The following is a 57,671-nucleotide window of genomic DNA, read 5'->3' on the forward strand; positions in this document are numbered from 1 at the left end:
ATTTTGGGCATATCAATTTTGGTATCAACTTATCTTACTGCTCGACTACCTGATTATATTGCTTAAAAAGGCACTATGGTTTTTAGCCATATTTGCTGTCATTGCTAGTGGGTGTTATCTGCTGTATCGTCAACTATATAACCCCATCATGGACAAAATTGACCTATACCGCCTAAAGCGACTCACCTTTGAGCCAGACTCAAATACAGACAGCGACCATAGCCAAAACGAGCAACTAAAAACCTACCTACACCAAAGTATGCACCTATATCAACGTATGCTTACACGTCATGGCGTTCGCCGTCCACGCGGACAAACCATCGACCAATTTAGCCAATACCTACAAAAGCACCAACTCATCGACGCACAGCAACAGCAGTACCTAAGCCAACTGGTCAATAGCAATTTTTACCTAACCGAGCCATTACAGACCGCCACAGTAGCAACAGTAAAAGACACTCACGCAGTGCCAAAATTTATTATTACCCTATACCGCCAAGGCCTAAAGCACCTACAACAGCACCCCATACAACAAACAAAACCGACAGACCTACTATCAAGCTCACTCTCAAAGCTACGCAGACGAAGACAGCCTAACTAACTTACTACTAAACTTACTAAAGAATAAGTAGTAGCTAATCCTGCCATACGCTTGTATCTGTCTTGTCGATGGCGTACGGACTAACGTGACTAGCCGTGTTCCATCTAAGCGAGCGACCACAGCTAGCCACAGTCCGTAACGCCATCGACTACAACAGGATACCGCTACTGTCAGGGCTAAAAAGCCATATTCAGACCGACCCACACCTTAATAATAACTACCTAACTAAGGCAACAACCCCAAACCCAAGAACTTTTCAAAACTTTTTTTGCAAAACCGCTTGACCCGTCCTTAAAACCATATATAATACGCAGCCTGTTAAGAGGGAAGGCTAGCTTGAGGAATTGAGTTAAGCGAATTATTTGAAAGTTGGATAGAGTAAGTTTAGAGATAAACAAACTAACCGGCTAAAAATAAAGATAAAAAACTTCTTGACACTGAGGAAGATTAGCGTATAATACGCACCTCATCGGGACGAGCTAGACACTTTAATAAAATGATTAATTAATTGTTGAGTGAAAGAGTTTAGATTGAAACGAAGAAAAAAGAATTGAAAATAAAGCTTGACAGATATTAAAAAGATGATATACTGAATGGCTCACTAAATAAGATAACTACTCTAAATATGAGTACTTCAAATTGAAGTTAAAACTATCTTAGTTTAGGCATAACATACAATGGACGACATTGTATGTCAACTATTTAAAAGCTAAAACTAAAGAACAACTTGTGTGGATTTTTGCTGATTTAGGATGCTAAAAATTAAAGTTGGGTTATTTTCAATATTAAGTTATTGGAAGTAGGACTAACTATAAAAAATTATCATTCTTTAAGGCAAAAAAACTCAAAGTTAATTCATTATGAAACATACGAAGAGCAATAATTGCCAGTATCCTATTTATAGGATAACGATTAAAGAATGAGCCAAGATTAGGAATCATCTTAAAAGATTCCAAGAAGATTAAACTGAAGAGTTTGATCATGGCTCAGATTGAACGCTGGCGGCAGGCTTAACACATGCAAGTCGAGCGATGATTATCTAGCTTGCTAGATAAGATTAGCGGCGGACGGGTGAGTAATACTTAGGAATCTGCCTAGTAGTGGGGGATAGCTCGGGGAAACTCGAATTAATACCGCATACGTCTTACGAGAGAAAGGGGGCTACTTGTAGCTCTCGCTATTAGATGAGCCTAAGTCAGATTAGCTAGTTGGTGGGGTAAAGGCCTACCAAGGCGACGATCTGTAGCTGGTCTGAGAGGATGATCAGCCACACCGGAACTGAGACACGGTCCGGACTCCTACGGGAGGCAGCAGTGGGGAATATTGGACAATGGGGGGAACCCTGATCCAGCCATGCCGCGTGTGTGAAGAAGGCCTTTTGGTTGTAAAGCACTTTAAGCAGTGAAGAAGACGCTACGGTTAATACCCGTAGTTGATGACATTAGCTGCAGAATAAGCACCGGCTAACTCTGTGCCAGCAGCCGCGGTAATACAGAGGGTGCAAGCGTTAATCGGAATTACTGGGCGTAAAGCGAGCGTAGGTGGCTTAGCAAGTCAGATGTGAAATCCCCGGGCTTAACCTGGGAACTGCATCTGAAACTGCTGTGCTAGAGTAGGTGAGAGGGAAGTAGAATTTCAGGTGTAGCGGTGAAATGCGTAGAGATCTGAAGGAATACCGATGGCGAAGGCAGCTTCCTGGCATCATACTGACACTGAGGCTCGAAAGCGTGGGTAGCAAACAGGATTAGATACCCTGGTAGTCCACGCCGTAAACGATGTCTACTAGTCGTTGGGAGACTTGATCTCTTAGTGACGCAGCTAACGCAATAAGTAGACCGCCTGGGGAGTACGGCCGCAAGGTTAAAACTCAAATGAATTGACGGGGGCCCGCACAAGCGGTGGAGCATGTGGTTTAATTCGATGCAACGCGAAGAACCTTACCTGGTCTTGACATACACAGAATCCTGTAGAGATACGGGAGTGCCTTCGGGAATTGTGATACAGGTGCTGCATGGCTGTCGTCAGCTCGTGTCGTGAGATGTTGGGTTAAGTCCCGCAACGAGCGCAACCCTTTTCCTTAGTTACCAGCGGTTAGGCCGGGGACTCTAAGGATACTGCCAGTGACAAACTGGAGGAAGGCGGGGACGACGTCAAGTCATCATGGCCCTTACGACCAGGGCTACACACGTGCTACAATGGTAGGTACAGAGGGCAGCTACACAGCGATGTGATGCGAATCTCAAAAAGCCTATCGTAGTCCAGATTGGAGTCTGCAACTCGACTCCATGAAGTCGGAATCGCTAGTAATCGCGGATCAGAATGCCGCGGTGAATACGTTCCCGGGCCTTGTACACACCGCCCGTCACACCATGGGAGTTGATTGCACCAGAAGTGGGTAGCCTAACTTAGGAGGGCGCTCACCACGGTGTGGTCAATGACTGGGGTGAAGTCGTAACAAGGTAGCCGTAGGGGAACCTGCGGCTGGATCACCTCCTTAAAGACGGCATTCGGTCAGCAAGAATTCACAACAAGTTGTTCTTTAGTTTAGCGGAAAACGCTTTAAGCTTTAGAGGCGAGACCTCTAGAATTTTCCCTTTAAGGAAAATTCTCTTGCGCTCGGATTGAAGCAGTGCTTCAATTATTTCCTCGCTCAGGGTCTGTAGCTCAGCTGGTTAGAGCACCGTGTTGATAACGCGGGGGTCATAAGTTCAAGTCTTATCAGACCCACCATATACGGGGCCATAGCTCAGTTGGTAGAGCGCCTGCCTTGCACGCAGGAGGTCAGGAGTTCGACTCTCCTTGGCTCCACCACATATAAAGCAAAAGCGAAGAGAGATAAAACGAAATAAACCAGAATCAAATAATTTAGATTTAGTAGAGATACTAGATAAGTAAGAGATTATTTCATTCTGTTTTATACAGAGAAGAATATAATGACCTGACGAAGGCATTGTAATTATTTAACAACATAGATATGAGTCTGGGTTAGTAGTGGTGTGTCTAACATCATTATTAACCTGATAATCAACCTTTAATGACATCGAATGTTATCCCAAGGGTTGATTATCGAAAGTAAAGAGAACTGAATCAAGCGTAACAACAAGGTGATATCGTTATCATTACGACAAAGACTTTAATTAGATTTAGAAATAAAGACTAATTGGGGTTGTATGGTCAAGTAATGAAGCGCACATGGTGGATGCCTTGGCAGTCAGAGGCGACGAAAGACGTGACAGCCTGCGATAAGCTTCGGGGAGGCGGCAATATCCTGTGATCCGGAGATTTCTGAATGGGGAAACCCACTTAGCATAAGCTAGGTATCTTGTACTTGTACAAGAAGCGAACGAGGGGAAGTGAAACATCTCAGTACCCTTAGGAAAAGACATCAAAAGAGATTCCCCAAGTAGCGGCGAGCGAACGGGGAGAAGCCGACGGACTCTAATGTAGAAGAACAGTGTGGGAAAGCTGACCATAGTGGGTGATAGTCCCGTATTCGAAACATTAGAGGAAGCATATTAAGTAGTGCGGGACACGAGAAATCCTGTATGAAGATGGGGGGACCATCCTCCAAGGCTAAATACTCCTGACTGACCGATAGTGAACCAGTACCGTGAGGGAAAGGCGAAAAGAACCCCTGTGAGGGGAGTGAAATAGAACCTGAAACCGTGTGCGTACAAGCAGTGGGAGCGGATTTATTCCGTGACCGCGTACCTTTTGTATAATGGGTCAGCGACTTATATTCTGTAGCGAGGTTAACCGAATAGGGGAGCCGTAGGGAAACCGAGTCTTAATAGGGCGAATAGTTGCGGGGTATAGACCCGAAACCGAGTGATCTATCCATGAGCAGGTTGAAAGTGCCGTAACAGGCATCGGAGGACCGAACCCACTGTCGTTGAAAAGCCAGGGGATGACTTGTGGATAGGGGTGAAAGGCTAATCAAACTCGGTGATAGCTGGTTCTCCCCGAAAGCTATTTAGGTAGCGCCTCGGACGAACACCATTGGGGGTAGAGCACTGTTTCGGCTAGGGGGTCATACCGACTTACCAAACCGATGCAAACTCCGAATACCAATGAGTGATATCCGGGAGACACACGGCGGGTGCTAACGTCCGTCGTGGAGAGGGAAACAACCCAGACCGCCAGCTAAGGCCCCAAATTCCTAGTTAAGTGGGAAACGAAGTGGGAAGGCACAGACAGCTAGGAGGTTGGCTTAGAAGCAGCCACCCTTTAAAGAAAGCGTAATAGCTCACTAGTCGAGTCGGCCCGCGCGGAAGATGTAACGGGGCTCAAACTAGGAGCCGAAGCTGCGGATTTGAAAATTGTTTCAAGTGGTAGGGGAGCATTGTGTAAGCCTGTGAAGGTGCATTGTAAGGTGTGCTGGAGGTATCACAAGAGCGAATGCTGACGTGAGTAACGACAATGCGAGTGAAAAGCTCGCACGCCGGAAGACCAAGGGTTCCAGTCCAACGTTAATCGGGGCTGGGTGAGTCGACCCCTAAGGCGAGGCCGAAAGGCGTAGTCGATGGGAAATTGGTTAATATTCCAATACTTGTTTATGATGCGATGGAGGGACGGAGAAGGTTATGCCAGCTCAGCGATGGTTGTCTGAGTGGAAGGATGTAGGTAGACAGTTTAGGCAAATCCGGACTGTTAATACCGAGATCTGATAGCAAGCTGTACATGTACAGCGAAGTGGCAAATACCATGCTTCCAGGAAAAGCTTCTAAGCAATAGTCATAAACGAATCGTACCCGAAACCGACACAGGTGGTCAGGTAGAGAATACCAAGGCGCTTGAGAGAACTCTGCTGAAGGAACTAGGCAAAATGGTACCGTAACTTCGGGAGAAGGTACGCTGTCGATGGTGAAGGACTTGCTCCGTAAGCTATTGACAGTCGCAGATACCAGGCTGCTGCAACTGTTTATTAAAAACACAGCACTCTGCAAACACGAAAGTGGACGTATAGGGTGTGATGCCTGCCCGGTGCTGGAAGGTTAATTGATGGGCTTAGCGTAAGCGAAGGTCTTGATCGAAGCCCCAGTAAACGGCGGCCGTAACTATAACGGTCCTAAGGTAGCGAAATTCCTTGTCGGGTAAGTTCCGACCTGCACGAATGGCATAATGATGGCAGCGCTGTCTCCAGCAGAGACTCAGTGAAATCGAAATCGCAGTGAAGATGCTGTGTACCCGCGGCTAGACGGAAAGACCCCGTGAACCTTTACTACAGCTTTACATTGAACTTTGACCTGACTTGTGCAGGATAGGTGGGAGGCTTTGAAGCAGATACGCCAGTATTTGTGGAGCCAACCTTGAAATACCACCCTGGTCATGTTGGGGTTCTAACTCAGATATAACAATATCGAGGACAATGTATGGTGGGTAGTTTGACTGGGGCGGTCTCCTCCTAAAGAGTAACGGAGGAGTACGAAGGTGCGCTCAGAACGGTCGGAAATCGTTCAAAGAGTATAAAGGCAAAAGCGCGCTTAACTGCGAGACCCACAAGTCGAGCAGGTACGAAAGTAGGTCTTAGTGATCCGGTGGTTCTGTATGGAAGGGCCATCGCTCAACGGATAAAAGGTACTCCGGGGATAACAGGCTGATACCGCCCAAGAGTTCATATCGACGGCGGTGTTTGGCACCTCGATGTCGGCTCATCTCATCCTGGGGCTGAAGCAGGTCCCAAGGGTATGGCTGTTCGCCATTTAAAGAGGTACGCGAGCTGGGTTTAGAACGTCGTGAGACAGTTCGGTCCCTATCTACCGTGGGCGTTGGAAATTTGAGAGGATCTGCTCCTAGTACGAGAGGACCAGAGTGGACGAACCGCTGGTGTTCGGGTTGTCATGCCAATGGCATTGCCCGGTAGCTACGTTCGGATGGGATAACCGCTGAAAGCATCTAAGCGGGAAGCCTACCTCAAGATTAGATTTCCCTTAAGAGCCGTTCAAGACTAGGACGTTGATAGGCAGGGTGTGGAAGCGCAGTGATGCGTGTAGCTAACCTGTACTAATTGCTCGATCGGCTTGACCATACAACACCCAATTGGTTTTGTATTAAAAGTCTTGATAACGATTTTATATTAGCTTGTTTTACTTATATTATTATTAATAACTAAGTATAAGCTTGATTTAGTCCAACACAACATACTTTAAGACTCATATCTATACCCCCTTTGCTGACGACAATAGCACGATGGAACCACCTGATCCCTTCTCGAACTCAGAAGTGAAACATCGTAGCGCCAATGGTAGTGTGGTTCGCCCATGTGAGAGTAGGTCATCGTCAGCTCCCTATACCTAAAACCCCCCTTTAACTTATGTTAATGGGGGGTTTTTCTTTGCCTGTATTTTATCCTTTCTCTAATAAATTAAATTTTTTAATATATAATAATTTCACTATATTTTTTATAAAAACATGATAAATTATGTAATTTAGTGTAATTATGTTTTTAAAGTTATGTTTCAATCTATATAGATTGAGAGAATTATTAATAATAATGACTGATATTTATGAAATATTTACAGTCTTTGTTGTAATGATAAACCATAGTGATTGTCTATAAATTTTTACTAACCATAGATAGGATAGAAGATGAAAAAATTAGTTATTAAACAAATAGATAAGAATGGCTCTGTTAAAGAAGTTGAAATTAATGATAAATATATAGAGATAGATGCGATATCAAAAGTGAACTATCTTATTGTTGATGCAGTGACTCATAAGTCTCCAAGAAATATCAAAGCTCAGCATTTAGGTGATGATTTAATGATCACATTGGATAGTGGAGAAGAAATAAAGATTAATAACTATTTTGATTATGGGAATAGTCAAGTTTTAGGTGAGGTAGGAGATTATTATTATCCTTATAATCTTGATAGTGAAAAAAATATTAACTTATTAAATAGTCTTTCAGATGGTGAAAGTTCTATACAAAGTCTAGGTGGTAGTCAGTATACAACGCCTTGGTGGCATACACATGCACATGCAGAGAATAGTGTTTTATTTGGTAGCTTGGCAGCAGTCGGGCTAGGTGGTTTACTATTGGGTAGCCACAATAAAGATAAGAATGATAACAGTGATGCTAGCGATAGCAAACCTCACAATGCCCCCCCCAGCGACATCACCTTAAATAACAGCAGTGTGGCAGAAAATAATGCCGGTGCCATCATAGGTAATCTAGCTACCATAGATCCAGATGCGAATGATACGCATACCTATACTGTTAATGATGATCGTTTTGAAATTGTTGATGGTAGCTTAAAGCTAAAAGATAGCATTAGCTTAGACCATGAGGCTGCAGAGAAAATAGATTTGGTTATCAGCAGTACTGATAAAAAAGGTAATGTTTTCACTAAAGATGTCAGTATTAGCGTCAGTGATATCAATGAAGCACCCAGCGATATTACCTTAGATAATAGCAGTGTGGTAGAAAATAATGCCGGTGCCATCATAGGCAATCTAGCTACTATAGATGTAGATGCGAATGATACGCATACCTATACTGTTAATGATGATCGTTTTGAAATTGTTGATGGCAGCTTAAAGCTAAAAGATGGTATTAGTCTAGACTATGAAGCTGAAAATACAATTAATTTAACCATTACTAGCACAGATAGTAACGGATTACAGTTTTCGACCATTATGTCCATTAGTGTTGATGATATACAAGAATCAGGAGTTGAGCAGCTAAAAAATGTCTTAGATGATCAAAGTAATACTTTTGTTGCCTCTGAGAAAGATGAGAGAAACTTTATTATCAACTCTATGAAAGGTAATGATGTTATTAAAACAGGCAGCAAAATTGATATTGTGAGAGGAGGTGAAGGTATTGATGAAATAGCGACAGGTGATGCAAATGATGCAGTAGTTATAGTTGGCATAACCAAAGGGATTAATTATAAATATTCTGATATCACGAATGCTGGTGGTTCTGGATATAATCTTTCTGATATATTAACTTTAGAAGAACTAAAAGATAAAGAAGTTTCTGATATCTCAGCAGGTGATAGTGTAGATGGCAATGAAGGTAATAATACTCTTATAACTTATGGTGAAGTTGATTTAACAGAAGTGAGTTTAAAGAATATAAATTTAATAAGAGCGGAATCTAGTGATATCTATATTACTGCTCAGCAGTTAAATGAACTTGGTCCTTCTGTTATTAGCGCTGATGGTGATTGTCATCTGATTATTACTTCAAGAGACTCAAATGATGTTGTTGTAGATTTTTCTAAAAATACAAATTTACATCTATTTAAAAATATAACGATAGGTGAAAATGTTTTATTAAAAGTCAATATGATAGATCTTGATAATACTCAAAGTATTATGGGGCAAGGAACTTTACAGATTGTTGATGAATATATAGATCTGACAAACATGAATGTTTCTATTAAGCTATTGGATGGTAATGGTTTAGAGTTAAATCCAGTTGATTATAAGGCTAACGCTATAGAAGGAAAATTTATTTTAGGTACTAAAAGCAATGATGTGATTGATGGAACTGATTTGGCTGATCGATTATATGGTGGTAATGGTGATGATGTTATAAATGGTGGTGATGGTAATGATGTATTACGTGGTGGCGCAGGAGTTGACGAACTAAATGGTGGTGCAGGTGATGATGCCTTTATTATTGTTGGAGACGTTAGTACAGGTGGTAAAATTGATAATGAAGCAGATAATTTAATATTAGGACATCCCATAAGTGAGCTTAATGGTTTAGTTTTCAATGACGATGAAGATGGTGCAAAAGAAATAATTCGTGGGGGAGAAGGAGACGATACTTTATATGTTATAGGTACGGCTGATATTAGTAATTATGATATTACAGGTATTGAACATATTGAGATTCGTTCTGATGTCTCTACATCTGTTAAGCTACTACAAAGTGGTGCAACATATAATGGAGATTTAAGTAGTACTTTAAGAATTCTGCCAAATAAAGATGGTGAACCTATTACTTTAGATTTATCTAAGGTAAATCTAAGTGGTATGGGACATATTAGTATACATAAAGATGTGACTGTAAAGTTGGAAAATCTAGAACAGTTGGGAGGGGCATCTATATTATCAGGTGAAGGTAATATTATCATTAGTGATACTGATAATGTGCATTTTACGGATAAATATACCTTAGCAGATTCTCTAAAAATAGTTGATGCATCAGGTAACAATGCTAGAGGGGAGGCTGAAATACTTGATGGTGTTATTACACATTTTGCAAATGAAGTAATAGGCAGTAATAAAAATGATTTCTTAGAAGGAACAGATCTTGATGATGAGTTTTATGCCTTTGATGGTGATGATGTCATGTCAGGTAAGCTTGGTAGTGATACATTCCATATTTATGGTAGTGGCAAAAAGACTATTTTAGATAGTAACAATCCTCTGAAAGATAGTAATGATATTGATACATTAGATTTTTCAGTTGCGACTGAAAGTATTAAGATGAATCTATCTGAGTTTCAAGGAAGTATAGGAGATAAGACGCAAATTCAATTGGGGGCACAAGGTGCGAAGGGTGTGGCAGAAGGCGCTTCAGCAAAAACTAATATAATGCTCATTATTGATGACTCAGGTAGTATGAGTGGTACAAATATTGCGAAAGTTAAAGAAGCTGTAGATAAATTATTAACAAATTATGAAAATTTGGGTGAGGTTGCAGTTCGATTGGTAAGATTTGGTAGTAGTGGTTATTATGATACTGATGAGACAAATGGGTGGAAATCATCAGATGAAGTGCGAGTAGCTGTTAATAATCTATATGGTAATAGTGGTGGGACAAGCTATGATAATGCTATGCAAACGGCAAAGCAGGCATTTGTTAGTGGACAAAAAAACAACTATTTTTCTGGAGGTAGAAATATCTCATTCTTCTTGTCTGATGGAGAGCCAGATCATCCTGTTTACAATTTGGAAGAAGATTGGGAAAATTTTGTTATTGAGAATGATATAACCTCATATGCCATTGGTTTTGGAGGATTGAATAGTAAATATAATCTTGAGCCTATATCATTTGATGGTGTCAAAGTTTCTGATATTGCGGCTGATCATGAAGTCGGTGAAATACCTGCCCTATTAGAAACTGAAATAAATAAACTGACAGAGACCTTAATTGAGATTGATAAAGTTGATTTTATCGAAAAAATTATTGGCTCAGATTTCTCTGATGAGTTAATTGGTAATAGCTTGGATAATATACTTGAAGGTGGCAAAGGTGATGATCATTTAGTTGGAATGAATGGTAATGATGTATATAAAGGTGGTGAAGGGGTTGACACAGTTATCTATGATAAGAATATAGCTGAATATAAAATAGAATGGAGTGAATCCAAGGCTACTATAAAAGATTTAGTAACCAATGATGTTGATGAAATTGATAGAAGTATTGAGATACTCAAATTTAAAGATCAAGACATACAAACTGCTGATAAATTTCTAAAATTGGAAGGTATTAATGATCCATTCCCTAATTTATTAATGTCTAAGTTTGCAAATGCAGCTTATGTTGGTAAAGATGATGATGTAAAACAGCTTACAGACGATGGTTGGAAATTTTTAAATCATCAAGATTTTGCTGTAGATGGTAAATATTTTAATAATGATAATAATGTTGTCCATTTTGAAAATGGTGGTCAGGCATTAGTGAATGGAACTTGGACGGATGTTCATAGTGGGAGTAATAGTAGTAATATACATGGTTCAGGGGGGGCAGTTGTAGCAAAGCGTGGGGATACATTAGTCATATCTTTTCGAGGAACTGAAGATATTTCTATAAATGAACTTACAAGTAAAGATGATAAGGGTATTTTTAAAAATATAGAGGACTCTATTAAACCTTATGCACCATTGGCTCGTGGGTTGATGAACTTAGGACTAAAAAATAAATATTCATCAGATTTAGATCTAAAGAATGGTCTTGATAATATATCAGATGATAAACTTACTGCAGTAGCTGCAGATATAGTTGAGTTTGCATCTAAGTTAGTAGTGCTCAAGCAAATAGATGGAGCTGTAGATGGTTTAAATATGGTTACAACTAACCCTTATGTGAAGTTTGCAAAAGCATTACTAAGCACAGCAGGTGCTAGTGCTAAAGCATTATTAGTAGCATTGAGCAAGATATCTTATGATGATTTACCTGAAACGGACTCAACAGGTTGGGTGGACCAAGCTTCTCATTATGCAAAATTTAAGCCCTTACTTGATGGTATTAAAAGTTATGTAGAGGATACTAATAATGAGGTCAATAAAATCTTTGTCACTGGTCATAGTTTAGGCGCTGGTATGGCTTCTTGGTATTTATCTGATCCAAATGGTGCACAAGCATTAATATCAGAAGGCATTGAGGTAAAAGGTTTTCCATTTGCCACACCAGGTATAGCTGATATAAATGCTTTGAATCATAAAGCAAAGGATGATGTCATTAGAGTCGAGACTGCTAGAGACATTGTTCCAGATACAACAGATATTTTTGCAGATGCTATATCACACTTGCCTAGTAATAATAGTATTAAAAGTCTTTTTATTAATCAACTTGGCTCACAATATAATGTTGTAATTGATTCTAGTATGATACCTAATGTTGGTGAAATCGCAGGAACAGGAAGAGAAGGTTATCATGCTATGGAGAACTACAAAACCTATGTACAATATCTTGAAGATGTTGGTTTTAATAAAGATTTAACTTTTTTAAAATATTTGAATAATGAATCTTTGTTTACTGCTGATATTTCTTATTCAACACGACCAGTGCTATCTACTTTTTTAGATTGGTGGGATAAGAATTCTTCACCCTCTAAAAATTATCAAACAGCTAACGCTGATATAACAGGTGACTATGGTGCAATGGTAAGAGAGCAGTTAGTAGCAGAAAAATATTCTGAGAATGATATTATCATTGGTACGAATAATAATGATACGCTTATCGGAGATGGTAGAGGATCTGTTAATGGTACCAATGATATTTTTTATTTAGGTACTGGAAGGGATACTGTTTATGGTGATGAAAAAGGTGATGATGATGGTGGGTTAGATACAGTTGTATATGATTTTTCTAATACCTTAATTGCTAAAGATAAGTTATCTGCTGCTATAGTTACTGGAGATTTTTATCAGGATAGAAAAAATCTATTTTCTGGAATGCAAAAAGTTTCTCTAAAATTAGATGATGGTGTAGATACGTTGTATGACATTGAGCAAATCCATTTTGTAGATCAAGCTTCCAATGATATCAATCTATTAGCAGGTACAAGTGGTAATGACACCATTGATGGTATGGGTGGTAATGATTATTTATTTGGTGGTGCTGGTGATGATACTTTTTATGATAAAGCAGATAGTGGTAATGATCGTATCCATGGGGGTGCGGGTAAGGATACAGTTGTTTATGAAGGTAAGGGTTTCGGAAATATAAAGCATGTTGGTACTGTCATTCAGCTAACATTAACAGATGGTAGTGTTGATACGCTTTATAGTATTGAAGAAGTAGTATTTAATGGTGAAAAATTTAATATTAGTAGTCTAAGTCCAATGAAATTGGATACTGATGAAGATGCAATATTAGCTTTGTATCAGCCTATTTTTAATTATAAAGGGCTGGACTCTGAGGATTTAAGTGTATATGGTAAAGTAATCAAAGAAAATGGTAAGATTGTTGGGTTGGAGTATGAGCTAAGAGATAATGATTTAATTAGTGATGATCATTGGTGGGTGCATATTTCTTTAGGTGAGGATTTATTACCGACTTATTTTATTTCTGAAACTGGTGGACCAGTTGCAGACAATAGGGTTCAAGTGCGTAATGCTTTTGATTCCTCTTTGCAGTTTGATGATACTCATGTTGAAGTATTTGTACAGGATAGTGATCTATCACACTATAGAGGAACATATGTTGATCATTATAGCATAGGACTCAGTGATGTTCTTACTTTAGAAGACTATATTGTAAAAACTGAAGGTTTTAAAGATAATGATTGGGACTTTAGTGACAACGCTGCTGGACTTTCTATACATTATGAACAGTCTAACACACCTAAGCTTATTGGTTTAGAATCTGGTCAAATGGAAATGGGCTTTTTGTTCCAAGGTACTAATCTTGCTGATCTAGGTCATTTTGATTTGATCTAGGTTATTTTGATTTTATCTAATAGATAAGTAGTTAACTAGTGTATATGTATAAATCTCAACCAAATCTGACAAGTATACTTTTAATAATACTTGTTGGATTTGGTCTGGGTTATTACTGACCCAAATTTATTCATGCAACACTTTATAAATCGTTTTAGCTAGTATATTGCCGATTCCTTTTACCCCTGCAAGCTCTTGTTGTGATGCGCCTAAAAGCTGTTGTAAACCGCCAAAGTGATTGAGTAATTCACGTCGTCTTTTCTCACCGAGTCCTGGTATGACTTCTAAGACTGAAGATGAGCGACGTTTGTCACGTTTTTTGCGATGTGCAGTAATGGCAAAGCGATGCGCTTCATCACGTATGTGCATAATAAGATGTAGTGCTTTGCTATCCATGGGTAAATCTAATGGCTCATGCTCAATAAAATGTAATACTTCTAATCCTGCTTTGCGTCCTTCGCCTTTAGCAACACCGATAAGCAGCGTATCTGCTAATATGTCCAGCTCAGTGAGTACTTCTTTTGCCATATTAAGCTGCCCTTTACCACCATCAATAAGTAAGATATCTGGTAATGGCTGTTTTTTATAACGTCGAATAAGGGCTTGTTTCATCGCAGCATAATCATCACCACCTTGGATGTCATGAATGGCATACTGGCGATAGTCACGTTTGCGTGCGCCACCTTGATCAAAGACAACGCAGCTTGCTATGGTTGCTTCTCCCATGGTGTGCGAGATATCAAAACATTCTATACGGTCAATGGCTTTATCAGTGATAGGCGCTAAGGTTTGTTTTAATGTGCTAAAACGAGATTGCAGCTCTAAATAGTCGCCAAGTTTGGTTTTTAAGGCATTATTGGCATTTAGTATCGCTAAATCTAGCCATTCAGCACGTTGCTCTCGTACATTGGTTTTTATCATTACTTTACTGTTAAAGTGGCTGATTAGTGCTTCTTGTATAGCGTCTTGATCACTGAGTTCGTGACTGATGATAATCTCTGCTGGTAAATCATCAGTCACTTGGAAATAAAAGGAAGTAATAAATGCTGATAAATTATCAGATAAAGGTTCACTACTATCAACATCGGGAAAATAGTTTTTGCCTCCCAATACTCGACCACCTCGGACGGTAAGTACGTTAACACAGGTAATGCCTGCTTGACTGGCAATAGCAATGACATCCGCTTCCCCTTTGATGGTATAGACCGCTTGTTTGGCTTGTACTTCTCGCAGCATGGAGAGTTGGTCACGATAAAAGGCGGCTTGCTCAAAGTCTAATTTATCGGCAGCCGTTTCCATTTTATCTATTAGAGTTGTATGAATATCACTGGAATCACCTTTTAAAAAGCGAATGGTATTATTCACATCTTCAGCATAATCTTCGGCAGAGACCAAGCCAACGCAGGGTGCACGGCAGCGTTTGATTTGATATTCAAGGCAGGGGCGTTTGCGTTGGCGAAAAAAGGTATTGCTACATTGGCGCATTTGAAACATTTTTTGCATTAATACCAGTGTCTCTTTTGCGGCATGGGCTGAAGGATAAGGACCAAAAAATCTGCCTTTTTGGTGATTGCCTTTGCCACGACCGTATGCCAAACGTGGATAAGGTGTATCTGCTGAGATAAAAATATAAAGATAAGATTTGTCATCTCTTAAAACAACATTATAAGGCGGACGGTATTCTTTAATTAAGTTTTGTTCAAGTAGAAGTGCTTCTGTTTCTGAGCGAGTGATGATGGTTTCAATATCATGTATACGAGCCACTAAGGCACGAGTTTTTGGGTGCTCGATGGTTTTGGCAAAGTAGCTATTCACTCTATTTTTAAGCGATTTGGCTTTACCCACATATAAAATATCACCATTCTTATCCAGCATTTTATAGACACCGGGTAGGTTGGGTAGGCGTTTTATAAGATGGTTTAGCCGAGTAGCTCTGTCTTCTTGTGATGTATTATCTTTAGACATGGCGGAGGTGACCTAAAATAAAATGAAGGTATAACAGTTATTTATGGGGTGAATGTCATCTATTTGCAAGTATGGTTTATGACCACTTAAGTGGCTATGACACCACAGAACAAAGCCCAATTTCTCAAAGTGAGATAATTGGGCTAAGTCAGTCAATAGTTGAAAGGACACGTTACTGTATTAAAAAAAGTGATAGCAAGCTACTGGCTTAATTGACGGTATTAAACTGCTACGCTCACTGTTTATGCTAAATTGCTACGCATAAACTCAATCATTTTATCCCAGCTTTCTTTAGCAGCGGTTTCGTTATAGCCTAAATCGACGCCATTTTCCGCTGCTCGTTTATCTGCGTTAGGATTGGTAAAGCCATGTTTGGCATTATCATAAATATCAATGGTATATTGCACTTCGGCATTATCAAGCTCTTGTTTTAAACCATCGACTGCCTCTAGTGATACCATGCTGTCATCACGTCCATGAGCAAATAAGACTTTGGCAGTAAATTTGCCTTTTTCGGCAGCCTGTTTTGGTGTTGGATTACCATGGAAGGTAGCAACGGCTTTTAATGGCATACCCTCACGTGCCATATCAAGGGCAATTTTACCGCCAAAACAGTAACCAATCGCACCAAGGCGATTGGCATCGACTGCCATTTGGTCGCTAAAGTCACTGAGGATTTGTTGGCAACGTGCCATCAGCATGTCTTGGTCAGCCAACATTTGCTCCATCCACTCATTGGCTTGAGCAGCGTCTGTGGTTAGTTTACCTTCACCATATACGTCCATGGCAACGGCAGCAAAGCCTGCTTTGGCAAGTTTTTCGACCACTTGGCGAGGGTGTTCGACCACGCCCCACCATTCAGGTGCAACCAAAATGCCTGCCACAGGGTTATCATCGCTGGCATTTTCAGGTAGTGCCACATAACTTCTTAGTTCAACACCATTATTACTGATGCTAGGTAGTTCATAGGTTTTAATTGTCATGATTTTCCCTTATTTTATGAGTTCAAGATTGATTGAATATTTTATTAGTTCGTTAAAATAAGCATTAAGTTGATATTATAGTCTGCCTACTATAAATCCACCACAGTGTTAACCTCGCTAGATGTACTACGTGTATTATCTGCACTCGGTTACCTTGTGGTGAAATTATATTAGATTGACTATATCGCAATAATATTAACTATGCCTTCTTTTACCTTACCGCTCAGAGCTGAGAAAAACAGCTATAATACTGTAACTAACTTTTTCTTAATTGCTACTTTTTTATGATTAATCTTAAATCTTCTACTAATGATTCGATTGATAACGTATCTACTGTGGTGAATGCTACAGAATATGACTCAGAGTTACGCCCAAATTTTTGGCAGTACCATAGTTTAGATGAGTTAACCCATAGTGAGTGGGAAGCGTTATGTGATGGCTGTGGGATATGTTGTTTGGTAAAGTTTTTGGACGAGGAAGATAAGCCAGAGGAAGTAGAATATACCGATGTGGCATGTCAATTACTCGACTGTGATACGGGTTATTGTTCTGATTATGCACAGCGTCAGCGTTTTGTGCCAGATTGTATTTCGCTGTCTGTGGATATGTTGGCAAAGATGATGTGGCTACCCAATAGCTGTGCTTATAAACGCTTGTATTTGGGGCAGGATTTACCCAAGTGGCATTTGTTGATAACTCAAGATGCAATAAAGACTCAACAAGGAATGCGTCGGGCAGGTGTGGGTGTGGCAGGACGCTGTGTGAGTGAGGTTGGTATGAGTGATGAAGACATGGAAGATAGAATCATTCGTTGGGTAGAGGTATAGGATGGTGTCGTGTCGTGACAGGTGAGCCACGACACATTATCTACCACTACAATCCTTGCCGAATCCGTTGTGAAAATTGACTTTCTAAACTGGTACTTGATTGGTGATTGTTATCATGATTATTACTGTTATCTGAATCAGCCAAACTATTTAAGTTGTCCAAGCTAACTAAGCCATCTGTCTTTTGAGCACTAGTATTGTGAAAATTACTGACTTTGGGATTCACATGGGCTTTTTGATACCATGTTTTTATGTCCCATTTGTGATTAAGCAAGCCAATATCATATAAATAGTTGGGTAAATAACCAGATGCCCATATTCGGTAATCCCACGGTAGATGTCTTTTTTTAATGTTGGATTTGGTATTAGTGGTGTTAGTAATATTGGTAGTGTGAGTAGAATGGGTGCTCAAGTTATTGTATTCGTCTACGATTAATTGGCGTGCCATATAGTAAATAAGGGTGGTACAGTTACTGGTTAAGGTGTTATACCATTTGGGGTGAGCATGTAATTTGTCTGCCATGTTTAGATATGCTTCAAATAATGCCTTGATTTCTGCTCGCCTTAGGTTGCTTAGTGGGAATAAATACACCTGCTCCCCACGTATGTTAGTACGTGTATAAATGATGTCCAATTCTTCAGCAGCAATGAGTGTCAGTTCGTATTGCCGAAAAAATCCACCCAATGTCGAAAATGACTCGTGTTGCTCTTTACGAATTTCTAATGAGAAGGCCAATGGGGTGGTATCTTTAAACCGAAAGCTCACGATGGTATGGGCAATTTTATCCCCCATCCAGTAGGTATTTGAGATGTCTACACCTGCTAGTGTGCGCAAATCTATTTGCCGAGTTTGCCAACGCGGTATGGCATACTCACAAGTTTGCCAGATAAAGTTACGCACATTGTATATAGTGATTAAATTGGGGTTATTAGCATCACGTTGATATTTGGGTAAATACTGTACTTCTTCCTTCCAAGCTCGGTGTTGTTGTGGAGTTAATGATAAATACCAACCCAGTCCTAGCAACCATATAACAGCATGACTTGTGGCACAATACTTGGTGTATTTGGCATATTTTCGGTATTTTAATTGTTTAATATTGTGGTTAATAATATGGTCATTTGAGATGGTTGGACGATTATGTTTGCTGTGTTTTTGCTTCTTAAATTTGTGTTTGTGTAATGAGCTTGCCAGTTTTTTTAGCTGATGCACCAGTGTGCTACGCTTTTTGCCACATTTTATATAATGGTTTTTATTCAGTTTTTTACTACATTTTTGTCTAGATTTTTCAGTTTTGGTAAATGCTGTGGGTGTTTTGGGGGATAAAGTAGTAGCTGCTGCTAGGCGGTAACTAGAGTAGTAAAAACAAAGATAAAGATTGATTAACACGGCTAATAAAGATGCTGAAACGATAAATAACAGCGTCCATGTGCTGAGTAGATGCTTTGGTAATTGATACCATAATGCCAATAATAACCATAGGCTGGCTAGTAATAAGGCAGTGGCAATAAAGAAGCACAGTAGCCACTTACGTTTGGTGGCAACTCCTTGTGCAGATTGTCCTTGTTGAGTCATGGCGACACTATTTAACTTATGCTGTGTGAGTCTGTTAAATTATAGGGTTTTTATTGCGATTTCGCCATATTTTTACCATATTGTGTTGATGGCTTGTGGCATAAAAAACGAAACAAACACAGGAATCATATAATTAGTTAAAAATTAGCGTTGAATATCAGATAATCATGAGATAAAGTGAGTCTAAATTAGTCATATACGAGGTTAACTTACCCTACCATGTCGGACGACAATCCAAGCTCGAGTAGTTGGTCGATGCGTGGCCTAAAACGCTGGCTACAAGCCGCCCCAGAAACCAGAGATGAACTGATACGATTGGTTCAAGACTCTCGGCAATTTTTAGAACCAGACACTGTTGATATGCTTGAAGGTGTTTTAGATTTACCCGCAACCCAAGTGCGTGAGATTATGACACCAAGACCACAGGTGGTCGGCATTCATGAAAGCGATAGTTTAGATAGTATTTTAGATGTTATTTTAGATACCACCCATTCTCGTTATCCTGTTTTTGACAGTCAAGACGATGATGCGGTAATTGGTATTTTACTGGCTAAAGATTTAATACCACTGTTGGTACAGATGCTGCGTAATACGGATACAAATGGTTTTCGTATTAAAGACTTTGTGCGTCAGCCTCTATATATCAATGAAACAGCACGTTCAGACACCCTACTGCGCTCTTTACAACGCACCCAAGTTCACATGGCAGTGGTGATTGATGAGTTTGGTAATATGGTCGGTGTGGTGACCATGGAAGACTTGTTAGAGGAAATTGTTGGCGATATTGTTGATGAGCATGATGACTTTGATGAAGACAGTGATGTGAATAATATTGTTCCTCACCCTACTGATGCAAATGCATGGATTGTACAAGCATCAACACTCATTGAAGATTGTAATGAAAAATTGCATACAAACTTTGATGATACTGATGTGGATAGCATGGGTGGTTTGGTGATGCAAGCATTGGGAGATGTGGGTGACTTGCATGGCGAAGAGGTTGAAATTGATAATTGGCGTATCAAGATATTGGACGTCGATGGTCGTTTTATCAAAGAGTTAGAGCTAATTGCGCCTTCTGTAGAATAGATTTATCCTATAGTTAATTGAGTGTGATAAGACTGTCCTATTTCTAATGGGGCAGTTTTTTTATGGACTGTTATTTCTATACGGTTACTATTTATCATGATTACTCACAGTGACTCATTATTGCTTATGAGTTAGGTGTTCTAATTTCGTATTTATTAACCAACACTGGTATGATACGCAAGTTTATAATTTTTGGCTGGAATCTTATGCGTCTTACTACTCAACAACTGCATACTCGGCTATCTAAAGTACCACAATCTCCAGCATGGCAGCGGTGGTCAAGTTTGCCACTTAGCCTGCGACTAATGATTGCATGGCTTGCAGGGGCGATATTTATGTTGTCGCTTACCCCTTATGGCTATTGGATCATTGCTATCATATCGCCAGCGATACTATATGCTTTACTACTGCCAAAAATGACAGGGCGACGAGCGTTTATGATAGGCGAGGCTTATGGTATGGGCTTGTGGTGTGTGGGTGCATTTTGGCTCTATACCTCGATACATGATTATGGGGACACTCCTGCTTGGTTGTCTTTATTAGCCATCGCTGCCATGGGCTTGGGAATGGGATTATTTCATGCAGTATTGGCATGGATTTTTAATCGCTTTATGGGTAAACAACCTTTTGCTTTTGCCGCTTTATGGGTACTACAAGAGTGGATGAAAACATGGTTATTTACTGGTTTTCCGTGGTTGTTTGTAGGCTATGCGTTTACTGAGCAATATTGGTTATCGTCTTTAGCCCCTGTATTTGGGGTATTTGCAATTTCATTTGTAGCAGTATTTGTGGCGGCCAGCTTGGTTGAGGTATTGCGACATAAATTTGGTTATCTAGTGATGAGTGTGCTACTTATTGTGATAAGTAGCATATTATGGTTAGTAAATCCACAATGGACAAAACCAAAAGGTACACCAGATCTGAAAGTATCTTTAATTCAGGGCAATATTCCTCAAGATTTAAAGTGGTTGACTGAGTATCAGGTTGAAACCCTAAAGATTTATGCCACATTGACTCGCAATGAGTGGGGACGAGACTTAGTGCTTTGGCCCGAGTCTTCTATCCCTATGTTTCAAACTCAGGCTTGGGGTTTTATTACTGAGATGGTAAAAATTGCCAAGGCAACGGATACGACTTGGGTTACAGGAGTGCCTTACAAAGATGAAGCGGCATTTAATCCTGCTACTGATAAATATGCACCGTTTTATAATAGTGTGATTGCGCTTGGTGCTCAAGGTGATGGTTTGTATAAGAAGCAGCGGCTCGTGCCGTTTGGTGAGTATATACCTTTTGAAGGCGCATTGGATTTGTTCCCTGGTTTGGCGGGCAGCCAAGAGATACTCAGTTATAGTCGTGGTGGAGCAAATCAAGCACCGTTAAATGTTCGTGGTCATAAATTAGGGGCAGCCATTTGTTATGAAGTTGCTTATCCTGATACCACACGGCGTAATGCACAGGATAGTGATTTTTTATTAACCATATCCAATGATGCATGGTTTGGCACATCGGCAGGCCCATTGCAGCATTTGCAAATGGTACAGATGCGGGCACTTGAGACGGGGCGTTGGTTTATCCGTGCAACCAATACAGGTGTGACAGCGATTATTGATGATAAGGGGCATATTGTTGCGCGTGCGCCACAGTTTGAGCGTACCGTGTTGCGAGGTGATCTACAGGCACGTACTGGTCAGACGCCTTTTGTGCGTTATGGTAGTTATCCCATATTAGCGATAACGTTCATTTTATTACTGCTGAGTTATTTGGCTCGGCGTGCTGCATATTTAAGAATGGGTAATAAGGACTAAGCATTAAAAATGCGATAAAGCTTCTATTTTAATACCTTAAAATTTTTAGGGATTTTTACAAAGATTTAAAAATTGGTATATAATAGAGCCAATATAAGATTGGTCAGTAACATTAATCATATGAATATAAACCATATTGATATATTAACTTGGCTGTACCAGTGAGTTTTTTATTTTATTTAAACATATAAATTTTTGCTTAAGGTAGGTGTTGCATGGCAGACGCATCGCAGAATAATCCCAAAAAAGAGCTGGTTTTTGCCCTTGTTGGTCTTCTTGCATTTTTGGGAATTGTGTTATTGATAGCCATTTCTGGATATTTGCGTCCAGCACAAGAGCATGTCACGGTAGAGACCGCTACAGAAGATGCCGTCACTGTAGAGGGTGAGCAAGTTGGTACAGTGGTGAGTGATCCTGAGCAAGCAGAGCTTAATGACTCAGTGGCAGAACAAAATGAAGTGGTTGCAGCAGCAGATGAAGAAGCAGCACAAGCGGGACAAGATCAGTCAGCAGCTGATGAGAGTAATGCTGCTACTGTGACTGCACAGGCAGGGACAGCAACGGCGACGGCAACGGTTGCAAGTTCAAGCTCTCCATCTCCAGAGGCGACCACCACAGATGATACGGATGCTACTGAGACGACAGACTCAGTGCAATAAATTCTGTCAAGTCATCGTTGTTTTTTTACTTTGTCAGCCAGTCTCTTTGAGATATAAGCCAGCATTTGTTTATGTTAGCTGGCAAAAATAAAAATGCTTGATGACTTGTTAAGATAAGTTAACCCGCTATTGTTTTTGCATTAGCGGGTTTTCTGTTTTAATACTAAAAACCTGTATCCACAGCACAACCCAAAAGAATAGTTTTTTGCCTAAAATAGAGTTACTACTGTGTTAAATTTGGAGTTACGACTGTAGATATTAAGAATCTGTATTCACAACCCATAATGGTGGCTTTTTGCCTAAAATAGACGTACTACGGCATTAAATTTTGGGTTAAATAGAGTGACTATTCGCCCCAAAATTTGCCTTGTATTACGCAATTTTAGTTTAAAACCCCCTGATTTTGGATTATGAATACAAGTTCTAAGATGATTTATCATAGGGGGATAGCTGATTTAATCAGTGTTAAATTCCTCAATAAATAAACCAATAATTAATAAGTGAGTAGATGATAATGGAAATAGTGAACAGTAATAAGAGTAATAAACAAAAGATACAAAACCGTCTGCAGTCTTTACGTGACTATATGTTCAAAAATAATATCGCGGCTGTGGTGATACCAACGGCAGATCCACATTTGTCAGAATATCTTCCAGAATATTGGCAAGGGCGAGAGTGGTTAACGGGATTTACTGGCTCGGCAGGTACCGCAGTGGTGACACAAGATTTTGCTGGATTATGGGCAGATAGTCGCTATTGGGTACAAGCAGCAACACAACTGGCGCAAACGGGTATAGTGCTACAAAAATTGCAACGGGGTGTACCTACACATATTGACTGGTTAGCAAGTCATCTGCAAGCGGGTGATGTGGTTGTGATTGATGGCAATGTGCTATCGGTTGCTGAGCAAGCCCGTTTATTAACCTCTTTAGCAGCAAAAGATATTGTCCTAAAAACGGATATCGATCCATTGGCGAGTATTTGGCAATCTCGTCCACCACTTCCTTCTGCACAAGTATATGTGCATGATGCACAGTTTGTCTCGCAACCAGCAGCACAAAAGCTAGCCTTAGTACGACAAGAGATGCAGCAGTTAGCAGTGAGCCATCATCTATTGTCAAGTCTTGATGATATTGCATGGTTGACTAACTTACGTGGTAATGATGTCGATTATAATCCAGTGTTTTTGGCGCATTTACTGATTAGTATGGATACAGCGACGTTATTTATTGACCTGAGTAAAATAACTCCTGAAGTTGAAGCCCTGCTTGAGCAAGCAGGCATTACTTTGGCAGATTATAGGCAGGTGCAGGATGAAGTGGGGAAATTAAGTCGTGATGATTGCTTGTTAATTGACCCTGACAAGGTTGCTGTGGCTGTGTTAGATCAACTATCTGTAGAGGTTGATATTGTTGAGCGTATTGCTCCAAGTAGTATGTTAAAGTCACGTAAAAGTGAGCAGGATATTTGCCATATCCGTGAAGCGATGCGTCAAGACGGTGCTGCTTTATGTGAGTTTTTCGCTCAATTTGAGCAAAGATTGGCAGCAGGGGAACGTCTTAGTGAGTTAGATGTGGATAGTATGCTTATAGAAGCACGCAGTCAGCAGCCTAATTATGTTTCACCAAGCTTTCCAACCATCGCAGGTTTTAATGCCAATGGCGCATTGCCTCATTATCGTGCCACCGATGAAGCCTTTAGTTATTTTGATACAGATGGACTGCTACTGATTGATTCTGGTGGACAGTATCAAAATGGCACAACTGACATCACTCGAGTGGTGGGCATTGGTACAGTCAGTGCTGCACAAAAACGAGATTTTACTTTGGTACTCAAGGCACACATCGCATTGGCAAGTGCACACTTTCCAGAGGGAATCGCTTCACCGTTGTTAGACCCCATTTGTCGTGCTCCTTTATGGCAACATGGACTTGATTTTGGGCATGGGACAGGGCATGGAGTGGGATATTTCTTAAATGTTCATGAAGGGCCTCAAGGTATTTCGTATAGTGCCAGTCCAACACCTGAACGTGCCATGCGAGAGGGTATGATTACCAGTAATGAACCAGGTTTGTACCGAGAGGGACAGTGGGGTATTCGTATAGAAAATCTGGTTGCCAACATAAAAGTGACGGATTCAGATGAACAAGGATTTGGTGACTATTTACGTTTTGAGACGGTGACGTTATGTCCAATTGATACCCGTTTGATTGATAAAACGTTATTAAGTGATGCTGAAATTAACTGGCTGAATGACTATCATCAGCAGGTATATATTAATCTTAGCCCAAAGTTACAGTCAGATGCCTTAACATGGCTCACTGAGCGTACACAGGCAATTTAAATAGAAATGATACAGTTTCACTATATCCCTCCTCAGAAGGAAGAACTGGTTTTTAAGCAATTCCCTTAATTCAAGAGGAGGGTTTGGGAGGGGGTATATATGACTTTAGAAAATAAAATTGAGAGTGGAGTATATAAAGATATCTAATATCTTTAATTAAGATATATTATATAGAGATGTTACCATAAATCTTTAAAACAGTAATACCAATTACCGTATAGGTAATTGGTATTACTGTTTTTTTGTTATTGGCTTTCAAAAAATATTTATGGTAAAAAATAAAAAAGAGTAATGAAAAATAAGAAATAAATCGTTAATTGTTAAAGCACAATTTTTTTATGGTATTTATTATTTTAATAATTAAAATACTTTTAGTGTGCAAGTGTAAACTGAAAAAATCAATATTCATTAGATAGTATTTGATTGTTTCTATATTAAATGGGTATTAAATTAACAGGGTTGTTTTAAGGTGAAAATATAGATATATAAGGGTTTAACAGGATTTTATACTGATAAAAAAAGTAGCTTATTCTCAAGATTGAGTGCTGAAATTTTTCTTAAATTTATGTAATGAAAAAGAAGATATAAAAAAATAAAAAAGATTTTAGAAAAAAATAAATTATCATAATTTGTCCAGTTTTTAGTATTATAGATATACCAACTAAACGAATAACACCAGCTAAATGATGAGTGCTAATGAATAATTTGTGTTTGGTTATTGCAGCCTCTATGACAAAAAAAACTTAGAAAATTTAGTAAATATATAAGTATTTCATAAGGTTATATAAAACTAATATCTTATTACTTTCATTTTTTTTATCTTATATTCGTCTCAGTTAGTTATTCTTGGTAAGTAAATAAAGAAGTATCTAAGATATATAGGCAATTATTATGAAAATTTCGTACAAAGTTCCACTAATAGCAACCACCATTATCCTACTGGCATTTACAGTATTTTCTTTTTGGCAATATGGCTCCATTAAGGCACATCTATTAAGTCAAAGTAAGCAGAATATTGATGAAACAGCAAGGCTTTTAGAAGACAGTGTCAGTGCATGGCTCAATGAACGTGTTGATGTGATGCAAGGTTTGACAGAAATCTTGGCTCAAGATCCTGAGGTTAGTAAAGACGACGTTTATCGTATTTTAAATTCTGATAATTTTAATGATTTGGTTACATTTTACTATGGTGCATTAGATACAGATGGTCAGGCTATTTCACCAAAGTGGCAGCCAGATGGTGAGTGGGATGCACGTACAAGACCTTGGTATGAGGTTGCCAAAGCGCACAATACAGCAATGATGACAGAGCCTTATCCTGACTCTCAAGATGGTCGTTTATTGATTACGGTGGTATCACAAATATATCAAAATAATCAAAGTGTGGGGGCGATGGCTGGCGATATTGAACTGGCGGAAGTAGCCGAAGCGGTGAATGCGGTGAACTTCAATGGGACAGGTTATGCGTTTTTGGTCAATGAAGACGGCTTTATTGTAAGTGCCCCTGATCAAACTTTGTATAATCAGCCAATGAGTCAATTATATGAAGGCAGTGTGCCTTCTTTAATGACAGGTTTTCAAGAGGCAATGGTAGATGGTAAAAAAGTAATCACTGCATTTTATCCATTAGATGATTTTTCTGCTATTGAAAAAGATTGGTATATTGGGGTAGTAGTCGATGAAGCCTCTATTTTAGCACCTGCTAATCAATTAGGTATCAATGCGATTATTACGGCAATTGTGGCTGCAATATTAAGCTCAATTATCTTCTATTTGTTTATGTTAAGCGCTTTAATCAAGCCTGTGCATGCTTTAACTACACAGTCTAATGAGATTAGTCGTGGTAATTTTACTGAAGATGTGGCAGGTATTGAGCGTCATGATGAAATTGGTGAATTGGCGCAAAGTATTCAGCGTCTGCAGCGTAGTTTAAAAATGGCAATGGAGCGGCTATCAAAAAAATAATAGTTCCAAGATTCACCTATTAGTACAATGATATGAGTAGTTTATGAATACAGATAAGTTTGAATATAAATGTTTTATTGATTATCTTGAACAATTATGTAGTTCTAGAAAAACAGGCATAGTATATATGACTTGCGACCAGAATCATTCCGCAAGAATGGTTCTTGCAGCAGGTAAGATTATTGTTATTTCTTATGCAAATAAAAAGGGCAATGATGCCATTGCAGCAATGTCAAAAATTCAACAAATCAGTTATCGTTTTGATAGTTCAAATGTTTCGGTTAATGTTGATGACTCTTTGCCTCCGACATCGGTGATTATTCGTAATATCGCTCCTATTGGCTATACAAAAGAGACAGACACGTTTGCTACAAATGTTGATAATGCAAGCACTATGTCCGTACCTTCAGATATAGCTAAGAGTAGGATAAATAATTTGTTATTAGATTTGGTTGGACCAATGGGTAATTTTCTTTATGCAGATTATGTAGAGAATGCCGTTTCAAAAGAAGAAATTATTAATCATTTATCTAAGGAGCTGTCTACAGTAGAGATGGAAGCTGTTTATAATATATTAAATTAGTTAGTGTTTTACATGTTGAGTCCCAGTGATAGAGACTCAATATCATCTAATATTTACCTACTGTCATTATTATGGTGTTGCCGCAACATAGCGATTTCTTTAGATTTTAAGTGCGCTCATAGGTCACAAAACGATAGCTTAGCCCACTTTTATCATCAGTATATTGCTCAGATTCTTGAGTTTTATTAAATCCCTCTGGAATATTAGGATAAAAGGCATCACCATTTTCAATATCTGTATCTACTAAAGTTAGCTCCAAGCGGTCACTAAACAGCATGGCACTACTAAAGACTTTTTCACCGCCAATTACCCAAATTGTATCGAGCTTCATGCCATGTGCCAGATTGGCAGCTTGGGTAAGGGCATCATCTAAATTGTGTAGTACATGCACATTTTTGTTATCTTGCAACCCTTGCTGCTTGGCATAGTCTAGTTGGGTGGTGATAATAAAATTTACCCGTTTTGGTAGTGGCTTACTGTTCATGGATTCAAAGGTTTTGCGTCCCATAATGACAATGCCTTGCATAGCATCATCGCTATATAACTCGGTGTGGGTGGTCGTCAAACGCTTAAAATGCTGCAAATCGGCTGATATGTGCCATGGCAACTGGTTATCTTTACCAATGCAGTGATTATTGCTAATGGCAGCAATTTGTGCAACTTTGGTATGGGCATAGCTCATAAGATATCCTATTGATAATGATTGGAAAATTTTATAGATAAGGGGGAGATGGTTTTACTAACCACCACATATACTAGCCTGCAATTATCTAAATAGCCTACACAGACTAGATGCCAGATAGCAAATTAGACAGCGACAGGTGCTTTGATGGCAGCATGTGATTGATAGCCTTCAATGCTAATGTCTGCAAACTTAAAAGCAAAAATATCGCTAATGGACGGATTTAGTTTTAACTTGGGTAAGGCGAATGGTTGGCGACTGCATTGCTCATTGACCTGCTCAATATGATTTTGGTAAATGTGGCAATCTCCGCCAGTCCAGATAAATTCACCTACGTCCAGTCCTGTCACTTGAGCCACCATATGGGTAAGCAAAGCATAGCTAGCAATATTAAAAGGAACACCCAAAAACAAATCGGCTGAACGCTGATAGAGCTGGCAAGACAAACGTCCATCACTCACAAAAAACTGAAATAAGGTATGGCAAGGGGGGAGGGCTACTTGATTTGCCTCGGCAGGATTCCAACCTGTAACTATCAGACGCCGTGAGTTGGGATTGGTTTTGATTTGCTCAATCACTTGTGTGATTTGGTCAATACCATCTTGGCGATACTTGCCGTTTTCATCTTTGCTTGCACCATAATTACGCCATTGGTGTCCATAGATAGGCCCTAAATCCCCTTCGCTACGACCAAAGCGAGCGGTTTGTTCTGCTGTCGCCCATTCATTCCAAATACGCACCCCATGTTGTTGCAAATAGTTGACATGGGTATCACCAGATAAAAACCACAGTAGCTCATAGACAATGGATTTAAAATGTACTTTTTTGGTGGTTAGTAACGGAAAGCCATCTTGTAGGTTAAAACGCAACTGCGCACCAAAGTGACTGTAAGTACCTGTACCTGTTCGGTCGTCTTTGCGACTGCCTTGGGTTAATACCTGCTGTAGTAAGGTTAAATAGGCAGCTTCATTTGTGGGCTGATTCAAGTTCATTGGATTTATGCTATTGATACTATTGTTAGCATTGATACTTTGGCTCATACGTTACCTCCTGCGTATTTGCCCCAGTCATAAATATTGCGACGATAGGCATAAATAAACATAAATATACCCAGTAGTATCATTGGTGCGGTTAAAATTTGTCCTTTGGTCATCCAGCCTAATAAAATAAAACCTTGGTCGGCATCTGGCTGGCGGAAAAATTCTATGGTAAAGCGGCTGATACCATAACCTAATAAAAATAGTGCGGTCACTGCCATACGTGGGCGAGGTTTTGCTGAGTATAACCATAAAATGATAAATAACAGTAGACCTTCAGCAAAGGCTTCATAAAGCTGAGAGGGATGTCGAGGCAGTAAATAGTGTCCATTTACCTCAAGCATTAAGGCTTGTAAGGCTGGGTTACTTTGAATCAGGCTAAGATCAGTATTGGCTGCTTGTGGAAAATAGGTAAGCCAATTATAGCCGCCATCAGATACTCTGCCCCACAGCTCGCCATTAATATAGTTACCAATACGTCCAAATAATAATCCTGTTGGTACGCAAGGGACGATAAAGTCGAGTACCGCAAAGATTGGTTTTTTGTATTTATGGGCAAAATAACACATGGCAAGCCCGACCCCAATAAAGCCACCATGAAAAGACATGCCACCTTCCCATACCTTAAAAAGGTAAGCAGGGTTTTGCAAAAATTCGCCAAATTGGTAAAACAGTACATAGCCAATACGTCCCCCTAAAATGACACCAAGCGCGCCAAAGAAGACCAAATCGGATACCATTTCACTATTCCAGCCTGCACGCTGACTACTGCGATACCATGCCAACCCATAGGCAGTGGCAAAAGCAAGCAGGTACATCACCCCATACCAATGTACTTGGATAGGACCTAAAGAGAGTGCAACAGGGTCAAACTGTGGATGAATCATCATGTAGGTACTACCATTTATTTAAAGGTGAATCGTAAGAAATAAGTGCGAATCTATGCTCGCCATAATAGCAAAAACCATAAAAAAATAACACAGTGTCACTTTATTGCTATGCTTAGTTTCGCTCAGTTTCCTAATGACCAGTCTGTGATTATCTATAAAATTGGGGCAATTGTCTTTATAAACGATTGATATAATATACGCCATTAAAACATCAGAGTTGTTCAAAGTTGTAGAGTGCGTTTTATGCACAGTTCAATAAAAGGTAAAGGTGCATGAAATGCACCCTATAAACTAACATTGTGTTTTTGCGTAAGTTTTAATAATAATGAAATGAATTGTTGTTAGGTGCATACGGTTTTATAAGGAAGTTTATATGTGTATTGTTGCGCTAGCTTGGCAGTTATTTGCAGACATGCCAGTGGTGTTGTTATCCAATCGTGATGAATTTTTAGACCGACCAACCCAGCCTGCACATCAATGGCAAGATGCGTCTATCTTTGCTGGGCGTGATAAAAAAAGTGGCGGTACATGGCTTGGCTATCAACAGAGCAACCTTGGTGGACAAAATCAGCAGGGTGAGCAAAACGGACGTTGGGCAGCGGTACTAAACTTTCGTGATGGGGTGCAAGCAACTCCTGAGCAGATATCCCGTGGTGAGTTAGTCAAGCAGTTTTTAATCTCAACACTCTCACCACTGGCATTTGCGCGCCAGATTGACTTACAGCAATATGCAGGTTTTAACCTTATCATAGGTGATACACAGCAAGCCGTGGTGGTCAATAATCGTGGCTATCCGCCCACACCACTGCATACAGGGCTACATATTATCTCTAATGGACAGCCTGATAGTGGCTGGTATAAATGTGAGCATCTGCGTGGTCGGGTGCGCCAAGAGTTATTGCCATTAATTGCAGAAAACTCAGATATTGACTACTGGCAGTCGATTGCTTTTGAAATACTATCAGATACCAGAGCTGCCCCCAGTGACCAACTGCCGACTACCACAAATATGCCAACCCAGCTTGAGCAAGCCTTATCTGCCATTTGTATTGATGACGCCACATTACCCAACTATGGTACACGTACCCAAAGTATTTTGACCATAGCAAATAAATGTAGCAATGATATTTTACCGTCTACTGATGAAGTAAATCATCAGGCAAGTTTGTCTAGCCGTGAATATCAGCCAATTAATCATTAACCATCAATATAGCTAAATAGTTTGTTTTAAGTCACCGCAAGTAAATGATTATTTTGCTTGGGTAATATCAACTCTTGGCTGAGTGGTACTTCACGTGCAAGCTCTTGTAGTGCACGTCGATATACGCCACGTTTAAAGTAAACCACCTGACCAAGCGGATACCAGTAGCTGACCCACTCCCAGTGGTCAAATTCTGGTTTCGCCGTATCAAAACGGATATGCTGGGTATTTGGCTCATCTAGCTGTAGCAAAAACCATTTTTGTTTTTGCCCAATACATAAGGGGAACTGTCCACGGCGCACATAGCGTTTGGGCAGACGATATCTAAGCCAGTCTTGGGTGACAGCCAGTAGTTGGACATGGTGAGGGTATAATCCGACTTCCTCCCACAGCTCGCGATACATGGCGTCCAGCGGTGTCTCGCCTTTATCAATGCCCCCTTGGGGAAATTGCCACGCATCGTGTCCAACACGTTTTGCCCACAGTACTTGTCCTTTTGTATTCGCCAAGATGATACCAACGTTGGCTCGAAAGCCATCTGTATCAATCATGACAATAACCTTAAAATGTTTATAGGGCTTAGCTTATGAAATCAAGAAACATAGGTTGCATTAATGGTCACACAAATTTTATTTTTTAATTATCTACAGCGACTTAATAAGCTCAATAACATTATAAAAACAATATAAATTTAACAATAAATATAGATTTAATCACAACTATGTTAATAACTATGTTTTTGATAATAAAGCTAAGTTTCATTACCTCTATTAAACCAATAAATATGACAAAAGTGTAATCCTATTTTGATATAAATTGTTTCACAACGTATTGCATCATAAAAAAATAACAAAAAAGCAGTCAGTTGAGATAGCAAAACTGGAGTGAAATAGTTTTTTATACTGGTTTTGTCAGGCTGTATGCCATAAACCAGACATAACAAAATAGACGCCATGCCAATAGAGGGTATGGTAAACTTAGCAGTCTATTTGTAGTTTCATGTCTGCTCGAAATAAACTTTTAAGCCTATAAAAATATTATTAAATCTATTTTGAAGACAGTTAAGGATAAATTATGTCAGCAAACTCTTCTATGCAAGCCACTGTCGAATGGCAGGATAATGTTAATTTTATTGGTACTTCTCCATCAGGACACGAAATCATACTTGATGCCGAAAAGCAAAAAGGGGCAAGTCCTATGGAATTGGTGCTACTAGGACTGGGCGGTTGTGCCAGTTATGATGTGGTGACGATTTTGCAAAAAGCACGTCAAGATGTACAGGGGGTGCGCTGTGAGTTAAGTGCAAAACGAGCAGATACTGTGCCTGCGGTATATACCGATATTCATTTGCATTTTGTGGTGACAGGTAATGCGGTAAAAGAAAAACAAGTGGCTAAGGCAGTCGAGTTGTCAGCAGAAAAATATTGTTCTGCCAGTCGTATGCTCGAGCAAGGAGGGGTAAATATTACTCATGATTTTGCAGTGGTGGCAGCCGAATAACCTTAGCTGAATATAGCTTAGACTAACGTATGGGCATATATTTGAATCTCACAAAAAATATAAGCAAGGAAGACAAATAATGAACGCTCTTTTTGCATTGGTTTCTGATACAGCAGCATCTGCTATTTGGGCAATGATTGTTGCTAGCCTGATGCCGTTGCTACTTGCATGGATAACAAAAGTGTTGGGTGGGTTTCAGTTGGCAGATAACGCACATCCGCGTGATTTTTTGCAGCGTACTACAGGTATGGCTGCTAGAGCCAATGCAGCCCAGCAAAATAGTTATGAAACGTTAGCGGTATTTTTGGCTGCGGTAGTTGTGGCGATGTTATTTTTTGTACCACAGCCAATTGTTAATGCACTGGCTTGGTTATATGTAGTCATACGAGGGTTATATGCAGGTGCATATATATTTAACTTAGCAACGTTACGCTCGATACTCTGGGTATTATCTATGGCATGCTGTGTGATGCTATTTTACTTAGCCATACGTATTGTTGGTTAGAGAGAAGTATAGGTATTTTATTCGGCTTTATTTATCATTTATAGTATAGGAAAATTTATAGAAAAGTTAACCTATATTTTTAGCTGACGTACAGCTACAATCAGTCTGGTTGTAGCTGTTTTATTATCTGCTGTTTGTCTTTCTGTTTTTTGATGACTTGAAACAAATCATTGGCTTCAACATAGCCTTTACTCAGCATACCCAACCATTGCTTATAGCGTCCTATCAATACTTTATCGTTTTTGGCATCCCCTTGCAGGAAGGTTATTTGATGTGGAATGAGTTGTTGCCACGATAACTGTGTTTGTGGATGATTAATATTTGCAATGAGGTCAGGGCGAGTGACAGCGCCTCGTCCGAGCATTAAATGTGGTGTATTTGCTTGATTCATACACAGTATGGCGTGTTCTCGATTCCAGATTTCGCCATTGGCAATCACAGGAATGGGCAAATCCGTAAAGCCTACAATTTTTTCCCAGTAGGCTGGGGGTTTATAGCCTTGGGTTTTGGTGCGGGCATGAATGGTGAGCCAATCTGCACCACTATCAGCAATGGCTTGGCGAATATCAGCCATGTTGTCAGTGTCTGTATAACCAAGACGGATTTTTGCTGAGACAGGAATAGGTGTTGGTACCGCCAAGCGAGTGGCACTGATAATGTCTCGCATAAGGGTAGGTTCATCTAATAATACTGAGCCACCTCGGTGATTATTAACGGTTTTGGCAGGACAACCAAAATTAATATCAATCGCTACCGCGCCTAATTCACATGCCATCAGGGCATTTTCTGCCATCAAAACAGGATCGCTACCAAGAAGTTGCACATGAATGGGTGTGCCTGCTGCTGTTTTGCTATTGGTGTGTAACTCTGGCACATATTTATAAAATACATGTGCTGGCAAGACATGCTGAGTGACACGGATAAACTCACTAACACACCAGTCATAAGGTTGTCCTAAGTCTGTGGCAATTTGGGTTAAAATCTGGCGCATTAATGGGTCAGTCAAACCTTCCATCGGAGCAAGTAAGCGTACTGGATGGGAAAATAATTGCTGAGAAAAGTGTGTGACAGATGACATGGCAAAGTGGTTATTGAAAATATGAGGCATATAATAGCCTAATCACCCATTATCGTGGTAAGGTTTTGGCAGATTGCTAATATTTAGGCATTTAAGTTAGTGGGTTTGGGTTTATTGATATACTTGCAAGGTCGCAATGTCTTCATAACTCGTTTATCAGAAGAGGACGGATGCAATAACTGTCGTTCAGGGCGATGGGGCAGGTGTTGGGGTAATTTAATATTCCAGACTAACCCCAGATTATGCAACGCATTGAGTACCCAAAATCCTAAGTCTGTTTGACCTTGGTACAATCCTAAAAGGGCAGAGTTAGGATAGGCGTGATGGTTGTTATGCCATGATTCACCCATTGAGATGAGTCCAGCAAATTTAATATTATAGCCTTGTGTCGCCGCATTATGAATGTGCCAATCTCTATCTCCTGTGTTATGGGCAAAGTAGCCGACCAACCAATGACCTGTCACCGAGACAAATATACGTGCTGATATGCCCCAAATTACCCACGATATTCCACCAAAATAAAACAGCAATAATGCCCAAGGCAGCTGTTGCCACATCCATGTGCGCTGCATAAACTGATATATTTTGTCATTGCGTACACGAGTTTCTGGCGCAAAAATGGGCGGATTGGTTAAAAGTAAATCATAGTTTAATTGTTGCCAACCGTCACTTAGAAAGCTGTTGCCATGCCTTAAATAAGGGTGGCAATTGGGTTGACGTTGCGCCCAATCTCGCAAATCATGCTGTTGCATCATACCCAGTGGTCCAGCCATTCCTACCAATACACCAAGATGCACAAACATATATTCTAGCCACAACGGGCAATCATAACTGTTATGAATCAGTCGTCGATGCATACCCAACGAATGCCCCAAGCACAACGTAGTGGCTGTAAAAATAATAAAGACTGCCAGTGCCGACCAAGAAAAGGCTAAATCACCGCGTATGGTGGCAATGATGGCAAATAGGCTAATCAACGTATGACATAAATACCAAAGTGATTTTTTAGGCGACCAGCCAACCCGACCTGTATTGGCATCGGTTGTTGCTGTGGTTTGCATTCTGGGTGTTTCTGCTTCATTTGATTTGGCAGAGTTGATATAGGTGGTCGATGTTGTCGGGGTTATTGGCAGATTTGGCATGACACTATTTCCATAGTTAGCAACTTGTGGATATAGTCTGCCTACTATAAATCCACCACAGTGTTAACCTCGCTAGATGTACTATAGGTACTATCTGCACTCGGTTACCTTGTGGTGAAATTATATTAGATTGACTATATGAATTTTTTAAGCTCATCATTTTAATAGTTAATTATATATTTAACTAATTAGTTAATAGATTAAATACTATTTTATAAAATAGCAATGGTTAATTTGCTATAGTGGTCATATTCTTAGTGATGTGATTAGTAACCACTTATTGATTTAACCAAAATGATGGAATAAATATGGCTGAGCAGGAAGAAACGGCAAAGGTCTTTGAAGCATTGTCTTCGACACCACGTCGAAAAATCTTAAATTATTTATCAAGTACCGCATTGACCGCAGGTGAAATTGCGGCACGCTTTGAAATGAGTAAGCCTGCGCTTTCTAAACATTTGAAAATACTAGAAAATGCAGGGTTGGTGCAAAGTGAGAGAAAGGGACAGTATGTGCATTATTCTATTGTTGAAGATAATTTAATCGCCACGTTGACCAATTTTACCGCTAATTTTTGTCCAGTAGGCAGTCCGCTGAAAAAAGAGAGTAAACGTCTGGCGGAACAGAAAAATAAAGCAATCAGTGATGATGAATAGATTCGTAAATCACTATCATTAGAGTATGAAATGAATGAGTAACAATAAGCCTTGGTTTCCTAATGATTATTTAGTAAAAGAGATGTTTTTGAGCGTTACTCCTCAAGATATTGTGATCGTAAAAAACATTCTAAATTGTGTGCAAACATTTTTACCAATAATTAACCCAGTCTTTATTCTGCAACAAAAGTTAAGTGTTGCCCTAATTTATGATGGATTAAGAGAAAGTATGGGGAATAATATTTCTATAGAGAGTCATGGTGAATCTATTGCTTGGGATGAAACCATAATTGCGGGTTTAGAAAAATTTAGTAAACAAGACTTTTATTGGACTTGTCCAAGCTTAATTGAAGACTTAGCGATCGGGCGACAAACTTATGAGCGTTTTAGCCCTTTTGGTGTTGCTAAGTCTAAGATGACTTTAGCCAACTATATAAAATTTAGAAGTTCGATTGTGCCAATCATTAATGAATCCATGATAGCGTTTAGTCAAGATAAGGATGTCGTGTTTTATCAAGTCGCAGGTGAGTTTATATTATTAGCTGGAAAAGAGAAGATTTTGACTGAAATTTACGGGGGTAATTATAAAGAAAGTTGGCAGGTATTATCGCAGGTATTATATAAGATAAATAACGCTAATACTGTTCAACTACCCATATATGGAAATCTAGTAGATTACCTAAAAGTTGCTTACCAAGTATATAAAGATGCAAAAATGATTTAAAAATATAGATCCAATTTTTATTGCTAACCATGCGTACTGCATCTGTAAATTTACCAGACATTTTTAATATTGATACTGATGTCATTTCTATTAATTAACTTATCAAGGAAAATGCGTGCAAGTACTACAAACCAAACAAGTTTGATAAAGGTAGGTTGTTTTAGATTTGTAGGGTGCGTTTTACGCACAGTTAGATAAAGGTGCATGGAATGCACCCTACGAACTAATAGGAGAGGTGAGGATACCAAAGAGGGATAAACTTAACTCCCATAAATCACTTTTTTGCCCGACTTTAGTCCCGAAATTAAATCACTGATATGATGAATGTCTAAGTTGCTTTGCGCGCGAGTACATGCCACATACAAAAGGCGTAATTCTTCTGGGCTAATTTTTACTCCATGTGTGGTGACATCATAATAAAAATCATCGTCTAACTGCACCCGAGACCACTCCAGACCTTTTGCCTTATGCGCTGTCGAGATGACATAATCGGCATCGTTAATATCAGTTAGGCTATTGACTGCTTGAGTGATAATGTTTGTACCATGGTCATCTACCAGTTTTACCAGTGTTTTGAGGTCACTGCCCTCACTAGTTTCTGCATAATCTTGCACATCACTCCAATTATAAAAATATGCTAACTCAGGTACACCATAGGCAGATTTACCTTGTTTTAGGTTCTCAGCAGCTTCACAAAATTTGAGCATACGATCAGTATCGGCTTGCAAGGCAACTTTGTGTCCGAGTTTTAGCCCCATCAGTAATTGCGTCATGGCAGCAGCATTGGTACGGCACAATATGGCATCTTTTTTGCCATGTACTAGCGACTTGGCTAGCCCTGATTTTTTATCAGGATTGCCTTTGAGGGGGATATCTTCTTGCAAGGCTTTAAGTAATAAATTTGCCACTTCAGCAATGGGCTCACCAAAACGAAACGACTGCGTTAGTAATGTTTGTGGAAGTGGTAGTTTTTTCATCGCATTCACCGCACCACGCCACTCATATATTTGTTGGTGTGCATCACCCACATAAATAACTTGTCTTGGCTGTTGGGTAAGTATCCCCATCATCAGTGGGTCGGCATCTTGGGCTTCATCAAATAAGATAAAATCAGCAGGAATGGCAGGCTTTGCCAATGCCCATAGCTTAAGATAAATATCATGCCCGATACCGGCAGGATGACGAGGATCAATGGATTGTAGCCAGCGCTGCTCAACCGCAGGATAGAGTGCTTCCCGTAGCTGCTCGGCATCAGCTTCACTGACCCAGCTTGGGAATGATAAATGACGTGGGGCAGGATAGCTGGCGTGGGTACTACAAAAATGGCTGACCGCATCACTGACAAATCGGGCTTGGCGGGCAGGGGTAAAATTGACATATTTACTGCTGCCTTCTATCTGCCGCCGTACTTGTATGGTTTGTAAGCCCAAGTCATCACCAAGACGTTTGGGTGCAAACCGAGGTAGGGATAATTTGGCGGTGATATCTCGGGAAACATGACGATAAGCCAGTGAGTGGAAGGTGCGACAATCGACATGCGCAGGGAATTTCTGCCGTGCCTCATTGGCAATGGCTTTGTTAAATGCCAAATACAGCCCACGTCCTCGCAGACGCTCACCAATAAGCTTGAGGGTGGTAGTCTTACCCGCACCTGCATAAGCCACCACCTTAAAAGATTTGCCATCCATTGCCATATTAAGCGCAGCTAGTTGCTCTTCAGTGGGGGTTTGCATGTAGTTGGGTAGGTCAGATGAGGTAGGCATATTAGGGTAATCAAAGCAGTATAAGGTGAAAAATAGAGGTGACTCAGTATAACAGAATATGGTTGCTGCCATCGCCAGATTGTGATGATAGCATGACGAATCATTAGGACAATCTATGGAGATTTATGCAGTTGTTAGGCAGAAGGAGTATCGCTAACTTGCTTTTGTTTTACTAACAGACGAGCCATTAGCAGACCTAACTCAAATAGCAATATCATGGGAATGGCAAGCATAAACATGGTGGGAACATCAGGAGGTGACATTACCCCAGCAGCAGCAAAACAGGCAACAATCACATAACGACGCTTATCTTGCAGTGAAGCGATAGAGATAATACCCGTTAATACCAAAATAAGTACCAAAACTGGTATCTCAAAGGTGATACCAAATATCATACACAGCTTAGTCACAAAACTGAGATAGCTTTCAATATCAGTCATGGGTAGGACATTATCAGGAGAAAATGCAATAAAAAACTTTAATGCGCCTTTGAGTACCACAAAATACGAAAATGCCACACCCACATAAAATAAAATGATAGAAGATAATAAAATCGGAATGGCAATGCGTTTTTCGTGTTTGTATAGCCCAGGCGCAACAAAGGACCAAACTTGGTACAAAATATACGGCATGGATATAAAAGCGGCAGCAAATAAAGATAAGCGTAGGGGTGCCATAAAGTTTGAGGTAATGTCGGTGGCAATCATGGTAGAGTTGGCGGGTAATAGTTCTACCAGCGGGTGCGCAACAAAGTCATATAGCTCACGCGAAAATCCTGCCAATACCAAAAAAATAATACCAACACAGATTAAAATTTTAATTAAATGTGATCTAAGCTCAATAAGGTGCTCAGTCAGAGGCATATCGTCCAGTAGTTGATCCTCTTCTTTAGCAGTCTCTTTTTGTGGTTTTTTTCTTTTTATGAGTCCCATATTATTGTGCTCCTTTTATGGTGATATCTGAGGTAGCATTAATTATGGGCGCATTGAGCAGAGGGTCTGGCTGATAGTTAGGTAAGTAAGGTGCAGGTGGCAAACGTCGCGCTTTGTCATAATCTCCAAGACGAAACCACATATTCTCCCACGGACGGGTGATGATGATGGTCGCGGGGTTAATATCGGTCGTTGGGGTTAAGGCATCTGCACTAGAGGTAGGTTTGTCGGTTTGTTCTACTGTAATATCTGGATTGGTTACTGTTGCTGCTGTTGTGTTGTTTGCGTGAGAGGCTGTGTGAGAAGTTAAATCAGCTTGTTGTGATTGTTCAAATTGTTTGATACTGCCACGTAGCTGCGCCATCTCCTGTTTCATTTGCGCTTCAGCTTGTTTGATCTTTGCCAACTCTTCTTGCATTTTTTGCCGAGTTTCTACTAAATCAAGCTCTGCTTCCATTTCCGCTTGTAGCGTTGTTATGGTACGACGAAATTTGGCATAATATCTGCCTGCTGTGCGTACCGCTTGTGGTAGCTTTTCAGGGCCTAATACAATTAAGGCAATCACTGCAAATAGCAGTAATTCAGTAAATCCAATATCAAACATAGCTGATCAACCACCACTTGCCTATTATTACTTAGCTATTATTATAAGATTATAACTATAGTTGTTGATGGTCTTTTACTTTGGTATCTTCAACTTTAACATCATCTTGATTATGGTCTAATACTCGGTGTTTATTAGCATGAGCAGTCTCTTCATCTTTCACGGCATCTTTAAAGCCTTTGACCGCGCCACCTAAATCTTTTCCAGCATTTTTTAATTTAGAAGTACCAAAAATTAAAACTGCAATACCTAAGATAATGAGTAATTGTAAAGGAGATAAGCTCATGGTAATTTCCTTTTGGGTTCATCACTGTATTGGCACATCGCTTATGCGGCAATCGGTTTGACCAGTTGGTATAATGATAATGGTATTATACCATTATATAAAAATGGAATAGTAGATAAAAACCAAGTCACAAGAGGCGATAGCCTGCATACAATATATCCACTACAATCTTAGAACCTGTATTCACAACCCATAATGGTAGCTTTTTGCCTAAAATAGACGTACTATGGCGTTAAATTTTGGGTTAAATAGAGTGACTATTCGCCCCCAAATTTGCCTTGTATTACGCAGTTTTAGTTTAAAATTCCCCTGATTTTGGATTATGAATACAGGTTCTTAGAATTAGATTGACTCTTTTCCTATGGCTATTTATGACGAGCCGCCTTTTCATCTATACCTGATAAACCAAAGCGTCTTGCTAATTCAGCTAAGACTTTAGCAGAATCGATATTAAACCATGCTAATGTGACCAAAGTGTGAAACCAGACATCGGCAACTTCATAAATCAGTTCATATTGTGCATCTGCTAATGCATTGTTTAGATTAGCATTTTGTATTTGCTGCAAATCCTTGGCTGCAATGATACTCTCAGTGGCTTCTTCGCCCACTTTTTCTAGGATTTTATTGAGCCCTTTATGATACAGGCTGGCAACATAAGACGTATCGGCATCGGCTTGCTTACGTTCAACTAATACCCTATCTAACTGCTGCAAGATGGTATTGGCATTTGAGTTTTGTGTCGTTGGTGCAGATGCGCTTAGTACCGTTGTGGCCTCACTATTTTTTACTGTATTTGTAACTGACTCAGAAGATCCATAAATATCATTAGGATCTTTGAGTACAGGTGCAATGTTTTGCCAATTTGGTTCAGCATTTTCTAAGTCTAAACGACGATAAAAGCAAGACTGACGCCCAGTATGACAGGCAATACCGCCTACTTGGGTAACGGATAAAACCAACACATCAGCATCACAATCTAGGTAGATGTCATGGACCTGCTGAGTGTGCCCTGAAGTTTCCCCTTTATGCCACAGCTTATTTCGAGAGCGTGAAAAATAGACAGCAGTTTTTGTTTCTACGGTGAGCTTGAGTGCATCCGCATTCATCCATGCCATCATCAGTATCTGCCCTGACTGATGATCTTGAACAATGGCTGGTATGAGTCCATCTGCATTAAAAGTAAGCGTATTTAGCCACTGTGGTTGCTGAGTGTTGTCCTCATTAGAGGTTTGATGAGTGAATGCGTCTGTTGTGGCACGAAGTGTGGACATAAAATATACTCTAAAAAAGCTGGCAGGATAATACTCGTCATTGATACATTACCATGACGGTATATTTAATAACCTTTTGTTCTGTTTTTTTACTGATTTTGCTTCACTTGCTTTATGGTAGGATACCATCAGGGTCTTCTATAAAAGGTTGGGTATCTAAAGCATCTATGATGGTTTGACTTAATGGGATTAGTTGATTGAGTCGATAATCATAATTGGCAAACTGCATGCTGGCTTTGGCAACGATGGATGTATCAAACATACGTGAAACTTTGATAACGATGTTGCCAGTCTCTGCCGCTAAATCACTGACGCCCACTTCATATAATAATTCCTCACGAGCGCGGACAAAGCTTATGCTTGATATGGTCATATTATTAACGACTAATCCTTGATAATCAGTGTTAATGTCTTTAATACCTCGAGAATAAAAAAAACGTTTCATCGCCTCGATAAAGTTGGTGCTTAAGGCTTGTATAGACATATATTGACCAAAATCAGTCTCTGTACTACGCACCCGCATCACCGTCTCAAAAATAAAAATTCGTTCATCTATTATAATATCTGTGGTTTGATTCATGGTTTTCTCCGAGTAAAGCTTCCTGCAAGTATTACTTATAATCATTTGTGGTGTAGAAAATACTCATGCCCCATGGCAGCCGTCAGTATATCAATATCTAAACGTATCATACTAGGGTGTATTAAATATTAGCTCATTTTTGCCATGTATAATGATACACAGTTAACTACCATAGTATTCGTATAAAATTCGTATAAAAAATGGTGGCATGAATGATAAAATTTTGTTAGAGTATGCCTCCCACCTCTAGGCAGTAAATATATTAATCATTGATAAATAAGATTATTAATCAACTTTATTATATAGTTTAATACTACTTACTGACAAACAGGTTCTTAAAATCCTGTCTAACCAATATTGTCTGTTGTGTAAACTGAGATGATATCAGCAATATGGCTAAGGTTAAGACAATAAGAGAAAGAGGCTTTCTATGAAGAACAAGATCAAAACCAAACGTGGCGCAGCCAAGCGTTTTAAAAAGACTGCTAATGGCTTTAAACGTAAGCAGGCATACAAACGTCACATTCTGACCAAAAAGTCTCCTAAGCGTATTCGCCAATTACGTGGCACAAAGTTAGTACACATCTCTGATGTAGCTGCGGTTCGCCGTATGTGTCCTTACCTTTAAACTCACACAATTGACGACATTTTTCTAATTAGGAGTAATTTATGGCTCGTGTAAAACGTGGTGTACAGGCAAGTCGCCGTCACAAAAAAATCTTAAAACGTGCAAAAGGTTATTATGGTGCTCGCTCACGTGTTTTTCGTGTAGCAGTACAAGCCGTTACCAAAGCTGGTCAATATGCTTACCGTGACCGTCGTAATAAAAAGCGTTCGTTCCGCCGTCTTTGGATTGCGCGTATCAATGCTGGCGCACGTCAAAATGGTCTAAGCTATAGCCGTTTTATTAATGGTTTAAAAAAATCAAACATTGAAATTGATCGTCGTGTTTTGGCTGACATTGCCATGCATGATGCAGCAACTTTCACTGTATTGACCGAAAAAGCAAAAGAAGCATTAGCTTAATCTTCAGTTATGAATAATTGATTAAGACAATTTAGCCATCGTTTAGCGATGGCTTTTTTGTGTGTCATTGGGTTAGTATAAATAAAGATATGATCTGCTAATCATAAAGCCACTACAGTATCCATTATATTTATATATATTAATTCAATGGTCGCTGCGCTTGTTTGTCTTGTGGTGAAATGATTATAAGTCGATTATCTTAGTAGAAAGTTAGGTGCTTGCTAGTTTGATAAAATTATCGGGAGCCTGTTGTAAATTATTTGCATTATTTAGCCAAATCTTTACAATTATTTACTATTATAATGTTTCAGTCAGTCGCTGTATTGATTGTATTTAAGTGCTTGACCACTGAAAATGAGTTAAATTTAGAATTTAGAGTCTGTTGAGTAAGTTTTTTAATGTATTTTATAAGCATGCTTTTTAAGATGTAAAATTTGAGAGTATTTTTTTATGAGCCATAACGCTGTTTCTTCTACTCCGATGGATATGGTAGCAAACCTACCGCCCATGTCTGAGACATTAAGCACATTAGATTCTGATCAGCTACAAGGGTATGCAACCGCAGCCGAAGAGGCGATTCATAACATACAAACAGTGGCAGATTTACAGCAGTTAAGAGTGTTATTAACAGGTAAAAAAAGTGCGTTGACAAGCTGGTCAAAACAGATGGGCAAGCTAGATGCTGATGATAAAAAGCGTTATGGTGCGTGGCTACATGAAGTACGTACACGCATACAAGATAAGCTTGCTATGCAGCAGCAAATATTAGACGACCAAGCTCTCAATGCTAAGCTGGCTGCTGAGCAAGTGGACATAACCTTACCTGCAAGAGGTCAGCAAAAAGGTCAGTTGCATCCAATTACCATGACCACTCAGCGTATGCAGCAGTTTTTTATGCAGGCAGGCTTTAATGTTGCCACAGGCCCTGAAGTAGAGCATGACTATTATAATTTTGAGGCTTTAAATATCCCAGAGCATCATCCTGCGCGTGCGATGCACGATACTTTTTACTTTGATGCACATTACTTATTGCGCACACATACCAGCCCTGTACAAATCCGTACCATGAAAGATAATCAACCGCCCATTCGTATTATTTGTCCGGGGCGGGTGTATCGTTGTGACTCTGATCAGACGCATTCGCCCATGTTTCATCAGTTAGAGGGTCTGATGGTGACTGAACGCACCACATTCGCTGAGCTAAAAGGCTTGATTATTGAGTTTTTAAATGCTTTTTTTGCCAAAGAGTTAACCGTTCGTTTCCGTCCGTCTTTCTTCCCATTTACTGAGCCTTCTGCAGAAGTTGATATTTTGGCAGATAATGGTAAGTGGCTTGAGGTAATGGGCTGCGGTATGGTACACCCACAAGTGCTAAAAAACTGTGATATTGATCCTGAACAATATACAGGTTTTGCCTTTGGTATGGGTATTGAGCGGTTTGCTATGTTGTACTATGGCATTGATGATTTACGTTTATTCTTCCAAAATGATGTGCGTTTTTTACGCCAATTTGGTTAGTAATTCATCAAGTCTATTGCCAAAGTCCATAACCAATCAACAGTATAGTCAGTGGCATAGGCAGATAACTTATAGAAAATTATTATTTTAATGAATCACTTATAAAATTTTGAGAATACTATGAAGATCAGTGAGCAGTGGTTGCGCCAATGGGTAAACCCAAATTTAAATAGTGAAGCACTTGGTGAACAATTGACCATGCTTGGCTTGGAAATTGATGATCGTTATGCCCTTGCTAAGCCGTGTTCAGGGGTAGTGGTAGGAGAGGTAATAACAGTTGAGCCGCATCCTGATGCCGATAAATTGCGCATTACCAGTGTTGATGTGGCAGCAGATGTGCCACTACAAATTGTGTGTGGCGCTCCTAATGTACGTGTTGGCATGAAAGCACCTGTAGCGACCATTGGTGCGGTATTGCCAACCGATGATGGCAAAGGCTTTAAGATCAAAAAAAGCAAACTACGCGGTGTGGAATCACAAGGTATGCTATGTGGTGCATCAGAGATTGACTTGCCTGATGTCATTGATGGCTTGTTAGAGCTACCAGAGACTGCACCAGTTGGTACTGATATTCGAGAATATTTAGGCTTGGATAATCAGGTTTTTGATATCTCAATTACCCCGAATCGTGGTGACTGTTTTAGTGTGCGTGGTATTGCTCGAGAGCTGGCAGTAGTTAACGAAATGGACTGGAATACACCAGATATTGAGCCAGTACAAATCACAACTGCCGCTAAGCAAGCAGTAAAAGTACAGGCAGATGAACAGTGTCCACGTTACTTTGCTCAACCTGTTAGTAATATAAATCGTGACATTGTGACGCCTAAATGGATGTTAGATGCGCTGTTACAATCAGGACTACGTTCACATAACTTCTTGGTGGATGTGACTAACTATGTATTACTTGAGCTTGGTCAGCCCCTACATGCTTTTGATGCTGACAAAATTGTTGGCGATATTGTGGTGCGCTTGGCAAATCAAGGTGAGCAATTACAGTTATTAAATGAACAAAACATCATTTTGCAAGGTGATGAATTGGTCATTGCTGATGATGAAGGTATCTTGGCATTGGCAGGTATTATGGGTGGACTACGCAGTAGTGTGAGCGATAGTACCACCAATATTGTACTAGAAAGTGCTTTTTTTGCCCCTTTAGCAGTCGCAGGCAAGGCCCGTCGTTTTGGCTTACATACCGATGCTTCACAGCGTTTTGAGCGTGGTGTGGATTTTGAACTGCCTGAACTGGCTTTACAACGTGCAGTTGGTTTATTGACAGATATTGCACAGGGTCAAGCAGGTGAGGTGACGGTGGTTGAAAATACACAACAACTACCTAACCGCTCTGCCATTAAATTGGCAAAAAATAAAGTTAATGACGTCATTGGTATTGATATTGATCAGGCAACGATTGAAGGTATTTTAACTCGTTTAGGACTGGTTGTTGAAGATCAAGGTGAGCAGTTTGTCTGCATACCACCTTCATGGCGATTTGATTTGAGTATTGCTGAAGACTTGGTAGAGGAAGTTGCCCGAGTTTATGGCTATGATAACTTGCCAAGTCTGCGTCCTAGCTTGCAAGTAGATATGCGCTATGATGATACGGCTGACTTAACCATGCGCTTAAAATTGGCATTGGTAGAAGCGGGTTATATGGAGGCTGTGAGCTTTAGTTTTAGTGATGCAAAACTTGAGGCATTACTTGAAGATGAAGCGTTAGGGCAGTTATTGCCTTTAGCAAATCCCATCTCGGCTGATTTGGCAGTGATGCGCCGCACTTTATTGTCCAGTCTTTTACCATGTGTGCAATATAACTTAAACCGCCAACAGCCCCGAGTGCGTTTTTTTGAGACAGGGCTTAGCTTTGTTGGGGCAAATGTCAGTGAATTGGTACAAACGCCTAGCATTGCTTTGGTTGCCACAGGTACAGTCAATCCAGAGCAGGCTTATGACAATCATGTAATGGACTTTTTTGATCTCAAACATGATGTTGAGCAGTTAATTCCTGTGCATATTGACAAAAAACAACTCAGCTATCGCCGCAGTCAGTTGGCATTTTTGCACCCTGGACAAAGTGCTGATATGCTTATAGATGGTGAAGTGGTTGGTTGGCTTGGACAACTGCATCCAACTGTAGCAAAGAAACTGGATTTACCAGCCACATGGGTAGCTCAGTTATCTTTGAGTCCTTTATTGAGCTTGTTACGACAAAGTCATGCAATCAAAACTCCCAGTAAATTCCCCCAAATTCGTCGCGATATTGCATTGCTAGTTGATGCAAATATTGAGATTCAAACATTGTCAGATACAATACAAGAAGTAGGGGGCAAGTTACTGAATCAACATTGGTTATTTGATGTTTATCAGGGAGAACATACCGCTGAAGGTATTCGATCCCTCGCGTTTGCATTAATATGGCAAGATTCAACACAGACATTATCAGATGATGATGTCAAAACGGCAATGGATCAAGTGATTGCGGCACTACAAAGCCGTCATGGCGCACAGTTGCGAGATGGATAATGAGTTTTATTTTTGTATGCACATATTAATATTGTGAATATCATTTTGCTTGATTATTAGCCAGAAATATTAAAATAATTTAATTAATCATAAATAATATGAAAGAGGAAGGTAAACTATGAGGACGTTGACAAAAGCGGACATGGTGGATCATGTGGTAAAACAACTGGGATTAACCCGACAGCAAGGAAGGTTGATAGTAGACAGTTTTTTTAATGAGCTATCAGATAGCTTGATACAAGGCAAAGAGGTCAAGCTCTCTGGTTTTGGCAATTTTGAGCTAAAAGACAAAAAAAGTCGCCCAGGACGCAATCCAAAAACAGGTGAAGAAGTACCAGTACAGGCAAGACGGGTAGTGACGTTTAAAGCGGGACAAAAATTCCGCCAAAAAGTCAATGCCATACAGTAGCAAATAAATAAGTGATAAACAGAGGTTGATCATTTATGAAATACTAAAAGTAGGATCATAAAAAAAGAGAGCTTAAGCTCTCTTTTTTACATACTGTGTCATCACTATATTGTAAACTATATCAGCAGATTAGTTAGTAGTAGTAGTTTCTTCTACAACAACAACGTCATCAGGAGCATCAGCAGTTGCCATGGCAGCATTAGCAGCAGCATCTGCATCGCTAGTAGCAATATTATTAGATTCTTCTAAAGCTTCAGCATCACCAGAAGCAACAGCTTGTTCAGCTTGGTTAGCAGCATCTTGTGCATCTGCTAGTGCAGCAGCTTCATCAGCAACTGGTTGACCATCAGCTTGTGCTTCTTGGATTTCTTGTTGAGCGTCTTGCAACTCTTCTTGTGCATCATTGATGTCTTCAACTGCATTTTCTTTTTTGCTGTCACAAGCAGTAAGACCCATGCCCATAGTAGCAGCAAATAAACCCGATAGTACCATAGTTCTAAGTTTCATAAGATAACTCCTTATATATGAGATATAACACTGACAAATTGAAAAAGCTAGCTAAAAATAAGCGTTTAGTAGCATACAATTAATGGCTTTTAATTACACAGTCAGAATACGATGCGATTGTATAGTAAAAATATGACAAGATAAAGTTCTGATACAATAATTAACCAAAATGTTTTATAAAGATACGTTAAAAATTTTCATATTGTAAAAAAATCAATTATTACAGGAATTATATGGCTTTATATGGTCTAACTTGTCAATAATATAGTTCAAAGAAAACCATCAAATTTTTGCGGTGACGTCATTGCGATTGCGTTGCCTTGTATTGTCATGATGGTTGTGGATAAATATACGTTGTAAATAATAGGATGATGCTATGAAATGGCAAGATAGACGTGGCAGCTCAAACGTGCGTATGAGTGGTGGTAAAGTGGTGGGTGGTGGTATCGGTGGCATTATTATTGGATTGATACTTTGGCTGGTTTTTGATGTCAATCCAATGACAGCGATGCAAACAGGACAGTCTATAACCGCAGGTGGGGGTGGTAATACTACCCAGCCTATTGATGAAAATGATCGAGATGCTCAGTTTGCATCCGTTGTCCTTGCTGATACAGAGGCCGTTTGGGGGCAAATATTTCAAGAAGATGGTCGGGTTTATGAAGAACCACAAATGCGACTTTTCAATGGTACAGTAAACTCAGCTTGTGGTAGTGCGACCGCAGCGACAGGGCCTTTTTATTGCCCTGCTGATCGTACCGTTTATTTAGATACATCATTTTTCCAAGAAATGCGCCAAAACTTGGGTATTTCTGGTGATATTCAAGGTTCAGGAGATGCGCAAAACCAAGGTAAGGCAGGTGATTTTGCCCAAGCCTATGTCATTGCACATGAGGTAGGACATCATGTGCAGACCTTATTGGGAATCTCACAGAAGGTAAATCAAGCACGGCAGCGTTTGTCAACAGCACAAGGTAATCAGTTATCTGTACGTCAAGAGCTACAAGCAGACTGTTTTGCTGGTGTTTGGACCAATCGTAACCAACAGCGGGTGCAATTTTTGGAAGAGGGAGATATACAAGAGGCGATTAACGCCGCAGGGCAGATTGGAGATGATCGCTTAGCGAAGGCAAGTGGGCGTGCAGTCGTTCCTGACAACTTTACGCATGGTACCAGTCAGCAGCGGGTAGAGTGGTTCACTCGTGGATTAAAATCTGGAAAAATTGAGGCGTGTGATACATTTAGCTAAAAATCTCGTAGATATGTGTTTAAAATTATCATAGCGAAAGCATAAAAAAGACTGCATATTGGCAGTCTTTTTTATTGTGCAAGGTTTTTTAAAGAAAGGTATAAGGTGATTAGTTTTGTGATTTTCGTTTCATTTGATCAAAGAAATCATCATTGGTTTTGGCATCTTTTAGACGATCAAGCAAGAATTCAGTGGCTTGTACGCCATCCATTGGTTGTAATAGCTTACGTAAAATCCATACCTTACGTAGTGTGTCTTCATCTAGCAGACGTTCTTCACGGCGCGTGCCTGATTTTTTGATATTAATGGCTGGGAAGACTCGTTTTTCTGCTAAGTCACGCTCTAGGGTAATCTCTTGGTTACCTGTGCCTTTAAATTCTTCAAAGATGACGCTGTCCATTTTACTACCCGTATCAATTAAAGCCGTAGAGATGATGGTAAGGCTACCACCTTCTTCGATATTACGGGCAGCACCAAAGAAGCGTTTGGGTTGTCCTAGTGCATTGGCATCAACCCCACCTGTTAGTACTTTACCAGAGGAGGGAATCACGGTGTTATAGGCACGTGCCAAACGAGTAATAGAGTCGAGTAAAATGACCACATCTTGTTTGTGCTCGACAAGACGTTTTGCCTTTTCGATGACCATCTCGGCAACTTGTACGTGACGCTGAGGTGGCTCATCAAAAGTGGAAGCAACGACTTCACCACGCACAGTACGTTGCATTTCGGTTACTTCTTCAGGGCGTTCATCAATAAGAAGCACGATAAGGTAACATTCTGGATTGTTGCGAGTGATGGCAGTAGCAATACTTTGTAGTAACACCGTTTTACCTGCCTTTGGTGGTGCCACAATAATCGAGCGTTGCCCTTTACCAATTGGTGCAATCAGATCAATCATGCGACCTGTCAAATCTTCGGTTGTACCATTACCACTTTCCAATTTGAGTTGCTCGGTAGGAAAAAGCGGAGTTAAGTTTTCAAAGATTAATTTATGACGGGAGCGATCAGGGGTATCAAAATTAATTTCACCAACTTTTAGTAGGGCAAAATAACGTTCAGAGTCTTTGGGTGGACGAATGGTACCTGCAATCGAGTCACCTGTTTTTAAACTAAAGCGGCGTATCTGACTTGGACTGACATATATGTCGTCAGGCCCTGCCAAATAAGACCCTTCAGAAGAGCGTAAGAAACCAAATCCATCAGGTAGTACTTCAAGTACACCATCTCCATAAATGGCCTCACCATTTTTTGCATGGGTTTTTAATATCGCAAAGATAATGTCTTGCTTACGGCTACGTGCCATATTATCTAGACCCATTTCTTTAGCGATAGCGAGTAGTTCAGCGATTGATTTTTTCTTAAGTTCGGTAAGATTCATAGGTAAATCGTTTACAGTTCATCGGTCATCATTTGACGTTATGTCGCCATGATGGTAAATAAAGAAGTGAAAGCGTTGCATCTGGATAAGATGAACGAATAGAGTCAGTAAAATTATGACAGGAGCTAACAATAGGATATACAGTATTACAATAGAGTCTATTGTCTCATAATATATATATTAGTGTATCAAAATTACAATAACATCAATGATGATAGGCAACTACACAATAAGTCATACATATTAAAGTGAGAGAAAATGACTACAATAAAAGACCAGAATAACTATTTTATTGCTTTAGGAAGCTTATGAGTTTCTCTTTTAAAGAAACTATACGGTGAAGGCTATTGTGTTGTCAATATATTTTATAAATTTTTGCTACAAAAATGGTAAAAAAAGCCATTATTTATTGTTTTAAACAAATAATGGCTAAAAATTAAACAATTTTTATGGTTAGATCTTAGTTTGATAAGTCATGTTGTTCAAAGTTTAGAGATGCTTTTCTAATACTTTAACAAGTTCTGCTTTGGGCTGTAGACCTGTGATGGCATCTACTTTTTCACCTTCTTTAAAGACAAACAAGGTTGGAATATTACGAATACCAAATCGGCTAGCAGCTTGTGGATTGGCATCAACATCGACTTTGACAATTTTTACTTTGCCTTCGTATTCATTTGCTAAATCTTCTAAAGTAGGGGCAATGGCTTTACAAGGTCCACACCAAGCTGCCCAAAAATCAACTAAAACAGGCAGGTCAGATTGTAGGACATCTTGATCAAAGTCGGCATCAGTCGTATTAACGATATTTGTCATAAAAAACTCCGTATTTTTTGCTTGAGTATGTTAAGTGAATGAATAGAGAAAAAATCTATTTGACTAAATAATCAACATATCAGTTGATAAAAAAGTCAGTTGGTAACTTCAATATAGACATGGTTTCTATCATACCATTGTCTGGTAGTAAATTGCGTCTATTAGCCGTTAAGTAAGTTTAATGATTGGTATCAGTTAGGTTGATGCTACAATACCAACCTATTTTTATCCATAAATTATTCACTAACTACTATAGTATCAATATGTCTTTATCTGCACAAATTATCGAAAAACTGAATCATGAAGAAGCTCAGTATTCTGAGGCATTCTTCCAAGACTTTGCCTCCAAGATTACTTTATTTGAAGATGAAGATATTTGGGTGGTCAATAAACCCGCAGGGCTGCTGAGTGTTGAAGGTAAAGAGCTAAAAGTCAGTTTACTGACACGGCTTGAGCGGGTGAATCCAGAGGTTAAGCTCATTCATCGCTTGGATATGGATACCTCAGGAGTGATGATATTTGCCAAAAATGGCGCCGCACAAACTCACATTAGTAAACAGTTTATCAACCGCTTACCACAAAAAATCTATGAAGCGGTGGTTATAGGTACTATGGAAGTGGTGGGTAAAAAAGGTGAGATTGATGTACCTGTGCGTTATGAGCCAACAACTAAACCTAAGCATATCGTTGATATGAACTGGAAAAAGCAAGCGTTGACTCGCTATGAAGTATTGCATCATGAGCTGCGCCAAGGCAAACCTGTCACCAGAGTGGCATTGTATCCAGTGACAGGGCGCAGTCATCAATTAAGAGTACACATGCTGCATCTTGGGCATGTGATGATTGGTGATCCTATTTATGCCCAAGATGATGCGCTAGCTTTAGCACCAAGGCTTAATCTGCATGCACGTAAGCTACGCTTAAAACACCCCCGCCTAGAAAGTTGGATGGATTGGGAGAGTGAGGTGCCCTTTTAAAATTAAAAGTATCTTCTTTTAAGTGGCAACTTTTAAGTAGTAGCCATTTTTAGTTTGAATTTTTACCTAAAATTGTGGCTGTCCACTGGATGCACTGACACCGCCATCGACAGGTAGGTTGACCCCAGTAATCATTGCTGCATCAGTACTTGCTAAAAAGGTAATGGCAGCAGCGATGTCCTCAGGTGTGGCAATTCTACCCAAAGGACAGCGATTTAAAAATTTCTCAGTCTTGATATCACTTTCTTGGATGTTGGTGGTCATATTGGTACGTGTGACGCTGGGGTTGACCGCATTGACTCGTACACCATCGCGTCCATGATCCAGCGCTAATGTACGGGTTAGATTAGACACACCTGCTTTTGCCGCATTATACGCTACCATATTCCAGTCGCCACCCATACCTGATACTGAGGAGACGTTAATAATATTGCCTTTACTTTTAATGAGGGCTGGCATGGCAGCTTGGCACATATAAAAAGTACCATTTAAGTTGATGTTGATGGCAGATTGCCATTGCTCAGTAGTAAGCTCAGTAATGCGTCCTTGTACTGCTTGACCTGCGTTATTGACCACAACATCAATGCTACCAAATTTTTCAATGACTTGACGTACCATTTCTTGGACTTGCGCTTGTACGCCGATATCACAGATCACTGTCAGATGGTTGTCTGTATGTATCCATGTATGATCTTGGGGGAATTGTTTGACGGTTTCTTCTAGTGTTTCATGTGTTCTACCAACCAGTACTACATTTGCGCCTTCTTTGGCAAAGCGTATGGCAGTGGCTCGTCCAATACCAGAGCCTGCACCTGTGATTATGACTGTTTTTTCTTTAAAGCGTTTCATTATGATATGTCCTTTGCTTATTTCATCTGTAATGGTGTCATAGGTTTTAGTGAAGCGTAGCCATTGTTTGTTCAGCTAAAGATATTATATTAATTAATAATATCTTTAAAAACATATATCTATAATCAGTTTATTATTATAGTATAGTAAATAAAAGGCATAAAAGATCCTCATAAGTATGCCTAAAAAAGCGTGAACTGATGATTCAGACTTGTTATCTATTATTATATGTTAATATAACTTGTTAGCTTTATCTGATAAAACGATATAATTATAATCAGGAAGTTAGAAGACTTGGTTGTAATTAAAATTATATTATTCATTATATATTCACTTTAGTATTAAGATGACTCTAGTATACAATAGGGCTATGATTGGACTATGACTTTAGATTTTTCGCTTTAGATACACAACTTTAGATCTATAAATAGAAAGAATGTTATATTGTCGAATTGGTTATAGTATGTTGCTCTTTGTTTGAATATTGAACGGTTGATAGCAGTCAAGGGTATTTATTTGATACAGTTTAGTTAGTTTAGAAAGTCATTCGTTACCTCAGTTAATATTTAGATGAAAAGAGTCTATTATGTCCTCCCTTTCTGCAAATCCAGATCCATTAGCTTGGTTAAGTTATTTTCAAACTGACCATACGGCAACGGATACATTGCAATATGATCTGCCTGATGGGCATCTTTCTTTGTATAAAAAGACAGTTTCTATTAAGGCCAGTGGCTCTATTAAAAAACAGGATATCTTTTTAGCCTGTAATCGTGTGATTAAACAGACAATGCAGCAACAGATACGCCAAGCATTATTTGGATTGAGTCATAGCAAACATGAAGTTAGCCACTCGGTATTGGTTATTGATGTCAAGGTGACAAAAGGAGATCAAACCAAAGGATTGGCTCCTGAGTTTGGTGCTAAGTATTTCAAAGAACATTTTTTTGTTGAGTTATCAGATACAGAGCATATTTTGCATGTGTTTAGCCGTGTAGTTTGGTTAGATATGTTAACGACACTGCAAACGCCTTGTGAGCTTTGGCGTTTTTTAGAATACCATCAGATCTGTCTGCAACAAGCGATTCGTACTGGTTCCACGGTATTTTCCAGTGAAAAAGAGCTATTAGCAGACTTTATGACCAGTCATGATATCTTTAAAAAAGCAATTACTGTTGATAATGCTTTAATCAATTATAAGTTAAAATTAGAACCCAATCCTATTTTGGTAGCGATGGCAAGTACGCAGCAGCCCAATAGTGCGACGGCACGAATGTCTTATGAGCATATGTCAGAGGCATCAAAACTGTGGACACAGTTGTGTCTACAAATGAATTTGCAACTGCCCAAAGCAACGACGTACCCGATTTATGAAATGCCATCAGCACAAGCTAAGACAGCATCCCAAATGGCAGTGATGGCAGAGGATGAAGAAAAGCAGCAACAAAATTCTCTTTCTTGGATAAGAGAATTATTGGCTGAGTCTTTATTTTCTAGATATGAATTGATTAAAGAATTATATCTTTATCCAAAACAGCCAGAGGAGATGAAAAAGAGTGGTTATGTGGTACACCAACACTCGTATGAAAGTTTGGGTCGTCATTATATGATGATATTTTATGGTAATGAAACCAACTCTACAAACTCTCGACTTAGTATACAGCCAAGATTACAAGAGATTGCCAAAGATATCGCCAATAGGCTCACCATTCCTGAGTTACATCATGTGGTTATTTTGGGTGTGGAGTTTTTGCAGTCAGAGGAAGAGACAGTAATGGATTTGGATGTGTTTATTCAGACCATTGATACAATGACTGAAAAAGAGCGTTTTTTGTCTGAACAACTTGATATGCTACGGGTGCAACAGTCAGAGTCAGATACACAAACGACGCAAGCAAAGGATCAAACGCCTGTTGGTAATAGCCAATCAAAGCTGTCATTAAATCCAAATAGTAATCACCCAACTGATGAAACTTTGCAAAAAGAGGGTAAAGAGGGTGCTGATCAGGTGAAGTTACCCTCACTAAATTTTAAAATGAAATATTAGTAGGATTATCAAAATCTAGGTTGTGTCTTTGCTGCTTTCTATTTTAATAGCAACAATTTTTTGGTCATTAAAGAAAAGATAATAAAAAAGGCAGCCTAGGCTGCCTTTTTTATTTGGATAAAATCAATATTCATATTTCAGATTATTTTAATAAGTCACTGTCAAATAGACCATTATCTTTGTCAACTTTGTTGTCTGTCGCAGTTAATGTGCTGGCAGATACATCAGTAGAAGATAGGGTAGGTTCATTAGTAGTAGTGACTGTGGTATGACCAGTAGTATCTAATTTTTTGCTTTTACTTTCTTCTTCTACTTTATCTTGCATTTTACGTAGAAGACGGGCAGCAGCTTCGCGACCACCAAGACCAAAAGATAGAGCGAAAGCAACCGCAACCGCACCTAAGGTTAAACCGAAGGCCAGGTTAACGATAGAGTCTGCAATACCCATTGCACGTAGACCCATTGCTAAGACCAGACCCATGATTAGCACACGAACGATATTGGCTAAAAATTCTGAACCTTGTTCTGAGCGTTTAACGATACCTGCAATGATATTAGCAAGCCAAAAGCCGATGAACAGAATGATAGCACCAAGGATAATATCTGCACCAAATGAGATAAATAGGGTAATAAGGTCACTAACACGATCAAAACCTAGACGATTTGCTGCTTCAATAAGAGCAAATAGCATGGTGAAGAAGATGATCAGTTTGCCAATGACATTAGATAGAAGCTGAGTACCCATGGCTTCTTGTAAGCCAACCTTCGCAGGCAGATCATTGATACCAGTATCTACAAGTAAGTTACTGATGATTTCTGCAACAAACTTAATGACATAATAAGTAATGCCTAAAATAGCAACCGCAGCGATGATATTTGGTATGGCTAACATGATTTGGTTAAGCATGTTGGTCGCAGGGCGTGAAATCACTTCAATGTTTAAGGCATCTAAAGCAGCAATCATAGAAGAGATGATGATAACCAAAAATGCTAACATACCAGCACTGTTGGCAATACGGGTATGATCACTTACGCCGATATGTTCAGCAACAGATTGGATATTGATGCTGGCAACAACATTGGTAACGATACCACGAACAATCTTCGCAACGATATAACCCACACCAAAGATGACACATGCCATAAAGATATTGGGGATAAAGTTGAGGATTTTATCAATCATGTTGGTCAATGGTGCAAATAGACCGTCAAGATGTAGTTGTCCCAATACTATGGTCAAGACAAATAGTAAGATAAACCAATATACGATATCAGCAACCGTATCACTCATAGGGCGTATGCCAACTTCTGCGCTAAGACGCTCATCTAAAGTTGTTTGTGATAGCGCTTTGCTGATCAGGGTGCGTACAATGGTTGCAATAACCCAACCAATGACTCCAATAATTGCTGCACCGATTAGGGTTGGTATAAAGGACAGTACTTGATTGATCATATTGGCAAATGGAGCAGAGATGGCAGTGAGATTGAGCATGCTCAAAGCACCAGAGATTGCCATGATAAAGATAAACCAAAAAACAATCTTAGATAAAATGCCTTCAATATCGTATGTTTTTCCGGTTGAGGAATTCATACGTTGATTGACACTGCTGCGTGCTAATATATTGCGTACCAAACCACTGATACCTAATGCGACTAAATAGCCAATAATAAAGATTAATATAGCCGCTATGATAGATCCTATAGGACCTCCAAGAAAGCCATTAACCCAAACAAACATGTTATCCATGTTGTTTCTCCTGTAATTTTAATGTCATTAATATTATGTTCACTTAAAAGTCTTCTATTCCTACTGATGTTCTAGTATCTAGATACTAGGGTATCTGTATAAGAGTAGATGGTACGCAAATTAGTATGCTAGGCGTACCATAAACTTAATGAGTGAGCGTTTTTATGGTATGAAGTTCAACTTTGCCATCAATTTATAATGCTTTGTTTATATGAATTAGATTAACTTTGTCATTTAGACAGATTACAAAATAGGTCA

42 protein-coding genes, 2 tRNA genes and 3 rRNA genes (1 of these 47 only partly in view) are annotated in these 57,671 nt (G+C 39.5%); 27 read left to right on the plus strand and 20 right to left on the minus strand.

All coding sequences use genetic code 11. From position 1 onward, the window contains the following. From FHK89_RS00515 to FHK89_RS14865, 7 genes are all read left to right on the plus strand, one after another. On the plus strand, positions 1–601 hold the 3' end of the coding sequence (locus FHK89_RS00515) for a transglutaminase family protein (protein ID WP_230655714.1). The gene continues 2,273 nt to the left of window position 1, outside the view; only the last 601 of its 2,874 coding nucleotides appear in the window; the start codon falls outside the window, past its left edge; its stop codon occupies positions 599–601. A gap of 963 nt (positions 602–1,564) precedes the next feature. After that, positions 1,565–3,098: ribosomal RNA gene (locus tag FHK89_RS00520) — 16S ribosomal RNA — on the plus strand. Between the two features lie 156 nt (positions 3,099–3,254). Next, positions 3,255–3,331, plus strand: a tRNA-Ile gene (locus FHK89_RS00525). Between the two features lie 5 nt (positions 3,332–3,336). After that, positions 3,337–3,412, plus strand: a tRNA-Ala gene (locus FHK89_RS00530). Positions 3,413–3,773: 361 nt separating this feature from the next. After that, positions 3,774–6,629, plus strand: a 23S ribosomal RNA gene (locus FHK89_RS00535). A 143-nt stretch (positions 6,630–6,772) separates the two neighbouring features. Continuing rightward, positions 6,773–6,886, plus strand: a 5S ribosomal RNA gene (gene rrf / locus FHK89_RS00540). Together the 16S, 23S and 5S rRNA genes with 2 tRNA genes alongside form the textbook arrangement of a ribosomal RNA operon. 303 nt (positions 6,887–7,189) lie before the next feature. Beyond that, positions 7,190–13,729, plus strand: coding sequence for a VWA domain-containing protein (locus FHK89_RS14865; protein ID WP_268992891.1), 6,540 nt, complete (start codon positions 7,190–7,192; stop codon positions 13,727–13,729). 126 nt (positions 13,730–13,855) lie between these two features. On the opposite strand, the gene uvrC is transcribed toward FHK89_RS14865, so the two are convergent. Next, a complete protein-coding gene (gene uvrC, locus FHK89_RS00555) occupies positions 13,856–15,694 on the minus strand; it encodes an excinuclease ABC subunit UvrC (RefSeq protein ID WP_230655715.1) in 1,839 nt (612 codons plus the stop codon). A gap of 242 nt (positions 15,695–15,936) precedes the next feature. After that, the gene (locus FHK89_RS00560; protein WP_230655716.1) at positions 15,937–16,677 is read right to left on the minus strand and encodes a dienelactone hydrolase family protein; all 741 of its coding nucleotides are present in this window, start codon (positions 16,675–16,677) and stop codon (positions 15,937–15,939) included. A gap of 284 nt (positions 16,678–16,961) precedes the next feature. Between FHK89_RS00560 and FHK89_RS00565 the strand changes: the two genes are divergently transcribed. Then, positions 16,962–17,504, plus strand: coding sequence for a YcgN family cysteine cluster protein (locus FHK89_RS00565; RefSeq protein ID WP_230655717.1), 543 nt, complete (start codon positions 16,962–16,964; stop codon positions 17,502–17,504). Between the two features lie 46 nt (positions 17,505–17,550). Here FHK89_RS00565 and FHK89_RS00570 read toward each other — a convergent pair whose 3' ends face one another. Further along, a complete protein-coding gene (locus FHK89_RS00570) occupies positions 17,551–19,080 on the minus strand; it encodes an Lnb N-terminal periplasmic domain-containing protein (RefSeq protein WP_230655718.1) in 1,530 nt (509 codons plus the stop codon). A 219-nt stretch (positions 19,081–19,299) separates the two neighbouring features. Here FHK89_RS00570 and FHK89_RS00575 point away from each other — a divergent pair, with 219 nt between their 5' ends. The 6 genes from FHK89_RS00575 to FHK89_RS00600 all read left to right on the plus strand — a co-directional run bounded on the left by FHK89_RS00575 (position 19,300) and on the right by FHK89_RS00600 (position 27,525). Then, complete coding sequence (locus FHK89_RS00575; RefSeq protein ID WP_230655719.1) at positions 19,300–20,169, plus strand: CBS domain-containing protein; 870 nt, start codon at positions 19,300–19,302, stop codon at positions 20,167–20,169. 206 nt (positions 20,170–20,375) lie between these two features. Next, positions 20,376–21,974, plus strand: a complete 1,599-nt coding sequence (lnt, locus tag FHK89_RS00580; RefSeq protein WP_230655720.1) for an apolipoprotein N-acyltransferase — start codon at positions 20,376–20,378, stop codon at positions 21,972–21,974. A gap of 215 nt (positions 21,975–22,189) precedes the next feature. Next, positions 22,190–22,633 (plus strand): hypothetical protein, encoded by a 444-nt coding sequence (locus FHK89_RS00585; protein WP_230655721.1) that lies wholly within the window; start codon positions 22,190–22,192, stop codon positions 22,631–22,633. Positions 22,634–23,147: 514 nt separating this feature from the next. Beyond that, on the plus strand, positions 23,148–24,977 hold the full coding sequence (locus FHK89_RS00590; protein ID WP_268992892.1) for an aminopeptidase P family protein: 1,830 nt from the start codon (positions 23,148–23,150) through the stop codon (positions 24,975–24,977). Positions 24,978–25,868: 891 nt separating this feature from the next. Continuing rightward, on the plus strand, positions 25,869–26,942 hold the full coding sequence (locus FHK89_RS00595; RefSeq protein ID WP_230655723.1) for a HAMP domain-containing protein: 1,074 nt from the start codon (positions 25,869–25,871) through the stop codon (positions 26,940–26,942). Positions 26,943–26,985: 43 nt separating this feature from the next. Then, entirely contained in the window at positions 26,986–27,525 is a 540-nt protein-coding gene (locus tag FHK89_RS00600; protein ID WP_230655724.1) for a DUF4388 domain-containing protein, read from the plus strand. A gap of 106 nt (positions 27,526–27,631) precedes the next feature. Here the strand turns inward: FHK89_RS00600 and FHK89_RS00605 are convergent, their stop codons facing one another. From FHK89_RS00605 to lgt, 3 genes are all read right to left on the minus strand, one after another. Continuing rightward, on the minus strand, positions 27,632–28,207 hold the full coding sequence (locus FHK89_RS00605; RefSeq protein WP_230655725.1) for a dihydrofolate reductase: 576 nt from the start codon (positions 28,205–28,207) through the stop codon (positions 27,632–27,634). A gap of 125 nt (positions 28,208–28,332) precedes the next feature. Continuing rightward, positions 28,333–29,199 (minus strand): thymidylate synthase, encoded by an 867-nt coding sequence (locus FHK89_RS00610; RefSeq protein ID WP_230655835.1) that lies wholly within the window; start codon positions 29,197–29,199, stop codon positions 28,333–28,335. Between the two features lie 44 nt (positions 29,200–29,243). Continuing rightward, complete coding sequence (gene lgt / locus FHK89_RS00615) at positions 29,244–30,134, minus strand: prolipoprotein diacylglyceryl transferase (RefSeq protein ID WP_230655726.1); 891 nt, start codon at positions 30,132–30,134, stop codon at positions 29,244–29,246. Between the two features lie 373 nt (positions 30,135–30,507). On the opposite strand from lgt, the gene FHK89_RS00620 reads away from it, so the two are divergent. Beyond that, complete coding sequence (locus tag FHK89_RS00620) at positions 30,508–31,335, plus strand: NRDE family protein (RefSeq protein WP_230655727.1); 828 nt, start codon at positions 30,508–30,510, stop codon at positions 31,333–31,335. Between the two features lie 26 nt (positions 31,336–31,361). On the opposite strand, the gene FHK89_RS00625 is transcribed toward FHK89_RS00620, so the two are convergent. Further along, entirely contained in the window at positions 31,362–31,886 is a 525-nt protein-coding gene (locus FHK89_RS00625; RefSeq protein ID WP_230655728.1) for an RNA pyrophosphohydrolase, read from the minus strand. A gap of 541 nt (positions 31,887–32,427) precedes the next feature. On the opposite strand from FHK89_RS00625, the gene FHK89_RS00630 reads away from it, so the two are divergent. Together FHK89_RS00630 and FHK89_RS00635 are read left to right on the plus strand one after the other, a co-directional pair. Then, positions 32,428–32,835 (plus strand): OsmC family protein, encoded by a 408-nt coding sequence (locus FHK89_RS00630; protein WP_230655836.1) that lies wholly within the window; start codon positions 32,428–32,430, stop codon positions 32,833–32,835. A 79-nt stretch (positions 32,836–32,914) separates the two neighbouring features. After that, positions 32,915–33,340, plus strand: coding sequence for an MAPEG family protein (locus FHK89_RS00635; RefSeq protein WP_230655729.1), 426 nt, complete (start codon positions 32,915–32,917; stop codon positions 33,338–33,340). Positions 33,341–33,440: 100 nt separating this feature from the next. Here the strand turns inward: FHK89_RS00635 and FHK89_RS00640 are convergent, their stop codons facing one another. Together FHK89_RS00640 and FHK89_RS00645 are read right to left on the minus strand one after the other, a co-directional pair. After that, on the minus strand, positions 33,441–34,418 hold the full coding sequence (locus tag FHK89_RS00640) for a tRNA dihydrouridine synthase (RefSeq protein ID WP_230655837.1): 978 nt from the start codon (positions 34,416–34,418) through the stop codon (positions 33,441–33,443). Positions 34,419–34,501: 83 nt separating this feature from the next. Then, positions 34,502–35,560, minus strand: coding sequence for an acyl-CoA desaturase (locus FHK89_RS00645; protein ID WP_230655730.1), 1,059 nt, complete (start codon positions 35,558–35,560; stop codon positions 34,502–34,504). 308 nt (positions 35,561–35,868) lie between these two features. On the opposite strand from FHK89_RS00645, the gene FHK89_RS00650 reads away from it, so the two are divergent. After that, positions 35,869–36,216: a metalloregulator ArsR/SmtB family transcription factor gene (locus FHK89_RS00650; RefSeq protein WP_230655731.1), complete on the plus strand. Its 348-nt coding sequence runs from the start codon at positions 35,869–35,871 to the stop codon at positions 36,214–36,216. A gap of 34 nt (positions 36,217–36,250) precedes the next feature. Beyond that, complete coding sequence (locus FHK89_RS00655; protein WP_230655732.1) at positions 36,251–36,940, plus strand: hypothetical protein; 690 nt, start codon at positions 36,251–36,253, stop codon at positions 36,938–36,940. 260 nt (positions 36,941–37,200) lie between these two features. Here the strand turns inward: FHK89_RS00655 and FHK89_RS00660 are convergent, their stop codons facing one another. From FHK89_RS00660 to FHK89_RS00685, 6 genes are all read right to left on the minus strand, one after another. Continuing rightward, positions 37,201–38,703, minus strand: coding sequence for a UvrD-helicase domain-containing protein (locus FHK89_RS00660; RefSeq protein WP_230655733.1), 1,503 nt, complete (start codon positions 38,701–38,703; stop codon positions 37,201–37,203). Positions 38,704–38,837: 134 nt separating this feature from the next. Beyond that, positions 38,838–39,635: a twin-arginine translocase subunit TatC gene (gene tatC, locus FHK89_RS00665; protein WP_230655734.1), complete on the minus strand. Its 798-nt coding sequence runs from the start codon at positions 39,633–39,635 to the stop codon at positions 38,838–38,840. Position 39,636: 1 nt separating this feature from the next. Beyond that, entirely contained in the window at positions 39,637–40,239 is a 603-nt protein-coding gene (gene tatB, locus FHK89_RS00670) for a Sec-independent protein translocase protein TatB (RefSeq protein ID WP_230655735.1), read from the minus strand. Positions 40,240–40,294: 55 nt separating this feature from the next. Beyond that, positions 40,295–40,525, minus strand: coding sequence for a Sec-independent protein translocase subunit TatA (locus FHK89_RS00675; RefSeq protein ID WP_230655736.1), 231 nt, complete (start codon positions 40,523–40,525; stop codon positions 40,295–40,297). Positions 40,526–40,890: 365 nt separating this feature from the next. Beyond that, positions 40,891–41,796, minus strand: coding sequence for a bifunctional phosphoribosyl-AMP cyclohydrolase/phosphoribosyl-ATP diphosphatase HisIE (gene hisIE / locus FHK89_RS00680; protein WP_230655737.1), 906 nt, complete (start codon positions 41,794–41,796; stop codon positions 40,891–40,893). A gap of 112 nt (positions 41,797–41,908) precedes the next feature. Continuing rightward, positions 41,909–42,376 carry a thioesterase gene (locus tag FHK89_RS00685; RefSeq protein ID WP_230655738.1) on the minus strand — a complete coding sequence of 156 codons (468 nt, stop codon included), beginning with the start codon at positions 42,374–42,376 and terminating at the stop codon, positions 41,909–41,911. A gap of 430 nt (positions 42,377–42,806) precedes the next feature. On the opposite strand from FHK89_RS00685, the gene rpmI reads away from it, so the two are divergent. The 5 genes from rpmI to FHK89_RS00710 all read left to right on the plus strand — a co-directional run bounded on the left by rpmI (position 42,807) and on the right by FHK89_RS00710 (position 47,849). After that, entirely contained in the window at positions 42,807–43,004 is a 198-nt protein-coding gene (gene rpmI / locus FHK89_RS00690) for a 50S ribosomal protein L35 (protein WP_230655739.1), read from the plus strand. Between the two features lie 41 nt (positions 43,005–43,045). After that, positions 43,046–43,402, plus strand: coding sequence for a 50S ribosomal protein L20 (rplT, locus tag FHK89_RS00695; RefSeq protein WP_230655740.1), 357 nt, complete (start codon positions 43,046–43,048; stop codon positions 43,400–43,402). A 486-nt stretch (positions 43,403–43,888) separates the two neighbouring features. Then, a complete protein-coding gene (gene pheS / locus FHK89_RS00700; protein ID WP_442966540.1) occupies positions 43,889–44,920 on the plus strand; it encodes a phenylalanine--tRNA ligase subunit alpha in 1,032 nt (343 codons plus the stop codon). Positions 44,921–45,040: 120 nt separating this feature from the next. Then, positions 45,041–47,440 (plus strand): phenylalanine--tRNA ligase subunit beta, encoded by a 2,400-nt coding sequence (gene pheT / locus FHK89_RS00705; protein WP_230655741.1) that lies wholly within the window; start codon positions 45,041–45,043, stop codon positions 47,438–47,440. 118 nt (positions 47,441–47,558) lie between these two features. Continuing rightward, positions 47,559–47,849, plus strand: a complete 291-nt coding sequence (locus FHK89_RS00710; RefSeq protein WP_230655742.1) for an integration host factor subunit alpha — start codon at positions 47,559–47,561, stop codon at positions 47,847–47,849. A 129-nt stretch (positions 47,850–47,978) separates the two neighbouring features. Here FHK89_RS00710 and FHK89_RS00715 read toward each other — a convergent pair whose 3' ends face one another. Then, the gene (locus FHK89_RS00715; RefSeq protein WP_230655743.1) at positions 47,979–48,356 is read right to left on the minus strand and encodes a hypothetical protein; all 378 of its coding nucleotides are present in this window, start codon (positions 48,354–48,356) and stop codon (positions 47,979–47,981) included. A gap of 376 nt (positions 48,357–48,732) precedes the next feature. On the opposite strand from FHK89_RS00715, the gene ypfJ reads away from it, so the two are divergent. Further along, positions 48,733–49,605 (plus strand): KPN_02809 family neutral zinc metallopeptidase, encoded by an 873-nt coding sequence (ypfJ, locus tag FHK89_RS00720; protein ID WP_230655744.1) that lies wholly within the window; start codon positions 48,733–48,735, stop codon positions 49,603–49,605. Positions 49,606–49,714: 109 nt separating this feature from the next. On the opposite strand, the gene rho is transcribed toward ypfJ, so the two are convergent. Further along, a complete protein-coding gene (gene rho, locus FHK89_RS00725; RefSeq protein ID WP_230655745.1) occupies positions 49,715–50,983 on the minus strand; it encodes a transcription termination factor Rho in 1,269 nt (422 codons plus the stop codon). Positions 50,984–51,472: 489 nt separating this feature from the next. Continuing rightward, the gene (gene trxA / locus FHK89_RS00730) at positions 51,473–51,796 is read right to left on the minus strand and encodes a thioredoxin (RefSeq protein ID WP_230655746.1); all 324 of its coding nucleotides are present in this window, start codon (positions 51,794–51,796) and stop codon (positions 51,473–51,475) included. Between the two features lie 263 nt (positions 51,797–52,059). Between trxA and FHK89_RS00735 the strand changes: the two genes are divergently transcribed. Next, positions 52,060–52,773: an RluA family pseudouridine synthase gene (locus FHK89_RS00735; RefSeq protein WP_230655747.1), complete on the plus strand. Its 714-nt coding sequence runs from the start codon at positions 52,060–52,062 to the stop codon at positions 52,771–52,773. A 66-nt stretch (positions 52,774–52,839) separates the two neighbouring features. Here FHK89_RS00735 and FHK89_RS00740 read toward each other — a convergent pair whose 3' ends face one another. Then, positions 52,840–53,622, minus strand: coding sequence for an SDR family NAD(P)-dependent oxidoreductase (locus tag FHK89_RS00740; RefSeq protein WP_230655748.1), 783 nt, complete (start codon positions 53,620–53,622; stop codon positions 52,840–52,842). Between the two features lie 586 nt (positions 53,623–54,208). Here FHK89_RS00740 and FHK89_RS00745 point away from each other — a divergent pair. After that, complete coding sequence (locus tag FHK89_RS00745; RefSeq protein WP_230655749.1) at positions 54,209–55,666, plus strand: hypothetical protein; 1,458 nt, start codon at positions 54,209–54,211, stop codon at positions 55,664–55,666. Between the two features lie 142 nt (positions 55,667–55,808). On the opposite strand, the gene FHK89_RS00750 is transcribed toward FHK89_RS00745, so the two are convergent. Further along, the gene (locus tag FHK89_RS00750) at positions 55,809–57,413 is read right to left on the minus strand and encodes a mechanosensitive ion channel (RefSeq protein ID WP_230655750.1); all 1,605 of its coding nucleotides are present in this window, start codon (positions 57,411–57,413) and stop codon (positions 55,809–55,811) included. Positions 57,414–57,671 lie beyond the last annotated feature (258 nt).

This window comes from Psychrobacter sp. I-STPA10 (assembly GCF_021012795.1).
In the GTDB taxonomy this organism is placed as follows: domain Bacteria; phylum Pseudomonadota; class Gammaproteobacteria; order Pseudomonadales; family Moraxellaceae; genus Psychrobacter.

Bases quoted from the DNA above. Each gene is read 5' to 3' on its own strand.
- rho (WP_230655745.1), bottom strand. From the start codon at position 50,983: ATGAATCTTACCGAACTTAAGAAAAAATCAATCGCTGAACTACTCGCT.
- tatC (WP_230655734.1), bottom strand. From the start codon at position 39,635: ATGGGACTCATAAAAAGAAAAAAACCACAAAAAGAGACTGCTAAAGAA.
- FHK89_RS14865 (WP_268992891.1), top strand. From the start codon at position 7,190: ATGAAAAAATTAGTTATTAAACAAATAGATAAGAATGGCTCTGTTAAA.
- FHK89_RS00560 (WP_230655716.1), bottom strand. From the start codon at position 16,677: ATGACAATTAAAACCTATGAACTACCTAGCATCAGTAATAATGGTGTT.
- FHK89_RS00590 (WP_268992892.1), top strand. From the start codon at position 23,148: ATGGAAATAGTGAACAGTAATAAGAGTAATAAACAAAAGATACAAAAC.
- tatB (WP_230655735.1), bottom strand. From the start codon at position 40,239: ATGTTTGATATTGGATTTACTGAATTACTGCTATTTGCAGTGATTGCC.
- FHK89_RS00625 (WP_230655728.1), bottom strand. From the start codon at position 31,886: ATGATTGATACAGATGGCTTTCGAGCCAACGTTGGTATCATCTTGGCG.
- FHK89_RS00570 (WP_230655718.1), bottom strand. From the start codon at position 19,080: ATGACTCAACAAGGACAATCTGCACAAGGAGTTGCCACCAAACGTAAG.
- FHK89_RS00650 (WP_230655731.1), top strand. From the start codon at position 35,869: ATGGCTGAGCAGGAAGAAACGGCAAAGGTCTTTGAAGCATTGTCTTCG.
- FHK89_RS00655 (WP_230655732.1), top strand. From the start codon at position 36,251: ATGAGTAACAATAAGCCTTGGTTTCCTAATGATTATTTAGTAAAAGAG.
- FHK89_RS00710 (WP_230655742.1), top strand. From the start codon at position 47,559: ATGAGGACGTTGACAAAAGCGGACATGGTGGATCATGTGGTAAAACAA.
- FHK89_RS00575 (WP_230655719.1), top strand. From the start codon at position 19,300: ATGTCGGACGACAATCCAAGCTCGAGTAGTTGGTCGATGCGTGGCCTA.
- uvrC (WP_230655715.1), bottom strand. From the start codon at position 15,694: ATGTCTAAAGATAATACATCACAAGAAGACAGAGCTACTCGGCTAAAC.
- FHK89_RS00685 (WP_230655738.1), bottom strand. From the start codon at position 42,376: ATGAATCAAACCACAGATATTATAATAGATGAACGAATTTTTATTTTT.
- hisIE (WP_230655737.1), bottom strand. From the start codon at position 41,796: ATGTCCACACTTCGTGCCACAACAGACGCATTCACTCATCAAACCTCT.
- FHK89_RS00620 (WP_230655727.1), top strand. From the start codon at position 30,508: ATGTGTATTGTTGCGCTAGCTTGGCAGTTATTTGCAGACATGCCAGTG.
- FHK89_RS00750 (WP_230655750.1), bottom strand. From the start codon at position 57,413: ATGGATAACATGTTTGTTTGGGTTAATGGCTTTCTTGGAGGTCCTATA.
- trxA (WP_230655746.1), bottom strand. From the start codon at position 51,796: ATGACAAATATCGTTAATACGACTGATGCCGACTTTGATCAAGATGTC.
- rplT (WP_230655740.1), top strand. From the start codon at position 43,046: ATGGCTCGTGTAAAACGTGGTGTACAGGCAAGTCGCCGTCACAAAAAA.
- FHK89_RS00585 (WP_230655721.1), top strand. From the start codon at position 22,190: ATGGCAGACGCATCGCAGAATAATCCCAAAAAAGAGCTGGTTTTTGCC.
- FHK89_RS00600 (WP_230655724.1), top strand. From the start codon at position 26,986: ATGAATACAGATAAGTTTGAATATAAATGTTTTATTGATTATCTTGAA.
- FHK89_RS00745 (WP_230655749.1), top strand. From the start codon at position 54,209: ATGTCCTCCCTTTCTGCAAATCCAGATCCATTAGCTTGGTTAAGTTAT.
- FHK89_RS00630 (WP_230655836.1), top strand. From the start codon at position 32,428: ATGCAAGCCACTGTCGAATGGCAGGATAATGTTAATTTTATTGGTACT.
- FHK89_RS00605 (WP_230655725.1), bottom strand. From the start codon at position 28,207: ATGAGCTATGCCCATACCAAAGTTGCACAAATTGCTGCCATTAGCAAT.
- FHK89_RS00735 (WP_230655747.1), top strand. From the start codon at position 52,060: ATGTCTTTATCTGCACAAATTATCGAAAAACTGAATCATGAAGAAGCT.
- pheS (WP_442966540.1), top strand. From the start codon at position 43,889: ATGGTAGCAAACCTACCGCCCATGTCTGAGACATTAAGCACATTAGAT.
- FHK89_RS00660 (WP_230655733.1), bottom strand. From the start codon at position 38,703: ATGCCTACCTCATCTGACCTACCCAACTACATGCAAACCCCCACTGAA.
- rpmI (WP_230655739.1), top strand. From the start codon at position 42,807: ATGAAGAACAAGATCAAAACCAAACGTGGCGCAGCCAAGCGTTTTAAA.
- FHK89_RS00610 (WP_230655835.1), bottom strand. From the start codon at position 29,199: ATGAACTTGAATCAGCCCACAAATGAAGCTGCCTATTTAACCTTACTA.
- FHK89_RS00565 (WP_230655717.1), top strand. From the start codon at position 16,962: ATGATTAATCTTAAATCTTCTACTAATGATTCGATTGATAACGTATCT.
- lnt (WP_230655720.1), top strand. From the start codon at position 20,376: ATGCGTCTTACTACTCAACAACTGCATACTCGGCTATCTAAAGTACCA.
- FHK89_RS00595 (WP_230655723.1), top strand. From the start codon at position 25,869: ATGAAAATTTCGTACAAAGTTCCACTAATAGCAACCACCATTATCCTA.
- FHK89_RS00675 (WP_230655736.1), bottom strand. From the start codon at position 40,525: ATGAGCTTATCTCCTTTACAATTACTCATTATCTTAGGTATTGCAGTT.
- FHK89_RS00740 (WP_230655748.1), bottom strand. From the start codon at position 53,622: ATGAAACGCTTTAAAGAAAAAACAGTCATAATCACAGGTGCAGGCTCT.
- FHK89_RS00645 (WP_230655730.1), bottom strand. From the start codon at position 35,560: ATGCCAAATCTGCCAATAACCCCGACAACATCGACCACCTATATCAAC.
- FHK89_RS00715 (WP_230655743.1), bottom strand. From the start codon at position 48,356: ATGAAACTTAGAACTATGGTACTATCGGGTTTATTTGCTGCTACTATG.
- FHK89_RS00635 (WP_230655729.1), top strand. From the start codon at position 32,915: ATGAACGCTCTTTTTGCATTGGTTTCTGATACAGCAGCATCTGCTATT.
- ypfJ (WP_230655744.1), top strand. From the start codon at position 48,733: ATGAAATGGCAAGATAGACGTGGCAGCTCAAACGTGCGTATGAGTGGT.
- lgt (WP_230655726.1), bottom strand. From the start codon at position 30,134: ATGATGATTCATCCACAGTTTGACCCTGTTGCACTCTCTTTAGGTCCT.
- pheT (WP_230655741.1), top strand. From the start codon at position 45,041: ATGAAGATCAGTGAGCAGTGGTTGCGCCAATGGGTAAACCCAAATTTA.
- FHK89_RS00640 (WP_230655837.1), bottom strand. From the start codon at position 34,418: ATGTCATCTGTCACACACTTTTCTCAGCAATTATTTTCCCATCCAGTA.